Source organism: Synechococcus sp. RC10A2, from assembly GCF_047502605.1.
The window spans coordinates 1-41,203 of the sequence record NZ_JANSHP010000074.1 but is presented as its reverse complement, the minus strand read 5'-3'; the positions used below and the strand labels follow the sequence as shown (position 1 = coordinate 41,203).

The window sequence follows — 41,203 nt, the reverse complement described above, 5'->3', positions numbered from 1 at the left end:
AGATCCGGGCCGAGCAGCAGCGGGCCGCCGAGCGTTTCTCCGCCGAGATCGCCGAACTCCGGGCTGAGCGGCAACAAGCTGCCGAGCGGTTTGAGGCTCAGATGACGGAGATGCGGCAGGCCTTTGCCGCCCAAATTGCCGAGATCCGGGCCGAGCAGCAGCGGGCCGCCGAGCGTTTCTCCGCCGAGATCGCCGAGATCCGAACTGAGCAGCAGCGGGCTGCCGAGCGCTTTGAGGTCCAGATGGCCGCAATGCGAGCCGAGCGGCAGGCCATCGAAGCCCAGCTCCAGACCGAAATCCAGGAGATCCGGACGCTGATTCAGCACAACCAGGAGCGGATTCGCCAGAACGAAGAGCGGGGAGATGAGCTGGAGAGGGCCATCCAGGAATCCCGCCGCGATATGCAGGCCGGCTTTGCCGAGCTGAGAGAGGCGCAAGCCCTGATGATGGAGCAATTCCGGGAGCGGGATGGCCGCCTGATCGAGGCTCATCTGGGCTTTATTCGGGAAATGCGGGAGATGCAGCGGGAAGTGGCGGAGTTGCGCCTGGATTTTCTCAACCACATGCGCCAGTACCACCCGCCTGTCGAACGCTAGATGGCTACGACAACATCTGGCCGATCACCTCAGCTTGCGGTTATAGGGGTAGCAGCAGATGGCTCGGTGGCCTCTTGGGCGATTCCCCCCCTCTCCCAAGCGCAAACCTTGGCCGGGCCCTCCAGCTTGCTGCAGCACTTTGCTGACCATCCGGCCCGCCAGATCCGGCTTACTGGACCAGTGGAAAGTTGGATCCCGCTTTTGCAAAAGGAGCTGGCGCAGGGATCCCTGGTTTTGTTGGCCAGCGGGGATCCGCTGTTTTTTGGGATTGGGCGCCTGTTAACGCAGTACTTCCCGGCGGAGCAACTGGCCTTTTATCCCCAAGTCAGCTCAGTGCAGTTGGCCCTCAACCGCCTGCAGATCCCCTGGCAGGAGGCCACCATCCTCAGCCTGCACGGGCGGGGGGTGGAGCGGTTGCAAGACGCCCTTAGGCAGGGATCCCCTCTTATTGTGGCCCTGACCGATCCGGAGCACACCCCGGCGGCGGTGGCCCAGTTTATCGCCGACCTGCGGCTGCCGGTGCGCTACCAGGGCTGGGTGTGCAGCCAACTGGGATCCCCCCACGAGCAGATCCTGCCCCTGCAAGAAGGGGAGAAATCTGCCTTCCCCAGCCCCAACTTGGTGGTGTTGCGGCGCGTTGAGCCGGAACCGGATCCCCGCCGCTGGCCTTTGGTGGGGATCCCGGACGACCAGTTCCACACCTTTCCCGACCAGCCCGGCCTGATCACCAAGCAGCCCATCCGACTGCTCACGCTGGGGGCGCTGCAACTGCCGCGGCAGGGAGTGGTGTGGGATATCGGGGCCGGCACCGGTTCCGTAGCCGTGGAGATCGCCCGCCTCTCCCCCCAGCTCCAGGTCTATGCCATCGAGCGCAACGCCACAGGCATTTGTCTTATCCGGCGCAACCGCCAACGCTTCGATCTGGAAAACCTGCACGTGATCCCGGGGACAGCGCCCCGGGTGCTGGCCGACCTGCCGGATCCGGAACGGGTGTTGCTGGGGGGAGGCGGCAAAGGGATCCGCGATCTGCTGCCGGCGGTGGCGGCCCGCCTGCGGCCTGAGGGGATCTTGGTGGCTAACTTCGCCACCCTGGAAACCTGCAGCGAAGCTCTGCAATGGCTGCGCTCGCGGGGCTGGCAGGTGCGGGTGGAACACATCCAGATCTCCCGTTCCACGGCCTTGGCCGAGGGCACCCGCTTTTCCCCGCTCAACCCCGTTTACCTGCTGCAAGGGATCCCTTCAAATTTGAGGTTGCAGTAACGGCCTCGTCGCCCTGCCCCCAGCTGGGGGCAATTTACCCCTCGTCCTCCTCATCGGTGGTGAAGCTCGGTCGGTACAGGTAGGAGGGGCGGTTGGTCTTCTTAATTTGATCCTTGATGGACTCCAGGTCGATGTAGCGATCCGCCAAGTTGATGAGCTGATCGCTGGTCATAGAGCGCAGGCTAACCACCTCTACCCGTGCTCCCTGGTAGCTGACGGCATTGACAGCATAGGCCAAGTCCCCGTCGCCGCTTACCAGCACCGCCGTCTCGTACCAGCGCACCAGCGACAACATGTCCACAGCGATTTCCACATCTAGATTGGCCCGCTTGGAGCCATCGGGCAGTTGGGTCAGCTCTTTGGTAACCACACGGTAGCCGTTGCGGCGCATCCAGAGCAAAAACCCCTGCTGCTTTTCGTTGTTGCGATCGACGCCGGTGTAGAAAAAGGAGCGCAGGAGGGGAGAACGGCCGGTCAGCGTCTTCAGCAGGCGGGTGTAGTCGATCTCAATGCCCATCTGTAGGGCGGCATAGAAGAGGTTGGATCCGTCGATAAAGATGGCCACGCGCCCACGGTCGTCCTGGAAGGGATCCGGGGGCTGAAAGCCGGGCTCAGGATCAAGACGCAACATTCGGGCTTTCTTCTCCAAGTTTTGGCAAAGGGATAGAAAAAAAGTATTAAAAGCTATAGGAACAAGGCGTCGGCAAAAAAGGCCCTGGCTGGAGAGATACGTCATTTACCCTAGCGCAGGAAGCTCCCTCCACCCGGAAGACTTCCAAAATCCTAAAGAAAAATACTCACCGGAGGACGCTTGCAGATGCCCGCCCAAGAGGGGCCGCCCCCTTACTGTTTTTCCACCCCCTTGCGCAGGGGGGTGTTGCGCAGCCGCTACCGGCGCTTCTTTGCCGAGGTGGAGCTGGAAAATGGGCAACCGGTAACCGCTCACTGCCCCAACACCGGGCCGATGACGGGGGTTTGCCAGGTGGGAGCGCCTGTGTACCTCTCCTATCACCCCGATCCCAAGCGCAAATTGGCCTACACCTGGGAGATGATCCAGGTGGAAGGGGTGTGGGTGGGGATCAACACCGGCCTGCCCAATCGCCTGGTGGAATGGGGGCTGGCACGAGGGTGGTTTCCCCAATTGGCGGAGTTCTCCCGCTGGCAACGGGAAGTGACTTGCGGCAGGAGCAAAATCGACTTCCTGCTGATGGGAGACTCTGGCTTGGCCTACCTAGAGGTTAAAAATACCACTTGGGCCGTGGGATCCCGCGCCCTGTTTCCCGATACGGTGACGACTCGCGGCCAAAAGCACCTGGAAGATCTCATCGAGATCCGCCGGCAAGGGCAGCGGGCTCTGCTGCTGTATTGGATCAACCGCGCCGATTGCACCGAGTTTGCCCCCGGCGAAGAACGGGATCCCCGCTATGCCCATCTGTTTCGCCAGGCGCTGCAGGCTGGGGTTGAGGTGCTGCCCTACCGGATCGCGGTCTCGCCACAGGGGATCCGTCCGCTGGGTTTGGCCAAAATAGTGGCCTGAGCGTCGTCTTGGAAACCTGCTGCCATGCAAGTGGCCACCTGGAACGTCAACTCCATTCGCACCCGGCTGCCCCAGGTTTTGGCTTGGCTGGACAAGCAGGGATCCCTGGATGTGCTCTGCTTGCAGGAGACCAAGGTGGTGGATGCGGACTTTCCCCGCGCGCCCTTTGAGGAGCGAGGCTTTTACGTAGAAGTGTACGGGCAGAAAGCCTACAACGGCGTTGCCCTGATCAGCCGGGAGGTGCCGGAAAAAGTAGAGCGTGGCTTTGGGGCCCTGCTGCCGGCAGCGGCGGAGCTGGACGAGCAAAAGCGGCTGATCGGCGGCCTCTACCGCGGCATCCGCATTCTCAACCTCTACGTGCCCAATGGCGAGGCGGTGGGATCCGACAAGTACGCTTACAAATTGCACTGGTTGGCCCGCCTGAAGGATTACCTCAACATCGCCCTGGGCCAGGGGCAGCCCATCCTCCTCTGCGGCGACTTCAACATCGCCCCCGAAGACCGGGATATTTACGATCCCCGCAAAGCCGGGGAAATCATGGCCTCGGAGCCGGAGCGGCAGGCCCTGCGGGAGATCCTGGCTTTGGGGTTTGAGGATGCCTTTCGCAAATTCACCCCGGATCCCGGACATTTTAGCTGGTGGGACTACCGCGGGGGTGGGTTCCAGAAGAACCGCGGCTGGCGCATCGATCACTTCTACCTTTCCCCTCTGCTCCAGGACAAAGCTACTGCCTGCTGGATCGACGTCGAACCGCGGCGGGCACAAAAGCCCAGCGACCATGCCCCTGTGGTTGTGGAGCTGGCAATCTGAAATCCCCAGGCTGCTCGCTTGCCAATCCTTAATTTCAAGACAACAGCGGCCACCTGCGTTAGGCTGATAAGTGTTAACGAATGTATCGGGCTATCGCGATGGCGCTCTTTGGTTTTGGCAAATTGGGCAAGAAACTGACCCTGCCCACCCCGGAGGAGGCTTTGCCGGGCCGCTCCGAGCCAATGGCGATCGTCAACCGGCACTACGTCAAGGGCACGCCGCTAAAGCCCCCCTTTCCGGAGGGCATGGAGCTGGCCCTGTTCGGCATGGGCTGCTTCTGGGGAGCCGAGCGCAAGTTTTGGCAGTTGCCGGGAGTGTTCACTACTGCGGTGGGCTACGCCGGCGGGTATACTCCCAACCCAACCTATGAGGAGGTTTGCACCGGCTTGACCGGTCACAACGAGGTGGTGCGGGTGGTTTACGATCCGGCTCAAATCAGCTACCTGCAGCTTTTGAAGGTGTTTTGGGAAAACCACGATCCCACCCAAGGGATGCGGCAGGGCAATGATGTGGGCACCCAGTATCGCTCCGGCATCTACGTCTATTCCCAGGCCCAGCAGGAGCTGGCAGAAAAAACCCGCGATCTCTACCAGCAAGCCCTGAGCGCCCACGGCTACGGCCAGATCACCACTGAGATCCTGGACGCCCCAGAGTTCTACTACGCCGAAGACTACCACCAGCAATACCTGGCCAAGAATCCGCGCGGCTACTGCGGCTTGGGCGGCACCAAAGTTCCCTTGCCAGAGCTGGCTGCCGAGTCTGTTTGAGCCACACCCTGGCCGTCCCACCCTCACCCCCGGCCCCTCTCCCTGAGGGAGAGGGAAGTTAGAGCGGCGCGTTCGTGATGAGGTTGCCTAGCGATAAGGATCCCAAAGAAGGCCTAGAAGATGCGGCGGGAAGGGGATCCCCGCTCTAGCAGCTCCTTGGCCACCAGGGTCACCACTGCCAGCAAGGAGAGCACCACCGCTGCCGCATAGGCCGAGCCCGTGGCATAGCTGCGGTAGGCATCTTCCACAAACAAGGGAAGGGTCTGGGTACGGCCGATGATGTTGCCGGAGACCACGGCCACCGCCCCGAACTCCCCCATGGCGCGGGCATTGGTCAGGATGACGCCGTAGAGAAGGCCCCAGCGGATGTTGGGCAGGGTGATGCGCAAGAAGATCTGCCAGGAATTGGCCCCCAGCGTTTTGGCGGCCTCTTCCTCTTCGGTGCCGGCCTCTTCCAACACCGGCAGCACCTCCCGCACCACAAAGGGCAAAGTGATGAAAGCGGTGGCCAGCACAATGCCCGGAAAGGCAAAAATGACCCGCAGATTCCAGGATCCCAGCCAACCCTGACGGCCAAAGATCAGCACCAGCATCAGGCCGGCCACCACTGGCGAAATGGAAAAGGGCAGATCGATGAGGCTGAGCAGCAAGGCCCGCCCTGGAAAGCGGCGGCGTGCTAGCGCTATGGCAGCGCAGAGGCCAAAAAGAGTATTGAGAGGCACGACAACCAGGGCAGTTAGCAAAGTCAAGCGGGCTGCGCTGAGAAACTCTCGCTCCCCCAGGTGCTGAAAAAAACTGGGGATCCCTTCCCGCAACGCCTGGTAGAAGACATTCACCAGGGGGATCCCGATGAGCAGCCCCACATAGAGCAAGACGATCCCAATCAGCAGGCCAGCCAGCCAAGGGTTGGCGGGTGGCTTCCCTTGAACCTCGGCAACTCCCTTAGGTCTCATGGCGACTTGCCCAGCCTTGCAGAAGGTTAATCACCGCCAGCAAAAGGAAGGAGATCACCAGCATCACCGTCCCAATCACCGTGGCGCCGGCGTAGTCGTACTGTTCCAGTCTTTGGATGACCAGCACCGCCGCAATCAAATCCTGGAAGGGAATGCTGGCGGCAATAATGACGATGGAGCCATACTCACCGACAGCGCGAGAAAACCCCAGCGCCACCCCTGTTAGGATAGACGGCAGAATTTGCGGTAGTACCACTCGGCAAAAGGTCTGCCAGCGGGAGGCGCCCAAGCTCCAGGCAGCTTCCTCCACATCCGGTTCCAGTTCCTGCAGCACCGGCTGCACGGTTCGCACCACAAAGGGAAAAGAGATAAACAGCATTGCTACCCCCACCCCCCAGCGGGTAAAGGCAATGCGGATTCCCAAGGGAGCCAGCAGGGATCCTATCCAGCCGTTGCTGCTGTAGACGGTCGCCAGGGTGAGGCCGGCCACAGCCGTGGGCAGGGCAAAGGGCAGATCAATCAACCCCTCGAGGAGCTTTTTCCCAGGGAAGGCGTAGCGCACCAACACCCAGGCGGTTAGAGTGCCCATCACACCGTTTACCAAGGCCGCCAGCAAGGCGGTTACAAAAGTAACCTCATAGGCAGAGAGGGCCAGGGGATCGGTGGCAATCCGCCAAAACTCTGCCCAGCCCAAGGTGCTGGCCTTGGCAACCAAGGCAGCTAGTGGCAAGACCAGCATCAGGAAGAGATAGCCTAGGGTCAGCCACCAGGGCCAAGACACTGGAAACACCGCCTGCAGCAAGGTTCCCTAAGCTCCCACCGCCATGGCTGTCATTTCCGTTTTCTTGATGGGGAAGGCTTTGATTACCCTGGGGCGCACGTAAACCTGCTGCCCAATGTGCAGGGGCTGGTTGGTGTATTGCTCGCGGCTGAGGTGGGCCCAGAGGGATCCGCCATCGCTCAAGACCAGCTCCGCCTGGATCTCCCGCCCCAGGTGGATGATCGCTTTTACCCACGCGGGGACGCCGCTGCTATTGGGGTTGACCTCGATCTGCACATCGTGGGGGCGCAAGAAAAGCTGGTGCGGGCCGGCCTGCGCCTCGGGAAGCTGGCAAGATAACAGGGAGCGGGGAGAGAGCTCGTTAACCGGGCCGATAAAGCTCATGACAAAGGGGGTGGCCGGGTGATCGTAGATCTCGGCAGGGGATCCCACCTGCTCGATCCGCCCCTGGTTCATGACCACGATCTGGTCGGCCACCTCCATGGCCTCCTCTTGGTCGTGGGTAACCAAGACGGTGGTGACGTGCACCTTGTCGTGCAGGCGCCGCAGCCACTGGCGCAGCTCCTTGCGCACCCTGGCATCCAGCGCCCCAAAAGGCTCGTCCAAAAGCAATACCTGCGGCTCCACCGCCAAGGCGCGGGCCAGGGCCACCCGCTGCCGCTGCCCCCCCGAAAGCTGCGAGGGATAGCGATCCCCAAACCCCGACAGTTGCACCAGCTCCAACAGCTCGTCCACCCGCGCCCGGATCTCGGCCCGCGAAGCTTTGCGGATCTCCAGGCCAAAGGCAATGTTCTGCCGCACCGTCATGTGCTTGAACAGGGCGTAGTGCTGGAAGACAAAGCCAACATTGCGCTCCTGGACGCTGGCGTGGGTGGCATCCCGACCGGTGAGGAAAATCCGCCCCGTGTCCGGCTTTTCTAGACCAGCAATGAGGCGCAAGAGGGTGGATTTGCCCGAACCCGACGGCCCCAACAGGGCGACCAGGGATCCCGTGGGAATGGTGAGATCCGTAGGGTGGAGGGCCTGAAACTGCCCAAAACGCTTCGATACCCCTGCGATGGTGATGCCCATAGGTTCTGCCTAGCTAAGGGTTGGCCGGACGGCGTTTCTGACGAAGGAGGGAGCCTCTAATCTACGGTAAACCTGTCAACAAACCGTTGATACAGCCCCCAGGATACCCCGAACGGGGAGAGGAAGACAAGGGATCGGTCTACAACTGGGCTTGGATGCGGTCAAACAAAGCCCCGTCGGCAAAGAAGCGGTTCTGGACAGCTTCCCAGCCGCCCAGGTCGGCGACAGTCACCAGATTTTTGATGGGAGGGTAGCGCCAGGCAAACTCTTGGGCCACCGTGGGCTCCACCGGCCGGAAGCCCACCTCGGCAAAGGCCCGCTGCGCTTCTGGGGTAAACAGGTAGTCGACAAAGGCTTCGGCCACGGCGCGGGTGCCCTTGCGGTCCACGTTGGCGTCCACCACCGCCACCGCCTGATCGATGGAAATGTTGGGATCCGGCACCACGTAGGGCAAGAGCTGGCCGCGCAAGCCCGCCAGGATCACCTCATGTTCGTAGGTGAGCAGGGCATCCCCCTGCCCTTTTTGGAAGAAGACATCGGTGGCCTCCCGCGAGTCCCGCGGCAGGACGCGGACATTTTTGTAGACCTGGGTGGCGAACTCCAGGGCCTGAGGTTCAGGGACAGCGCTCCAGAGGGCCAAAAAGTTCCAGCGGGCGCCCCCTGAAGTTTTGGGGTTGGCGGTAATCACCTGCAGGCCGGGCCGAGCCAGATCCAGCCAAGAGCGGATACCACGGGGGTTGCCCTGTCGCGTGACGATGGCCGCCACCGAGCGGGTGACGATCCCCTGGTTGGGGGTGCGGCTTTCCCAGCCTGGCCGAATCAGGCCGGCAGCCACAATGCGCTCCACATCCAGGCCTAGGGCCAGGGCCACCACATCGGCATCCAGCCCCTCGATGACCGCCCGCGCCTGCGTTGCCGAGCCGGCGTAGCTGCTTTCCACCCGCACCCGTTGTCCGGTCTGGGCCAGCCAATGGGCCTCAAAGGCAGGGATGATCTGGCGGTAGGCATCGCGGGTCACCGCAAAAGAAGCCAGAAGAATCCTCACTTCCCCGTGGGATCCCACCCCACAGCCACCTAGCCCCAGCAGAAGGAATCCCACCGCCAGCCACCGCCCCGCTCTCCCCCACCAGGCCACCGCGACGGGTGAAGGGATCCCCAATGGCTTCCCCGCTGCCCCTTCCATCTTCACCGCCATCCCCAAAAACTTCTCCACTTCTCCGTCCCTCACCCCCAACCCCTCTCCCAAAAGGCGAGGGGAGGTTGGAGGCTAAGGAACTATTCTACGGTAATCCAGTCGGCAAACCGTTTTTAGACCAGGGATCCCTAGGCGGGGCAGGGGGTGGGGGGCGCCGCGTCGGCAGCGAGATCCAGCGTGGCATTGAGGAGGCCGGGATCCTCCGGGGAGGGGAGCAACTGGAACCCTAGCCGCTTGCACAGGCGGCGCATGCCCTCGTTTTCGCTGAGCACCTCGCCGGCCAGACGCCGGATTCCTTCGCAGCGGGCCACCTGAATCAGGCGGGTCAGCAGCTCCGTGCCGATCCCCTGCCGTTGATAGGGATCCGCCACCAGCAGGGCAAACTCCGCCTCTTCGGGGAGGCCGTGTCTTTTGGAGAGGCGGCTGATGCCGAGGATTGTGGCTTCTGGCTCCTGTTTTTCCGCCACCAGGGCGATCTCGCGGTCGTAGTCATTAAAGCAGATGCGAACCAAGCGCTCGTGGGCGATGCGGGCGCTGTATTTGATGGGGTGGAAGTAGCGCAGATAGACGCTGTAATCAGAGACGTGGCGGTGAAAATCGATCACCAGAGGCTCATCTTCGGGGCGGATGGGGCGGATGGTGATGCCGTCCCGGAAGCTCCAGATGTACTGGGTGGGGTAGGGGCGGATGGCCAACGGCACCGGTGGTTCTTGCTCTGAGCGCAGAATGACGCGGGCATCCAAAGCCACCAGCCCCTCGCCCGAGGCCAGCAGGGGGTTGATGTCGATCTCCTTGATCTCCCGCTGTTCGGCCACCAGTTGGCTGAAGCGCACCAAAAGCTGTTCCAGCGCTTCCAGCTTGACGGCTCGGCGCCCCCGCACCCCCTTGAGGGCCTTGTAGATGAGGGTATTCTCCATCAGGCGCCGCGCCAAGGTGGTGTTGAGGGGGGGAAGGCCGATGGCGCGATCCTGGAACACTTCCACCAATTGGCCGCCGCTGCCAAACAGCAACACCGGCCCAAACTGGGGATCCTCGCTGCTGCCCAGGATCAGCTCGTAGCCGTCGGTGCGGATCATCGGCTGCACCGTCACCCCTTGGAAGTGCTGGGATCCGGCTTTTTCGGCAACATTGGTCTGGATCTGCCGGTAGGCCCGCCGCACCGACTCGGCATCGGGCAGGTTGAGCTGCACGCCGCCCACATCGGTCTTGTGGGTGAGGGTGTGGGAGTAGAGCTTGAGCACCACCGGGTAGCCGATTTGTTCGGCGGCCTCTACAGCCGCTTCCGGGCTCTCGGCCACCCGCGTGGGCACCACCGGGATCCCGTAGGCGGCCAGGAGCTCCTTGGACTCGACCTCGGTCAGGAGCGTGCGGCCTTGCCGCCGGGCTTGGCTGAGGATTGGCTGCACCCTCTCGCGCTCGACCGCTGTTGCAGGGGGCAGCGCGGGGGTTTCGTAGAGGGCCTTGAGGTTGTCGCTGAAGCGCCACAGATAGCTGAACACCCGCGCCGCCTGATCCGGATAGCGGTAGGTGGGGATCCCGGCCTGGTTGAGGATCTGCTCGCCGGCATCCACCAGGGCTCCCCCCATCCAACTGGCCAGGATGGGTTGGCGAGATCCGCTGCGCCGCCAGGTCTCCACCACCTTGGCGGCCGTGGCGGTGGGATCTGTCATCGCCTGTGGGGTGAGGATCACCAGACAGCCCTGGCTGCCGGGATCCCGCAGCACGATCTCCAGCGCCTGGGCAAAGCGCTCCGGCCCGGCATCGCCCAAAACGTCGATGGGGTTGCCGTGGCTCCAGTGGGGCGGCAGGATCTGGCTGAGCTGCTCCAGCGTCTCCGGGGCAAGAGAGGCCAGGGATCCGCCGGCGCGAATGAGGGCGTCGGTGGCCAGCACCCCTGGCCCGCCGGCATTGGTGAGGATGCTGAGGTGGGGCCCTTGGGGACGAGGCTGTTTGGCCAGCACCTCCGCCATGTCGAAGAGATCTTCAATGTGATCCACCCGCAGCACGCCGCAGCGGCGGAAGGCCGCATCCAAAACCGCGTCGCTGCCGGTGAGGGATCCCGTGTGGGAGGCCGCCGCCTGGGCCGCCGCCTGGGTGCGCCCCGCCTTGATGACGATGATGGGCTTGCTCAGCGCCACCTCGCGGGCCGCCGACAAAAACGACCGCGCATCCCCGACGGATTCCATGTAGAGGACGATGCTGTGGGTATGGGGATCCTGGCCCAGGTAGTCGATGAGATCCCCCCAGCCCACATCCAGCATCGATCCCAGGGAGATAAAGGCGCTAAAGCCGACATTTTCCTGCAGGCTCCAGTCTAGGATCGAGGTGCAGAGGGCCCCGCTTTGGCTGATAAAGCCCACGTTGCCGGGCCGGGCCATCTGGGCCGCAAAGGTGGCATTTAGGCCCGTGTGGGGGTTTTGGATCCCCAGGCAGTTGGGGCCAATCAGGCGCAGCTTGCCGCGGGCAGCCTCTTGGATGGCCTTTTCCAGCTCCAGCCCCTCGGGGCCGATTTCCTTAAAGCCCGCCGAGAGGACAATAGCTCCCTTGACGCCGGCCTCGACGCATTCTTGAATAACCGCCGGCACCCCGGCTGCCGGGATGGCGATGATGGCCAGATCCACCGGCTCGGGCAAGGCGGAAAGCCGCTCGTAGGCCCGGATGCCCAACACCTGGTGCCGCTTGGGGTTGACCGGGTAGACCGTGCCCCCAAACGGGTGGCTGATCAGGTTCCACAAGACCGTGCGCCCAACACTGCCCTCCCGCTCTGTTGCCCCCACCACCGCCACCGAGCGGGGCAGAAAAATGGGATCTAAGGGGTGGGATCTGGCCTTCCAGATGTCGAGGCTGGGGTCAGGGCGGCGCCGCATGGGCTTACTCCTCAATGTCTGGTGACTAGGCCAACACCGGCTCCGGCTGGTGGTAGAGGGCAGCCTCCACCCGGCAGCCCCGGTAGGCCAAGACGTACAGCTCCTTCATGTCCTGAATCAGCGGGTAGCGGGGGTTGGCGCCGGTGCATTGATCATCGAAAGCCTGCTCCGCCATCGCCTCCAGACGGTCGTAGAACGCCTGCTCGCTCTCGCTGAGGGCCTCGCGGATGGTAGCCGGGATCCCTAGCTTCCGCTTTAGCTCCTCGATGGCCTCAATGAGGCGCATGACCTTTTCATCATCATTGGCTCCGCCCAACTGCAGGTAATCGGCAATCTCGGCATAGCGGTGCTTGGCGTTGGGGTAGCGGTATTGGGGGAAGATGGCCTGCTTAAAGGGGGCGTCGGTGGCGTTGTAGCGGATGACGTGGGTAATCATCAGGGCATTGGCCAGGCCGTGGGGCAGGTGGAAGGTGGATCCCAGCTTGTGGGCCAAGGAGTGGCACACCCCCAAAAAGGCGTTGGCAAAGGCCATGCCGGCAATGGTGGCGGCGTAGTGGACTTTTTCTCTGGCTTCTGGATCTTCGGCCCCCTTCTCGTAGGCCCGCGGCAGGTAGGTCATCAGCAGCTTAATCGCCTGCAGCGCCAGCCCATCGGTAAACTCGCTGGCCATCACCGAGACATAGGCTTCCAGGGCATGGGTAAGGGCATCGAGGCCGCCGTAGGCGGTTAGCTTCTTGGGCATCTTCAAAGTGAGATCCGGATCCACGATGGCCATGCTGGGGGTGAGGGCGTAGTCGGCCAGGGGGTACTTGATCCCCACCCGGTCGTCGGTGACTACGGCAAAGGGCGTCACCTCGGATCCCGTCCCGGAAGTGGTGGGGATGCAGACCAGTTGGGCTTTTTGCCCCAGCGGCGGCAGCTCGTAGACCCGCTTGCGGATGTCCATAAAGCGCGTGGCCAGGCCTTCAAACTCCACCTGCGGCTGCTCGTACATCAGCCACATCACCTTGGCCGCGTCCATCGGGGATCCGCCCCCCACGGCGATGATCACATCCGGCTGGAATTGGCGCAACTGCTCCAGGCCGCGGTTGACGTTGCTGAGGGTGGGATCCGGCTCCACGTCGTGGTAGACATCCCACTTGATCTGCAGTTCGTCCAAAACCCGGGTAACCGCCTGCAGCACGCCCAGCTCGAAGAGGGGCCTATCGGTAACCAAAAAAGCCCGTTTTTTGCCGGCCAACTCCCGCAGCGCCACCGGTAGACATCCCGGCTTGAAGTAGATCTTGGGCGGCACCCGAAACCAGAGCATATTTTCCCGCCGGTAGGCCACCGTTTTAATGTTGAGCAGGTGGCGCGGCCCCACATTGTCCGAGACCGAATTGCCCCCCCAAGTGCCACAGCCTAGGGTGAGCGAGGGATCCAGCCTGAAGTTATAGAGATCCCCAATTGCTCCCTGGGAAGAGGGGGTGTTGATCAGCACCCGCGCTGTTTGTAGGGCATTTTCAAAGTAGGCAATATCGTCCCGATTGGCGGGATCGGTATACAAAACAGAGGTGTGACCCCGCCCACCGAAATTGACCACTTGGACGGCCATATCGACAGCGCTGTGGAAATCCTTGGCGCGGTAGAGGGCCAAAACAGGGGCCAATTTTTCGTAGGAGAACGGCTCCTCAGGCCCCACCTTCTCCACTTCCCCAATCAGCAGCTTGCTGCCTTCGGGTACCTGGATCCCGGCCAGAGCGGCAATGGTCTGCACCGATTGGCCGACAATAGCCGGATTGAGGCGGCCGTCTTTGAGGAGGAGGCAGCGCACCGCTTGCGTTTGTTCCGGATCCAAAAAGTAGGCCCCCCGCTGGCGGAATTCGGCCTTGACCTGCTCGTAAACAGCATCCACCACGATCACCGCCTGTTCTGAGGCGCAGATCATGCCGTTGTCGAAGGTCTTGCTCAAGATAATCGAGCTGACGGCTGTGGGGATGTCGGCGCTGGCATCGATCACTGCCGGGGTATTGCCTGCCCCCACCCCCAAAGATGGGTGGCCGGAGGAATAGGCCGCCTTGACTAGGGCGGGGCCGCCGGTGGCCAGGATCAACTTCACCTCCGGATGTTGCATCAAAGCCTGAGACAGCTCGATGGTGGGCTCGTCGATCCAGCCGATCAACCCCACAGGCGCACCGGCTGCCTCAGCCGCCTCCTTGACCACCTTGGCCGCGGCAATGGTGCATCGTTTGGCGCGGGGGTGAGGGGAAAAGATGATGGCGTTGCGGGTTTTCAGGGTGATGAGAGCTTTGAAAATGGTTGTCGAAGTGGGGTTGGTGACTGGCACAATGCCCGCCAAAAGCCCCACCGGCTCGGCAATGCGCTCGTAGCCAAAACTCTCGTCCCGCTCGATGACGCCACAGGTTTTCTCGTGTTTGTATTTGTTGTAAATGTATTCAGAGGCAAAGTGATTTTTGATCACCTTGTCTTCCACAATCCCCATGCCGGTCTCTTCCACGGCCAGCTTGGCCAGCGGGATCCGTTCGTTGTTGGCGGCCAGGGCAGCTTTGTGAAAGATCCGATCCACCTGTTCCTGGGTGAAGGTGGCATACTCAGCCTGGGCAGCTTTTACCTGTTGGATCAGAGCTTCCAGTTCCTCGAGGTTGGTGACAGGCATAGGTGGATCCTCCAAAATTACATCCATACAGGTTAAAAGTTGAGGCAACCGTTAGAAATTGCTGCAAGACTCCATGGGCCTGCTGACCGGCTAAGCGCCAACAGGCGCGGGAACCTGGATCTCAGTGGTCATTTTTGGGGGATGGGTAAGGGTGTTGTGGATGATGCACGCATCGACTGCCTTTTCCAACCCTTTTTGGTGTTTTTCGTCGAGCGGGATCCCACTTTTCACCCGAATGCAAATGTTGTCTAGGCGGGCAGGGTGCTCGACTTTATCTGCGGTAACAACCACTTCCAGCCCTTTGGGATCCAACTGCCGCGCTTCCAAATACTTGACGGCATAGAACCCCACACAAGCACCCAAAGAGGCCAAAAACCACTCCGGCGGCGTCATTCCCTGATCTTGGCCGTGGTTGTCCAAAGGCTGATCGCTGAGGATGCGATGGCCGCGGCTTTGGGCTTGAAATTGAACGCCATTTTGGTAGGTTACGCGCACTTCCACCGGGGATCCCTCCTCATTTTTGGAGCTACCAGAGTTGGCAAGCTGCTAGACTATTGGGTTCAACTAAGTTCAACTTAGCATTACCTTGGAGACAGCCTAAGGACTTTAGAGATGACTTTGGGATCAGGCTGGCTCAAGTCAGAATTGGCTCTAGTTTTGTTGCTGTCGCTCCAGCGATAAACTAAACTGCCACCAATCCCCGCTCGCGAAAGATCTGCAAAGCGTGGTTGATCTGTTCCGGGGTGGGCGGCTGAACATCGCTGAGGGTATAGGGCAATCCCAACTGCTGCCATTTGTATTCCCCCATCTTGTGAAAGGGCAAAACTTCCACCCGCTCCACGTTGGAGAGCGTGGCCACAAACTCGGCCAAGCCCTTGATGTTTTCCTCGGGATCTGTTAGCCCGGGAACCAGCACAAAACGAATCCAGGTGGGCTTGTGAATCTGATCCAAATAGCGAGCCAGATCGAGAGTGGGCTGCAGCGAAACGCCGGTAACTTTGCGATAGAGCTCCGGCAGATAGGACTTGATATCCAGTAGCACCAAGTCTGTATGGGCCAACACCGGCTTGGCCACGCCCAAGGGCGCATAGCCGGAAGTATCTAGAGCCGTGTGCAAGTCCAGCTCATGGCAGCGGCGGAAAATCTCCGCCACAAAGTTGGGCTGCATTAACGGTTCTCCCCCGCTGGCCGTGACTCCCCCGCCCTTGAGGTAGTAGTTGCGGCAGCGCTGGATCTCCGCCATGAGGGAATCCACCGTCACCACCTGGCCGGCATTGGGATCCCGACAGTCCGGATTGTGGCAGTACAGACAGCGCAGAGGACAGCCCTGCAGGAAGATGACAAAGCGGATCCCTGGCCCATCTACCGTGCCACAGGTTTCAACCGAGTGAATGCGGCCGGTTATCGGCGTCAAGGGGTTGAGCGGGGTATCCATACTTCTATCCTCAACAGCTTTTGCAAAATATCAATTAATCTTGAGGTTTTCTTCCCAATTGCTGTCTATGCTGCGCACACCATGGTTTTGTCTCTTTTGAGATTTGGGCTTTACCCGAACTGGGTTTTGCTTAACAGTTGACAACCCCTGGAAAGACCCCCCTACTGGGAAACACCTGCCGAGATGTTGTGCAGGCGATGGGCTTTGGGATCAAAGCCCGCCGGGAAATGGGTATAGGCATCGTAATCGGCGTGATCCAGCAAAGCCCCCTCCAAGAGGGCACCGCGCAAATCGCTGCCGAAAAGCAGGCATCCCCGCAGATCCGCTCCCGATAGGTTGGCGCCGGTGAAATCGGCAAAGCTGAGGTCACACCCCCGCAGGTTGGCGCCTGCCAGGTTGGCCCCTCTGAAATCAGCAGAGCGCAGGTCGGCACCGGCTAGGTGGATGCCCCGCAAGTCGGCCTGGGGCAGCTCGATCTCCTGGAAATCGCGCCGTCCCGCCGCGTAGTCTCTAACCAAGTCCAAAACGCTATAGCTCATCGAACCTCCTTGCTTGGGGAGGGGGGATCCCTTCCCTCGACCCTGCTACGGGCAGCCTTCCGGGATCCCCCACTCCGCCGTTTTCCGTTAGAAGTGTTGGTGGAAGGTGCGGTTAATCACATCCAGTTGTTGCTCGCGGGTGAGCTTGATGAAGTTCACCGCGTAGCCAGACACTCGGATGGTGAGCTGGGGATAGAGCTCGGGGTGCTCCATGGCCTGCAGCAGGGTCTCGCGGTTGAGGACGTTGACGTTGAGGTGAAAGCCGCCATCCCGCATGTAGCCGTCCAGCAGCCCCACCAGGTTGGCAACCCGCTCCTCGGCGGTGCGACCTAGGGCCGCCGGCACAATCGAGAAGGTGTTGGAGATGCCATCCAGGGCGTCGTCGTAGGGCAGCTTGGCCACAGAAGCCAGCGAGGCCACCGCCCCCTTGGTGTCCCGGCCGTGCATGGGGTTGGCCCCCGGCGCAAAGGGCTCGCCGGCCCGCCGCCCATCGGGGGTGTTGCCGGTTTTTTTGCCGTAGACCACGTTGGAGGTGATGGTGAGGATGGACTGGGTGGGGATGGCGTTGCGGTAGGTCTTGTGCTTGCGCAGCTCCGCCATGAAGGTCTGCACCAATTGCACCGCCATCTGGTCAACCCGGTCGTCGTTGTTGCCGTATTTGGGGAAGTCCCCCTCCACCGCGTAATCCACCACCAGGCCGCGCTCGTCCCGGATAGCCCGCACCCGCGCGTACTTGATGGCCGAGAGGGAATCCGCCACCACCGACAGGCCGGCCAACCCAAAGGCCATGGTGCGCAGCACGTCCCGGTCGTGCAGGGCCATCTCCAGGCGCTCGTAGCAGTACTTGTCGTGCATGTAGTGGATGATGTTCATGGTGTTGACGTAGGTCTTGGCCAGCCAGGCCATCATCTGCACCAGGCGCGGCCAAACCTCGTCGTACTCCAACACCTCAGAGGTGATGGGAGCATAGGCCGGGGCCACCTGCTCGCCGGAGATCTCGTCCCGGCCGCCATTGATGGCATAGAGTAGGCACTTGGCCAGGTTGACCCGCGCCCCAAAAAACTGCATCTGCTTGCCGATGCGCATGGCCGACACGCAGCAGGCGATGCCGTAGTCATCCCCCCAGTAGGGGCGCATCAGGTCGTCGTTTTCGTACTGGATGGAGCTGGTTTCGATGGAGACCTTGGCGCAGTAGCGCTTGAAGGCTTCCGGCAGCCGCTCCGACCAGAGCACCGTCAGGTTGGGCTCCGGTGCCGGCCCCAGGTTGTAGAGGGTATGCAGCATGCGGAAGCTGGTCTTGGTAACCAGAGGCCGCCCATCCAGCCCCATGCCGCCGATGCACTCGGTTACCCAGGTGGGATCCCCGCTAAAGAGCTCGTTGTACTCCGGCGTGCGCAAAAACCTGACCATGCGCAGCTTCATGACAAAGTGGTCGATGAGCTCTTGGGCCTCTTCCTCGGTGAGGATCCCGGCCTGCAGATCCCGCTCGATGTAGATGTCTAGGAACGTGGAGACCCGCCCCAGGGACATGGCAGCGCCATTTTGCTCTTTGACGGCTGCCAGGTAGGCCAGGTACAGCCACTGGATGGCCTCGCGGGCGTTGCTGGCCGGACGGCCCAGGTCAAAGCCGTAGCTGGCCCCCATTTCCTTGAGCTCGTGTAGGGCTTTGATCTGCTCCGAGAGCTCCTCCCGCAGGCGGATGGTTTCTTCATCCATCGTGTCCAGGTCGAGGCTGGCTTTTTGCGCCTCCTTGTCCTCAATCAGCCGATCCACCCCATAGAGGGCCACCCGCCGGTAGTCGCCGATGATGCGGCCCCGCCCATAGGCGTCCGGCAAGCCCGTGATGATGCCAGAGCGGCGGCAGCGGCGCATCTCCTCCGTGTAGGCGTCGAAAACCCCGTCGTTGTGGGTCTTGCGGTACTTGGTAAAGATTTCCTTAACCTTTGGATCCAGCTCGTAGCCGTAGGCCTTGAGGGCCGTCTCCACCATGCGGATGCCGCCGAACGGCATAATGGCCCGCTTCAGGGGCTTGTCGGTCTGTAGGCCTACAATTTGCTCCAGCTCCCGGTCGATATAGCCCGGCGGGTGGCTGGTGATGCTGGAAGGAAGGTCCGTGTCGGCATCCAAAACCCCCCGCTCCCGCTCCAGCGCCATCAAATCCTTAACCTTGGCCCACAGCCGCTGCGTGCGTTCGCTGGCCGGCGCCAAGAAGCTTTCGTCGCCGGTGTAGGGAGTGTAATTGCGCTGAATAAAATCTCGGACATCAATGCAGCGTTGCCACCGTCCCGGCAGAAAATCTCTCCCAATCGTTTGATCGGATACTTTGCGTTCTGTGGTTTTTTGGGCCTTCGATTCTGTAGATAAAGCTACAGAACGCTGCGCGCTTGCTATCATAACAATCCTCCCGGCTATTACGCCTAACAACTCCGCCAATAGGCTGGCGACAGGGCGAGGCGACGCCTCAGCAGCTGCCAAAAGCTACAACAATCTTTGCAAAAGGGAAGGTCTAGCCACTCACTTGAGGGAGAGCTTTTAGCAACTCTGCTGTTTCTTTTTTTAGATGTTGGCCCTACACCTCGCCCACTTCAATTTTAGTCTCTTGCCCTGGGAAGATGTTTTTGTGGGCGCATTTTTAACCGTGTTTTTTAATGTTGTCTTAAGAGTTTGCTGGAAAGAGTTTTGACCTTTTCCCTCGCCGAAGGGCCGACCTATGCTGAGGTAGGGCAGCCCCGGTTGCCCCACCAGAAGACCTGGTGTTCGCGTTAGCAGTGCGTTTTCTATGAAGTTTTCTATGAACCCGTCCATTCGAATTGTCCAAGGGATCCACCACCTGCACTTCTACCTTTGGGATCTGCCCCGTTGGCGGGAACACTTTTGTCGGGTTTGGGGCTTCCGGGTGGCAAGCGACGCCGGCAACACCCTGGAGCTGGAGCAGGGATCCCTGCGCTTGCGCCTGTCTCAGCCGGCACGGGCGGGGGACGAGGTGGACCGCCATTTGCAGCGGCATGGGCCGGGGGTGGTGGATGTGGCCTTGGCGGTGGGAGAGCAGGAGCTACCGGCCTTGGCGGAGCTGTTGCGGGGCCGAGGCGCCCAACTGGCGTGGATCCCGGCAGCAGCGGCGCTCTGCCTCCACACCCCCTACGGGATCCGGCATTCTCTGATCCCTGGCCCCTTGGATGCCGCCCCTGCCGAAGCGGGCCTGTTTTCCCACTGGGATCACGTGGTGTTGAACGTGGAGCAGGGATCCCTGCAGGCGGCAGCCGACTGGTATGGGCGGGTGCTGGGCTGGCGGCGGCTGTACCGCTACAGCATCGGCACCGCCACCTCCGGCCTGGAAAGCGTGGTGGTGGGGGATCCGGAAGCGGGGATCCAATGGGCCATCAACGAGCCCACCTGTGCCGCTTCCCAGATTCAGGAGTTTTTGCATGCCCATGGCGGCCCGGGCATTCAGCACGCGGCGCTGCACAGCTCAGACATTGTTGCCAGCCTGCGCCGGTTGCGGCAGGGGGGAGTGGACTTTTTGCAAGTGGCGCCGCAGTACTACACCAGCCTGGAAAGGGAGCTGGGGTTGGCGCTCCGTTCTGCCCTTGGGCAGGCCATCTCCTGGCAAGACCTGGTGGAGCAGCAGATCCTTCTGGATGCTACCCTGCCCGCTTCTGATGGCCAGGATCGCCCCCTTCTGCTGCAGACCTTTACCCAGCCCCTCTTTGGTCGGCCCACCTTTTTCTTTGAAGTCATTCAACGGCTAGGCGGGGCCACGGGCTTTGGCGAGGCCAATTTTCAGGCTTTGTTCGAGGCCCTGGAACGGCAACAGCGACAGCGACACCAGGCGCTGACCCCTTAGCTACAGCCGGCAGGGATCCGGAAAACTTTTCTCGGTTCCCTGGAAGTTTTATCCCAATAGTAAATGGCTATAGCTAAGAGTTCAGAGCAGTTGGGCGGCGATTGCTCTCAACAGGTGATTTTGGTCGATGGGCTTGGTTAAGTAGGCATTAGAGCCAAGCCGCAGCCCTTCTTCCATGTCTTCTCGGCTGGTTTTCGAGGAGAGAAAGACAAAGGGGATGTGGGCAGTGGACCGATCCCATCTCACGGCATCTAACACTCCATAGCCGTTCAGCTTGGGCATGACCACATCGCACAACACCAAATCCGGCAGGAGAGCGTGCACCATCTGTAATCCTTCCTCCCCATCGCTGGCCGCGACAGTGTCGTACCCAGCTCGTTGCAACACTTTCTGCAAATAGGTGCGGATGGCGGGTTCGTCTTCAATCACCAAGATGCGTTTGGACATGTGGCTTCGTAAAAAAGCAAACAAGAAACCCCCAATCCCTTGGGCTGGCCGTCGGCTTCCTGGAACAACCGAGAGCCGAGTTGATGCGGGAACGAACAGGGAAGCTACAGAGACAGCATAGAAAAACTCTGGGGAAAAAAGCTCCGCCAAATGGCTCATTCTGGTACCCTAACCCTCTGCAAAAATCCTGATACGGTGCAGAACCCCTTTCCTCATCCGCGGATTTGCGGCTATGGTCATTTCAAATAGCAATGCAACGTTTATCCCTAACTCCCCTCTCCCAGAGGGAGAGGGGCAGGGGGGTGAGGGTCTTATTCCGAGGTGAGTTGTCGCTCCATCAGCCTGGCCAGGGCAGCAGTGGGGGTGGTCTGTCCTTGCAACAACCGATGCACCTCCTGGGTGATAGGCACCCGGATGTTGTGTTGGGCGGCGATCTTGACCACGACAGGAGCGGTGTAAACTCCTTCGGCAGTGCCCTCGATTTCAGCCAGAACCTGGGACAAAGGCCTACCTTGGCCCAACCCGTAGCCCACCTGGTAGTTGCGGCTCAGAGGACTGTGACAGGTGGCCAGCAGATCCCCCAGGCCTGAGAGGCCGTTGAAGGTCTCAGGCCGCGCCCCTAAGCGGGATCCCACCCGGATCATCTCTGCCAAGCCGCGGGTAACCAGGGCAGCCCGAGCATTGGTGCCCAGGTGCAGCGCATCACACACCCCCACGGCGATGGCGATAACATTTTTCAGGATGCCTCCCAGCTCCACCCCCAGCGGATCGCTGCTGGTGTAGAGGCGAAAGCGCTCTGAAGCCAGGGCATGCTGCACCTGCACGGCTGCCCAGAGATCCCGGCTGGCTACCACTGCTGCTGCCGGCAAACCCTGGCGGATCTCGGCGGAAAGGTTAGGCCCGGAGAGCACCACCAACGGCTGGTTGGGGAAGGCAGCCCCCCAGATTTGGGCAGGAGTCAAAAGTTGGAGCGGATCCAGTCCCTTAGTGGCTGAGACCAAAATAACCTGCGGTGGGATCCCCACCTGGCGCACAACCTCGGCCACGGGGCGCACCCCTGCCATCGAGACTGCCGAGATGAGGATTTGGGATCCCTGGAGCACCTCTTTGAGATCCAGATCTTTGCGCCGGTCCCAAACCTGCACTCGGTGCCCCTGGGCCTGGGCCAGCAGAGCCAGCGTACTTCCCCAGGCTCCCGCCCCTAGAATGGCGATCTTCTGGGGGGATGTTGTGTTAGTTTTCATCTGACCTTTGCAGCCGCAGCTTCTCTCCCAGGATGCCTTAAACTCCCCGTTAGCAAGAGAGCGACAAAGGTTAGTATGGTTGGATACCAAATCATGGGTTCGGCCAAAGAGCAGACGAGATGACAGAAGCAGGGATCCGACGCCTTCCTGCTGAGGTAGCCGCCAAGATGGGGAGCTGGCGGCACGGCTATGCCCTCACCAATGGTATTCAACTGCACTACGTCAGCCAGGGGGAAGGGGAGCTGGCCATCTTGCTGCATGGTTTCCCGGAGTTTTGGTACTCCTGGCGGCACCAGATCCCGGTGTTGGCGCAGCGGTTTTGCGTGGTGGCCCCCGATCTACGCGGCTACAACGATTCCGACAAGCCGGATCACGGCTACGACCTAGATACCCTCACGGCGGATGTCCGCGGCCTCCTGGATCACTTTGGGGCCAAGAGGGCGGTAGTGGTGGCCCACGACTGGGGAGGAGCCATTGCCTGGCACTGGGCGCAATTTTTCCCCGACGAGATCCGCAAGCTGGCCGTGCTCAACTCTCCTCACCCAGCTTGCTTTCGCCGGGAGTTCCTGACCAATTTGGACCAGATGCGCCGCAGTTGGTACTTGTTTTTCTTCCAGTTGCCCTGGCTGCCGGAGTGGGTGCTCCAGTGGAACTTGGGCGATTGGGTGCAGCGCATCTTCCGAGAGACCTCGGTGCGCAAGAGTGCCTTCACCCGACACGACCTGAAGATCTACCAAGAGGCTCTCGCCAAACCCAAGGTGCTCACCTCTGCCCTTAACTACTACCGCCACCTGTTTAGCCTGCCCACTCTGCAGAACCTGTTTTTACAGCCCCTGCGGCAGATCCTCGCCCCCACCCTGCTCATTTGGGGAGAGGAAGACTTTGCCCTCAGCCGCGAGCTGACCGAGGGAATGGATCCCTTTTTCCCCAACGGCATTCGCAAAGAATACATCCCCGAGTGCGGCCACTGGGCGCAGCAGGAGGCGCCGCAAACCGTGAATCGGCTGCTGATGGAGTTCCTCTAGGTGTCAAGTTGGGAGAGCTTTACCAGCCCCAGGGGTTCACCCTAGAATAATCCACTGAATTCTAGCAGGGGAAACGGCATGGCCCTGGAGTATCCGCCCCATCTGCGCTATGTGGACACCCACGAGTACATCCGCGTTGAGGATGACATTGCGGTGATTGGGATCACGGCTTATGCCGTCGATCAGCTCGGGGATATTGTCTTTGTCGGCCTGCCCGAGGAAGGAACAGAGATTGAAAAGGGCGAAAGCTTTGGCTCGGTGGAATCCGTTAAGGCGGTCGAGGATCTCTATGCCCCTGTTTCGGGGGAAGTGGTGGCAGTGAACAAAGCAGTGGTGGACAGCCCAGAGAGCATTGCCGACGATCCCTATGGCGATGGCTGGCTGATCAAGGTGCGCATGACCAACCCGGAAGATCTCGACGACACGATGAGCGCCGAGGCCTACGCCAGCTTGGTAGAAGGATCCTAAGCCCTACAGCAACACTTCCCGGTTGCCCCCTTGCATCTTGGCCCGGTAGAGGGCTTGGTCGGCTGCCTCTAGAAAGCTTTGGACGGAAGTTTCTGCTGAAAGGCTGAGCAAAGAGGCGACGCCAATGCTACAGGTGAGGTGGATAACTTCTGCTCCCACCTGCAGAGGGAGGGATTGGACGGCCTGCCGCAGGCGCTTGGCCAACTGCAGGATTTGAGCTTCCGGAACCCCGCGCACCATGAGGACAAATTCGTCGCCCCCTAGCCGGGCCAGCAGATCCTCGCGGCGAACCTGATCCTGCAGTTGTTGGGCTACTTGGATCAGGGCTTGATCCCCGGCCAAATGCCCCCAGCGGTCGTTGATGAGCTTGAAGTTGTCCAAGTCCAGGTAAAGCAAGTGGAGGGGAAAGCTATGGCGGCGGGCAAAAGCCATCTCCCTCTGCAGGTGCTCTAGGAAAAACCGACGGTTGTGCAGCCCCGTGAGCGGGTCGTAGAGAGCGGCGGCAGCGACCTGGAAAAAGAAAGCCTCCTCCAGCCGGTCATAATAGGCAAACTGCAGGAGGCTATTCCCCAGCTGGATGCGATCCCTATCCGCCAAAACCCGGCAATTTACCCGTTCCCCATTGACATAGGTGCCGTTGAGGCTGCCGAGATCGATGAGGACATAGTTTTCCCCTTCCTTCCTCAGCCGGCAGTGCAGCCGAGAGATGGTGTGGTCGGAAAGCTGAACGTCGGCCTGGGGGCTGCGCCCCACTACTGCAGTCTCCCCCAGGCGGAAAGTCCTGCCCCTATTGGATCCCTGAAGCACCGTCAAAAAGGCGCCCACTGCTTTCCTCTCCACCTCCAGCCCGTAGGTTTCCAGGGGCACGGGGGTGGTTGGTTCTTCCGGAGAAGTATCCACAGGCGTAGGGATCCCCTAGCTGAGTTAACATGTCTTTTCCGTATTATGACGGGTATCATGCCAGCCTGGCTGCTTTCTTCCGCAAAGTTGGCCAGCTCTGGGGAAAATCTCCCAGAGGTCTTCCTTTACTCCAGCCCTAACCGGTGGCGGAAGTAGGGGATGGTCAGCTCCAGGCCCACTGGCAAAGGGATCTGGGGCTCCCACCCCAGCAGGGCGCGGGCCTTGCTGATGTCGGGCCGGCGCTGCCTGGGATCGTCGGTTGGGAGAGGCCGGTGGACGATGGGAGAAGAGCTGCCGGTGAGGGCCAAAATCTGCCGAGCCAACTCTAGAATGGTGACCTCCTGCGGGTTGCCCAGGTTAAAGGGGCCGGGATAAGGGCTGTTCATCAGGCGCACCAGGCCCTCGATGAGGTCGGAGATGTAGCAGAAGCTACGGGTCTGGGAGCCATCTCCATAGACGGTGAGGGGATCCCCGCGCAGCGCCTGGACGATGAAGTTGCTGACCACACGACCATCGTCTTCCCGCATGGCGGGCCCATAGGTGTTGAAGATGCGGGCCACGCGGATCTCGGTTTGGTGTTGCCGCTGCCAGTCAAAGGTTAGGGTTTCGGCCAGGCGCTTGGACTCGTCGTAGCAGGCCCGCGGGCCGATGGGGTTGACATGGCCCCAGTAGTCCTCCGGCTGGGGATGCACCTGGGGATCCCCGTACACTTCTGAAGTGGAGGCCAGCAGGAACCTGGCCCCCGTTTTCTGGGCCAGCTCCAGCAGGTGGTAGGTGCCCCAGACGCCGGTGCGGATGGTGCGGATGGGATCCGCCTGGTAGTGGGGCGGCGAGGCGGGACAGGCCAGGTGGTAGATTTGCTCAATTCCCGCTTTCTCCAGCTCCGGCGGCAGCGGCTCGGCCACGTCGTGCCACAGCAAGGTCAAGGCAGGGTTGTTGCGGTGGGCCTGCAGGTTCTCCTCCCGCCCCGTGTAGCCGTTGTCGAGGCAGATCACCGTGTGGCCCTCCTGCAGCAGACGGCTGACCAGATGGGAGCCGATAAACCCCAAACCACCCGTAACCAGGATCTTCACCAGCCCACTCCAATCAGGGTAATGCCCGCCTGCTGAACGGCCTGCCGGTCAAGGCAGTTGCGGCCGTCGAGGATGAGGGGCCGCCGCATCAGCTCGGCAAGGCGCCGGTAATCCAGCGACAAGAACTCCGGCCACTCGGTCACCAGCACCAGGGCGTCGCAATCCTGGGCCAGGCGGAACACGTCCGTTTCCACCACCACGTGGGCCAGGCCCTCCCGCATCCCTGAAGCCGACACAATGGGATCATAGGCTTTTACCTTGGCCCCCAGCCGGTGGAGCTGCTCGATGAGGGTCAGGGACGGCGCATCCCGCAGGTCGTCGGTGTGGGGCTTGAAGGTGAGGCCCAAAAGGCCAATGGTCTTGCCCTTAAGCACCTTAAGAGCCTGCTGCAGCTTTTCCACCAAGCGCTGCCGCTGCTCGCGGTTGACCTCGACGGTGGCCCGCAACAGCTTGGCCTCATAGCCGTAGTCGGCTGCCGTCTGGATCAAAGCGGCCAGATCCTTGGGAAAGCAGCTCCCTCCCCAGCCTAGACCAGCGTTGAGGAAGGCGCGGCCAATGCGCTTATCGAGGCCGATCCCTTCGGCCACCTGGGTGATGTCGGCGCCAGTGCGCTCGCAGATGTTGGCGATCTCGTTGATGAAGCTGATCTTGGTGGCCAGGAAGGCGTTGGCCGCATATTTGATCATCTCGGCCGAGGCCAGGTCGGTGACCAGCAAGGGCACGGGATCCCCGCCCAAGCCCTGCTGGCGGCTGAGGATGGGCTCGTAAAGTTGCCGCAGGATCTCGATGGCCCGGGGGCTGTTGGAGCCAATCACGATGCGGTCGGGGTAAAAGGTATCGTGGATGGCGCTGCCCTCCCGCAGAAACTCGGGGTTGCTCACCACGTCGAAGGGCGGCACCCAGGAAGACCTGTCCAAGGTAGCCAGGGAGGAGGGGGTAGGATCCCCCCCAGCCAGGGCCATCTGTTGGCTGCTTAGGCGCTGCTGGACAGCCTCGGCGGCGCCGTCGAGGATGAGCATGCGCACCCAGTCGCCGGAGCCGATGGGCACGGTGGACTTGTTGACGATGACGCGGTAGCGGTTGTCCAGGTGCTGGCCGATCCCTCGCGCCACGGCCTCTACGTAGCGCAGGTCTGGCTCGCCGCTGGGCAAAGCCGGGGTGCCCACGGCAATGAAGATCACTTCGCTGGCCTTCACCCCCAGGCCCAGGTCGGTGGTAAAGTGCAGCCGGCCAGCCTCGGCGCCTTCCCGCACCAGCTCTTCCAGGCCGGGCTCGTAGATGGGCAGACGACCTCGCTGCAGGTTTTCGATTTTGACAGGGTTGTTGTCTATACAAATAACGCTGTGGCCCAGGTGGGCCAGACAGGCGCCGGTTACCAACCCCACATAGCCAGCTCCCACGACCGCCATGTCCATGGCCGCCTCCCCCTCGCGTCGGTGCTTGGTTCTAAAATACCCCGCCGGCCCGCATTCCCTATCCCCTCGAAGAAGGTCGGCCCCTAGGGGGAGTCGGTGGCAAAATAAAGCTGAACCGGCTTGGTCTGAGGCTCCCCAGCGGTGAGCTTCCCCGATTCTGCTGCCATAGCCAGCCGCCGTCAGCGCCAGGTGCAGAGGGTGCTCTATGTCACCCTGGGGCTCAATCTTTTGGTGTTTTCGGTCAAGTTGATCCTGGGATTGGCGACGGGATCCCTCAGCTTGGTGGCCGATGCCCTGCACAGTGTTACCGACAGCGCCAGCAACATTCTTGCCCTGCTGGCAGCCCGCTTTTCCTCGCCAGAGCCGGACGAAGACCATCCCTATGGCCGCAGCAAGTTTGAGGCCATTGGAGCGCTGGGGATCGCCGCCTTTTTGGGAGTGGCCAGCTTCGAGATCCTCAGCGCAGCGGTGGGGCGGTTTTTTGCACCCCAGCCGCCGCAGCTCCGGATCGAGGGGTTGACCTTGACGCTGATGCTGGGCGTGCTGGGGATCAACCTCTTCGTGGCCGTCTATGAACGTTTCTGGGGCAGGGCGCTGGCCAGCTCGCTGCTCTTGGCCGATGCCCGCCATACCCTCAGCGATGTCTGGGTAACCCTGACGGTATTGCTGGGTCTGGCCGGGATCCACTTCTGGGGGATCCCTTGGCTGGACCAGGTGCTGGCGGTGCCGGTGGGGCTGCTGGTGTTCTGGAGCGGCTGGGAAGTGCTGCGGGAAAACGTTCCCTTCTTAACCGACCGGGTGGCTATCCCCCCCAAAACCTTGCGGGAGCTGGTTCTCAGCCTGCCCGGGATCCTCGACTGCCACGACATCACCTCCCGCGGCATCCCGGGGCAGATGATCTTTATCGAAATGCACATGGTGGTGGAGCCGCTGGATGTGGAGTCGGCCCATCGCCTTACCGAAGCGGTGGAGCAACTGCTGCAGCAGCGCTACGGGCCGGTGCGGGTCACCATCCACCTGGAGCCCTACTCCCACATCGAGGGATCCCGTTCCTAGCCACAATGGGCCTTGCATTCCTTGCTCTGCGTGGGTTTAATGGGGGTAGATTTCCCCCTTCGGGGGGATTCCTAGAAAGTGGAAAGAAAGTGGAAAGAAAGTGGAAAGCCCGTCCTCATAGCCAAAAGCTCGGTAGTAGCGGGGAAACTCTGCCAATGCCTCGGGCTGGGGCACGTCGTGGTTGCCGGGCACCACAAAAGCCGGAAAAGGTAAACGGGCCAGCCGCTCTGCCAACCAAGCGTGGTTTTCTGGCTCCCCGTGCTGGGTCAGATCCCTCGGCAGCAGCAAAAAATCCAAGAGCAACTGCATCCGGTGTTGCAAAACCTGCTCCAGAGCCGGGATGCTTAGCTTCACCAAATGAAACCGGTTGAGATGATCCCAAAGGACAGATCCGGCGCAAGGCCCGATTGCCCCTGGGGGGATTCCGGTCTTTTGGCAGAGGATCTCCGGGATAACCTCGGCAAGGCCACCTTACAGGTGACGGCTGGGGAGGCCGACGGGGAGCAAATCGAGCTGAAAAAGCCCAATCTCTAACTCTGATTACCAACTTCGGCCGCGAGCCGGAGCAGCCTCAGCAGCCGAAGCCCACCCTGCCTGGGATTAGGGCCGGCTCTAACAGCAAGGGCTAGAAAGTGCCTCGGGATCTCGATCCACCACGTCGGGATCCTGTTGTGCTGAGCCGGCAGAGGGAAGGGAACCCGAGGTTTTACCGGAGTGAAGTGGGCTACCTCGCCTCTAAAGCTGTGTTAAGATTTTGCGTAACTTCAAGAGAGCTGGCGCCTTTCAGATCCGGTAGGGGATTTCGTCAGCGGTGCGTAGCACTATGGGCAAGGTTTTGGTTTTAAATGCCTCCTACGAGCCGCTCAACATCACCAGTTGGCGCAGAGCTGTTGTCCTTTTGCTCAAGGGCAAGGCCGAGCAAATCGAGCACAATGGCAAAGTAGTCTACGGCAACATCCCTCTGCCCACCGTCATCCGCCTGCGCCACTACGTTCACGTTCCCCACAAGGAGATCCCCCTGACGCGGCGCAATGTCCTCTACCGCGATGGGCACTGCTGCCAGTACTGCGGCTGTTACGGCGAAGACCTAACCCTGGATCACGTGATCCCGCGCTCCCGCGGCGGTGAAGATACCTGGGAGAATGTAGTCAGCGCCTGTGTGCGCTGCAACGTGAAAAAAGGGAATCGCACCCCTTGGGAGGCCGGCATGCCCTTGCTCCGCCAGCCCCGCCGCCCCCACGGCACCCTTTACTTTGAAATCTCCAAAGCCGTCGGCAGCGGATCCCATCGGGAATGGCTGAAGTACGCCATCGGCCTGGAAGGGGATCCGCCGCCGGAGCTGGCAGTCAAGCCCGCCTAGCTCCCAAGGCTAAGGATGCAGGTCTGAGACCGGCGCTGCTTTGGAAAGGGGAGGAGAGGTGGTGGCCGGGATCCCCAGCTCGATCCAGCGATGGATCAGGGCGTTGACCTCTTCGGGGCGCTCATCGTGAGGGCAGTGGCCGGCCTCCAGGAAGTATTCCACCGCCTGAGGGTAGTGAGCCCGGTAGAGCTTAGAGCGCTCGCGGACCCGCATCCAGGGATCCCGTTCGCCCCAAATCAACAACAGGGGGCGCACCAAGCTGCGCAGCAGCTCGTCCACATAGCGCCCCTTCTGCCCGCCCCGCATCAGGGCCACGAACACATCGGCAGCCCCCGGATCCCGCGTGGGGCGATGAATGTCTTCCACCAGTTGATCCGTCACTGCCGCCGGGTCGTAATAGACCTGCTTCAGCTTGGAGCGAATCACCCGCGGCTGCCGCAAATACTGAAACAATAGGTAAGACACCAGGCGCTGGCGCAGGCCCCAGCCTACCAGGCCACCCAGCCATTGCCGCCAGCCAGATGGGGATCCCTTAACCGTGGAAAAGCCGCCTGCCCCGTTAAGCAGCACCACCCCCCGCACCCACTCCGGCCACTCTGCCGCCAGGCTGAGCACCACATAGCCGCCCAGGGAGTTGCCAATGGCCACCACAGGCCGCCGGATCACCTGTTGACAGAAATCCCGCAGTTGATCCCGCCAGATCTCGGCGCGATAGTCCCAGTTGGGCTTGGCCGAACGGCCAAAGCCGAGCAAATCGATGGCATAGACCTGGTAGTGTTGAGCCAATTCGGGAATGTTTTTACGCCAGTGGTCGGTGGAAGCCCCAAAGCCGTGCACCAAAAGCAAAGGCTGCCCCTGCTCGCCCTGTTTGACGTAATGGACGGATTGCCCCCGCCAAATCCAGCGTGCCGAGATAGGAGTGGCCGATGCCGATGTTGAAGCCATAGAGGTCGCTTGTAAGCTTTTGTTATTTAAGCTTTTCTTATTCTAGATTCTTTTAGATTCTGCTCGGCCGACTCTGGAGCTGTAGCCGAGCAGCGTATCCTAAACACGGATTGGACTCGCAGCATGATCGCGTTTTTGAGCGGCCACCTCGTCGCCATCGAATGGGGAGAGCGCAGTAGCCTCACCGTTGAGGTGCAGGGGATCGGCTATCGGGTCAAGGCCCCGGCGCGTTTTCTCAAGCAACTGCCCCCCATCGGAGAGCCCGTGCGGGTGTTTACCCACTTGGTGGTGCGAGAGACCGAGCTGGTGTTGTACGGGTTTGGCTCGCCAGCCGAGCGCGATGTGTTTGTGGAGCTCATCAAAGTTTCGGGGGTGGGGCCGGCTTTGGGCTTGGCTCTGCTGAATACCTTCGGCCTGCCGGAGCTGGTTCAGGCAGTGGTGACCGAAAACGTGCGCCTACTTTCCCTCACGCCAGGGGTAGGGCACAAAACGGCCCAACGGCTAGCCTTGGAGCTGAAAACCAAGCTGGCCCACTGGCGACAAGGCCTGGAGAACGCCGATCGCCCCCTGGCCGGCGGGCCGCCTCCGGCCATCCGGGAAGAGGTGGAAATGGCCTTGCTGGCCCTCGGCTACAGCCTCCAAGAAATTCAAGCGGCCCTGCAAGCTTTGCCCTCCCAACCCCGCCCAACGGAAGAGTGGCTGCGGGATGCCATCACCTACCTCAGCCGGCAGCCATGAGCCCTCCGGATCCCCAGCAGCGCCGCATTGGCATTCTGGGCGGCACCTTCAACCCCGTCCACCACGGCCATCTGATCATGGCGGAGCAGGCCCTCTGGCAGTTCAACCTGGATCAGGTGCTGTGGATGCCGGCAGGGGATCCTCCCCACAAGCCCTTGGCCGCCGGCGCCAGCAAAGCCGATCGCCTGGCCATGGTGAAGCTGGCCATTGCCGACCACGAGCGCTTTGCCTGCTCCGACCTGGAGATCCGCCGTCCCGGCCCCTCCTACACCATCGAGACGCTGCGCAGCCTGATGCAAGAGCAGCCGGATACCCAGTGGTATTGGATTATCGGCGTGGATGCCCTGCGGGATCTGCCCCAGTGGTACCAGGCGGAAGAATTGGCCCGCCTCTGCCATTGGATTGTTGCCCCCCGTATCGATGCCGGCGACGCCGCCCAAGTGCTGCGGTCGGTGGCCGCAAAGCTGCCCATCCGGGCAGCAATCCTGGACGCCCCCACCCTAACGCTCTCTTCCACCTACCTGCGCCAGCAAATCCAAAAGGGGGGATCCATCCGCTACCTGGTGCCCCCTGCTGTGGAGCACTACATTCGCCAACACCGGCTCTACCTCGACCCTTGAAGAAAAAAAGAGGAGGGATCCCTCCTCTCCGATAAACCCGTTCACTAGAGCAACAGCCCGCCCAACTTTTTCCCAGCCAGGAGGGGCTGAAGAGAGGCTGTTTCGCTGAAAGTAGGAAGGCTTGTCTCAAATGAAAATTGCAACCCAACCTGCCGATGGCTTAGTAAGCCAAGCCCATGCTGCGGGTGGTTTCGGGGCCAAGGTAGACGCGGATGCTCAAGAAGTCCGTGGGGCAGGCAGTCTCACAGCGTTTGCAGCCAACACAGTCTTCGGTGCGGGGGGCTGCGGCAATCATGCCGGCCTTGTTGTTCCCCTTCCAGGGCACCATTTCCAACACATCAGTAGGGCAGGCCCGCACACACTGAGTACAGCCGATGCAGGTGTCGTAGATCTTGACCGTGTGAGCCATTAGCGTTCTCCAGTCGAGCTGTTTGAAAGATTAAAAAAAGGTTTACCGAAGGGCGTGGCAGCAACACCACTGCACGGGTGGCTTCAGTGTACTGTAGTCCTGCCAAACCACCCCGATCTGCGATCCAAATGTTCAAACAAATTTACATCCCCAGGGATCCCTTGCCGCGCCGACGGGAAGGTCGCCCTCGCGGTTGGGCTAGGATTGCCTGAGGAAGGACAGGGCAAGGATCCTACGAATGGGACGCTCGCTGCGGAATTGGAGAAGGCAAACTCGAAGCCAAATGCACCGCCTGGGGCCCGTTTTGGCCGGCATTCTCCAGGAAATCTATGCGGAGAACATACCTCGCCTGCGCCGCTGGGATCGGCAGCTCACCGACTGGGTGTACAGGCGTGGCTGGAGGGTGGATCCTTCCTTGCCCAAGGTGGCCATCTACGTGTTGGGCGCAGTGGTGATCCTGGCGATTCCAATTCTCACCTTGGCAGTTTTAGTGGCTCTCGCGGCCTTTCTTGCCATCCAAATAGCCCAAAAGTGGCCCCAGGAAGCCCGCCGTTATCTTCCCAGCGCCGACGAGGAAGACGACTCCGATCCCCGCCAAGGGGACTGGGACTATTGACAGGCTAGCCGTCCCTGCCCTAAAGCGGGGCATCGCCCTCGGGCGGACGGGGCGAGTCTTTTTGGCTGCTAAGGCGCTGCTTCATCCGTCTGACCAGCTTTTGCTGGGAGTGGCTTTCCAGCCTGTTGAGGCCGAGGGCGCCGGCCAGGATCCCTAACTGTAAGGCCAAGCTGGGCAGGGTGGTCTCCAGATCCCGCCCTGCCAAGGCTCGAAAGAAAAATACAAATGCCCCGATGGTGGCCGAAAAACCCACCGCCAGGTAGACAAAGCGCCGCAGACTGCGGTAGGGGGCGGCCAGTTCCGTGAGCAGCCTCACCCGATCTGCCGCTGGATCCCGACCTGGGGGCAGGGGCGAGCCAGGTTTTGGGGAAGGTTTGGGCTCCGATGTTGCCACGGCTACACCTCCTCGGGCAATAGTAGGGGATCCCGGCCAGAAATCGCCGCCAAGCTTTCCTCGGCAGCCCGACAGGCAGCCAGAATATCTTGCTCTTCCCCGCCCAAGTAGACGCGGCCAAAGCTGCCAAAGGGCATCACTTCGAGGATGTTGATGCGGGCCGATTTTTCTGCCTCGTTGGCGGCCAGGGGGGCATAGCCTGCCGGCTGCACCTCCAGGATGTAGAGGGTTTGGCCGGCTAGGAGCATCTGGCCGCGGCGGAAACGGTTGATCAACTGGGTTTGGTGGGGATCGATGTTGCGAATGATCTGGCTGGAGATGATGCGCGGCCTGAGGCGCTCCTTTTCGCTCACCCCCAAAGCCGCCAGGATGGCCCGACCGGCAGTGCGGGTATCCCCCTGGTTGCTGGAGTGTACCTCCAAAAGGCCGTAGAGGCGCTCCACCACCTGCAGCCCCGGCCTTACCGAGGTGGCTTTGAGGGCGATGTCCATAACGCGGTTGATCTCGATGCCGGGGGAAATCTCGACCCAGAGGGAAGTATCCCCTGGCAGAGGCAAAAAGCCCTGGGCCACCGTGCCCAGATAAGCAGCGTACTGGGGCTGGAGCCGATCCAAAAACACGTAACTGCGCAGGTCAATCCCCAAAGGAGTTCTCCCCCCTGTCTGTTGGGCTGGGTTGGACGTCGGACGACGGGGCCGGCATTCCTCCCTTTCTAGTCTCACGCCATCTCTTGGCTTTTGGGGAGAACAGCAGTTCGGTATCCCAACTTTCCCCTGCTACAGGTCACCCTGAGCCACTACCTTCACCGTTGTCAAGGCTTCCAGGTCGATGGGCCCGCGCACGTGCAGCCGCTGGGTGGAAATGCCCAAAGACAGGTCGCGAAACGCTCCCAAGGTGGGGATCCCGGCTCCCCGGCCTGCCGAGAGGGGAGAGGTGTTAATGTGGATCAGGGCGGCATCCACCTCCTGGAGAAAGCGCTGGGCTGCCGATTGGCTGTCGGTGAGGATCGTCTCCGATTGACGACAGCCATTTTTGTTGATCCAGGCGATCGCCTCCGTCAGGTCGGCAACGGGCTGGAGGCGCAGATGAGGCCGTTCTGTGGAGTCAAAGCCTTCCCCCAGCGGCTGAAGCTGGGGGAATCGCTCCAGAATGGGGGCTGCTGCCTGTATATCGATCCCTTGACCCAGCAAGTCTTCAATCAGGGCGGTCAGATGATGGGCGGCCCAATCGGTGTGGATCAGCAGCCAAAGGGTGAGGGGCTGATAGATCGGGATCCCTTCTGGGCCATAGCGAGCCAAGGGATCCAACAAAACCGACTTCACCAAAGGCCAAGGAGCGGTGCGATCCACATAGATGTGGCCGTACCCCAGATGCGTGACCAGAGTCGGCACTTTGCTGGCCTGCAACAGGAACTCCACCCAGCCGGGGCGACCGCAGGGGATCACCAGATCCACATAGCGGGTTTGCTGCAACAACAGCAACAGTGGGGAATCGGCCTGGGGATCGGTCGCTTGGTCTTGGGCGGGGAGGGTTTGAATGGCCCCTTCCGGGATCCCGTGCTCGTAGGCGGTCTCTGCCAACAGGTTGACCAGGGCCTGATGGGTTTTCTGGATGGGGCCGCTGCCGGCCAAGATCACGCCATTGCTCGTCTTGAGACACATGCCAATGCCATTCAAGGCAAACTCGGGGTAGATCTCGTAGACCAAGGCGATCAGCCCCAAAGGGACGCGGTAGCGGCCAATAAACAGCCCGTTGTCCTGACGGCACCCCCTCTCCAGGCTCCCGATGGGATCCGGCTGTTGGGCCAGGAGAGCAAGCAACTGGGCGGATCGCTGCAGGCGCTCGGGGGTAAGCTTGAGGCCGTTGAGGATCCACTCCGGCAGGGTTTGCTCGCGGCAGCTTTCCAGGTCGAGGGTATTGGCCTCCAACAGCAGCTCGGAGCGCTCCAGCAAACGGCGCGAGAGAGCCAGCAGGGCCTGGCGTTTGGTTTCGCCGCTCAAGCGCTGGAGCTGAGGCAGCAAGCGGCGCACCTGGCGCAGGGTGGTGCTGAGGTCAAAGGCTGAACCAAAATCGGTCACTCGCTTCCCTCCTGCCCGGCTGACCGACGACAGACCTGCTCCTGACCACTGCTAACAAGAAATGGCTAGATCCACAAGGGCTGAAACTAGGGATCCCTGGCAACGATCCCAAGCATCTCAAGGCCGCCGCAGCAGCAGGATCGCCGTCACCATCAACAGCGTCAGCAACAGGCAAAGAATCAGGAACCAACTGAGCAACTGGGCTTGGCTGGGGAAGAGCAACACGCCCAGAAACCCCACCGCCAAAGCAACCCCCAGGCTGAGGGTGAGGCCCAAGAGCGCAGATCCCTGGAAAGTGCTTTGCCGGTGCAACACCCACTGATGGCCGTTCCAGAACCAGATTTTACGGTAGGGGTAGGAGACGGCCAGTTGCTCAATGTGCAAACGGTCGGGGGTGATGGCGAAAATATGCTGGCAACGGCTGCAGCCAAAAGCCTCAGTCAGGGTAATCAGGCGCAACTGACCTTGGTGGCAACAGGGGCAGGGGTAAATTTTGGTGGGCTCGATGGGCTGAGCCACTCGCAGGGACGATTTCTGCCGAGGCCACTTGTGGGGAGAGGAAAACGCCACAGCTCTCAGTCGGTGAGAAGTCGGGATCCCTCACATCCTATCCTCAAGAAAGCAGGGTCAAGCCACCCAGAGATGGTGGACGTAGCGCCAGGTCAAGATCTGGTTGAGGACGAGGAAGATCAGGCCCAGAAGCCCATAGCCCAGCTTGAGAACTCTGCTTAGGTGGGGGCGCGCCCACAGGGGAAGGAAGCCGAAATCTGTGTGCTTGGCCCAGTGCAGGAGGGCCAGCACTTGCACGAGGTGAACCGGTAGGCAGTAGCGAATCATGCTTCGCTGGCCTAGGGGACTCATGCCGGCTACAGCGATGTAGAACATAGCCCAGGCAGCTAGGTGAAACCCCAGCCGCTCCTGCCAGCGCCGGCTCTTACCGGCCACGACACTCAAACCATCCAGCAAGCCTGTAACAACTAGGGATCCCAGCGTAACAGACACAAACAGTTGGCTGAGAGCATCAGACCACAGGCCAGGATCCTGCAGCGGTGCAGAAGGAGAGAGCAAGACCTGCCATCGCTCAGGGGAAAGAACATAGGTATGAGCCTGGAAAAGGGCTTGGTAATTGGCCTGGACGCCGGTAAAGTAGCGCTGCATCTCCATGTAGAGATCCCAGCGACCGAAGCGGAGCTGACAGTAGAGGAAAAAACTCAGCCCCCCCAACAAGGCCAAAACAACGGCGCCTGCCGTCCAAAACCAACGGCGGGATAGCCGCAGCAGGGGAACCAGCGCCACCGGCAAACCCACAATGCGGGTGGCACTCATCGCAAAACCGTGGATCCCGGCCAGGAGCCCTGCCTTCATCGAATTCAAGCAGGCCAACCAGTAGAAAAAACCCAACAAGCTGGCCATGAAGAGGGATTCGCTGTAGCCCACGACAAGGTAAAAACTGCTGGGATAGACCAAGATAATCAGACTTGCCAAAACTTGCCAAAGAGTGGGGATCTGCCAGCGGCGGTAAAACAGGAAAAGGTAAATCCACATCAGCCAGCAAAAGAGCTGGGCAGTGAGATAAAGCCCCAGTTCAGGGTCAACTCCCAACAGGCGGCTCATGGCGGCCACCGCCAGGGGATAGCCTGGAAAGAAGGCCACATTGCTCTGCTCGTAGGCAATCTTGTCAAAGCCCACAAACTGATACCCCCGCTCCACAATGCTCAGGTACCAGTAGCTATCGCGCTGGCTCAGGGCTGTAAAAGCAGAAGCACAGCTGCCGCGTTTTGTCCAAAGGTATATCGCCAACACCTGTAGGATAGTCAGCGCTAAGCCCAGCAAAAAAATCCGAGTAGGAAAGCAAACTAAACATTTGCGAATCTGCTGCAACGGAGGGCCAGGGCGCAAACTCATCAGCTTCACCACCAAGGTTCGATCAAGCCACCCAAAGATGCTGGACGTAGCGCCAGGTGAGGATTTGGTTGAGGGCAAAGAAGACTAAAGCCAAGATCCAGTAGCCCAGCCTCAGGACACTGTCAAGATAGAAACGCACCTGTTGGGGGATGAAGCTGAAATCGGTGTATCTGATCCCATGCAACCAGGCCAGCACCTGCAGGATGTGAACTGGCAGGCAGTAGCGGATCATACTTCTCTGGGCCACGGCACTCATGCCAGCCACGGAAATAGAGAACATGGCCCAGGCAGCCAAATGAAACCCCAGCCGCTCTTGCCAGCGCCGGCTCTTGCCGGCCAGGACACTCCACCCATCCAGCAGGCCTGTAATAACTAGGGATCCCAGCGTGAGGAGAACAAACAGTTGACTGAGGGAAATGGCCCATATCCCAGCCCCCAAAGCCTCGGAAAAGGAGAGCAAGGACTGCCAATAGCCACTAGAAAAGAGGGGGGCATAAGTACGAGGTCGAATAATAGCCAAATAATCGAAAGAACTGGGGCCAAAGTAGCGCTGCATTTCCAGGTAGAGATCCCAACGGCCAAAGCGGAGCTGGCAGTAGAGGAAAAAGCCCAGCCCACCCAACAAGGCCAGAACAACAGCGCTGGCTGTCCAAAACCAAGGGTGGGATAGTCGCAGCAGAGGAACCAGCGCCACCGGCAAACCCACAATGCGGGTGGCGCTCATCACCAAACCGTGGATCCCGGCTAGAAACGCCGGCCAGGGAGCGTTCAAGTCCATGGACCAGTAGAAAAAACCCAGCAGGCTAGCCAGAAACAGAGACTCGCTGTAGCCCACTACCAAGTAGAAGCTACTGGGATAGACCAGGATGATTAAGCTGGCCAAAACTTGCCCAAGAGGGGGGATCTGCCAGCGGCGGCAAAACAGGAAAAAGTAAATCCACATCAGCCAGCAAAAGAGCTGGGCAGTCAGATACAGCCCCAGTTCAGGGTCAACTCCCAACAGGCGGCTTATGGCGGCCACCGCCAGAGGATAGCCCGGAAAGAAAGCCACGTTGCTCTGCTCGTAGGCAATCTTGTCAAAGCCCACAAACTGGTACCCTCGCCGCACAATGCCCAGGTACCAATGGCTATCCCACTGGGTTAAACCCTTGAAGATGGAAGCATAGTCATCCTCCTGGCTCCAAAAGGAGATCAAGAAAATCTGCAGCAGCGTCAAAGCCACAGCGGGAAGCAAAACTTGGACGGCAAAAGAGACCAGATGCTGCCGGCTGTGCTGCAAGAGGTGGCTAGGAGGGAAGCTCATTGTCGCACCTTTGCGGGTGGGGATGGCACTTTAATCTCCTCTTGGTAATCGTCATCGGAGTTCACCTGCCAGAGATCGTGGCTGCCGGGTTGGAGAATGTTCTCAGCAGCCAGCAGGCCCATCAGCAAACTGTGATCTTGGTTGTTATACTTAAACGAGCCGTAGCGGCCTACCAGTTGCAGATTTTCAAACTCGCCAAGATACCTCTGCAAAATGGCCAAGTCTTCTTTGTAGCTGCCGGCGTAGATGGGATAGGTGCGGGGCAGGCGCACCACAAAGCCACCGCAGATCTTCTGATCCTGGAGCAGGCCAATTTGGCGCAGCTCCCTCTCAGCCAAAGCCAGCAATTCCTCCTCAGGGGCTTGCCACAAGGGATCCCCAAAGTTGCACCAATACTCACAGCACAAGGGGGTTTGTTCTCGGTTGGGGAGCATAGCCGGCGACCAATTGGCGAAGTTGGTTACCCGACCGACCTGCACTGTTGGGTCGTTGATATACAGCCAGTTATCGGGGAAAAGCTGGGATCCCTCCACAATCAGATAAACCAAAACGGTGTTGCGAAACTTGAGGTTGCGGGCTGCCTGCAGTACCTCTGGAGGAGGCAACTCCTGTAGGCTCTGCACCAAAACTGTCAGAGGGATCGAGGAGATGACGTGGGAGGGGGAGACCCATGTTTCACTTCCATCCTGAAGATTGCGCAATTGCAGCTCGACAATCCGGGATCCCTCATGCCTAAGGGCAATGACCTCTGTATTTAGCCAAACTTTTTGACCTTCGGCCAGCAAAAACTCCTGCATTTTTTCGTAGAGCTGGCCGGATCCCAGCCGAGGAAACTGAAACTGATCGATTAGAGATTTCACCAAACCTCGATTCCACCCCAATGCTTTTCGTATGGCCTCTCCAAGACTGAGACCTTTGATGCGCTGGGCAGCCCAATCAGCACTGATCTCGGTGCAAGGGATCCCCCAGAGCTTTTCCGTGTAGCTCTTGAAGAACATCTGAAAAAGCCGGCTACCAAATTTTCCCTTGACCCAGTCGGCAAAGTTCTGGGGAGCTGGGTGCGGGATAAGTTGGGCCCAGAGGTAGGAAAGAACAATGAGCAGGCTTTCCCACCAGCCAACTTTGCGCAGGACTTCCCAGGCTTGAATGGGGTACTGAAAATAGTGCTTGCGGTAGTAGATGCGGGTAAGCCGCCGGACAGTCACTTGTTCGGATCCCAAAACCTGGTTCCACAGCTCCAGCACCGCTGGGATCTTGGTAAAAAAGCGGTGCGGGCCATAGTCGAGAATGAACCCCCGGTAGCAAATGCTTTTGGCCAAGCCCCCAACCCTGTCTTCCCGTTCCACTACCACCACAGGGAAGCCCAGTTGGGTCAAGCGGTAGGCAGCCGCCATGCCCGCCGGCCCTGCTCCCAGAATGTAGATGGGATCCCGCATCTGGCCTTGCGCTCGCCTTCAAGCCTTGCCGACATTGTAGTACCTGCGAAACCCTGGGAAAATAGGCAGAGGAGGCTGCGGCTGGAGGCTGGCCTGTGCTGTTGACCAAGGGCTTTGAGGTAGAGATGTACACCGGCACCGCCGCCGGAGAAGTGGTGGGGTTGTCGGATCGCATCTGCCAGGCTTTGCCGGGGTTTGTGCGAGAACCAGATCGGCGCAACGTCGAGTACATCACTCCGCCCCTTCGCCGCTACGAGGATCTGCTCTGTGCCCTGCTGCGGCCTCGGCTGCAACTGCGGCAATTTTTGCGCCGCCTTGGCCCCTACACCCTGTTGCCGGGGAGCACGCTGGCTTTGGGCGGCAGCGACCACTTTGAGCGCTCGGATCCGGACAACCCCTACCACGACTACATCGAGCGCACCTACGGCACGCGGGTGGTGACCGCCAGCATTCACATCAATGTTGGCCTGCCGGATAGCGAGGCCATTTTTCTTGCCTGCCGTTTGCTGCGGGCGGAAGCTCCCCTGTACTTGGCCCTGAGCGCTTCTTCTCCGTTTCTGGACGGCCAGGTGACAGGCTACCATTCCAGCCGTTGGCAGGTGTTTCCCAAAACGCCGGCCCAGGTGCCCTTCTTCCGGGATCACGCCCATTACATCGCCTGGATGCGGGAGCAACTGGCCCTGGGCACGATGCAGAATGTGCGCCACCTCTGGGCCTCTGTGCGGCCCAACGGCCCAGAGCGGCCCTACCATCTCAACCGGGTGGAGCTGCGCATCTGCGACCTGGTGGCAGATCCGGTGATGACCCTGGCCATCACTGCCTTGGTAGAGGCCCGTCTCTGGCAGTTGCTGGCCCAGCCAGAAGCGCTGGATCCCTTGCGGGGGCCTTTGACACCGACGGAGCTGGAGAGCCTTTGCGAGGCCAACGAGCAGGCCGCTGCTCGCGAGTCCTTGCGAGCCCGTCTGGTCGATTGGCGCACGGGCCGAGAACGGGTGGCCCAGGAGTGGATTGAAGAGCTGCTGACCGAAGCGTGGCGCCTCGGCCAACCCCAGGGCCTGGGCTGCTTTTTGGCTCCCCTGCAAACTCTGCTCCAACAGGGCAACGAGGCCCAGCGCTGGCTGAAGCAGGTCGACCAGGGATCCACACCCGCCCAGGTGTACCAACGGGCCATTCAGGAGCTGGCCGAACAAGACCGAGAAAGACAAGAGACCCTCTGCCAGCTTGTTGGCTAAGCCTTTGCCCAACGGTGGGCGCTTCTCAGTCCGGTGCCTGCCCCCCACCAGATCCCCAGTTCAAACCTGACTTAGATTCGCCTAGACAGGCTCCACCACTTCCCCTAGGGCTTGCCGAGCCACACAAAAGGATAGCTTGGTAGCCCCGCACTTGAGTGCGGGGCGGAAAAGCTCGCTAGCGACTTTGGTCGCTTACCCATGATGGGGGTCGTTGATATAGTTTCATAG

39 protein-coding genes and 1 pseudogene are annotated in these 41,203 nt (G+C 60.7%); 14 read left to right on the top strand and 26 right to left on the bottom strand.

The annotated features are described in order from the left end of the window. Both NW848_RS10685 and cbiE read left to right on the top strand, forming a co-directional pair. A pseudogene (locus tag NW848_RS10685) lies at nt 1-596 on the top strand (hypothetical protein); the annotation flags it as partial. Further along, nucleotides 597-1,856, top strand: coding sequence for a precorrin-6y C5,15-methyltransferase (decarboxylating) subunit CbiE (cbiE, locus tag NW848_RS10680; protein ID WP_099812468.1), 1,260 nt, complete (start codon nt 597-599; stop codon nt 1,854-1,856). It begins immediately after the preceding pseudogene. Nucleotides 1,857-1,890: 34 nt separating this feature from the next. On the opposite strand, the gene NW848_RS10675 is transcribed toward cbiE, so the two are convergent. Beyond that, nucleotides 1,891-2,487 carry an NYN domain-containing protein gene (locus NW848_RS10675; RefSeq protein WP_011429371.1) on the bottom strand — a complete coding sequence of 199 codons (597 nt, stop codon included), beginning with the start codon at nt 2,485-2,487 and terminating at the stop codon, nt 1,891-1,893. A 186-nt stretch (nt 2,488-2,673) separates the two neighbouring features. Here NW848_RS10675 and sfsA point away from each other — a divergent pair, with 186 nt between their 5' ends. From sfsA to msrA, 3 genes are all read left to right on the top strand, one after another. Then, nucleotides 2,674-3,393, top strand: coding sequence for a DNA/RNA nuclease SfsA (sfsA, locus tag NW848_RS10670; RefSeq protein WP_011429372.1), 720 nt, complete (start codon nt 2,674-2,676; stop codon nt 3,391-3,393). 24 nt (nt 3,394-3,417) lie between these two features. After that, complete coding sequence (xth, locus tag NW848_RS10665) at nt 3,418-4,203, top strand: exodeoxyribonuclease III (RefSeq protein ID WP_099812467.1); 786 nt, start codon at nt 3,418-3,420, stop codon at nt 4,201-4,203. Nucleotides 4,204-4,301: 98 nt separating this feature from the next. Further along, on the top strand, nt 4,302-4,970 hold the full coding sequence (gene msrA, locus NW848_RS10660) for a peptide-methionine (S)-S-oxide reductase MsrA (protein ID WP_099812466.1): 669 nt from the start codon (nt 4,302-4,304) through the stop codon (nt 4,968-4,970). 113 nt (nt 4,971-5,083) lie between these two features. Here msrA and cysW read toward each other — a convergent pair whose 3' ends face one another. The 10 genes from cysW to pflB form a co-directional block, all read right to left on the bottom strand. Beyond that, entirely contained in the window at nt 5,084-5,923 is an 840-nt protein-coding gene (cysW, locus tag NW848_RS10655) for a sulfate ABC transporter permease subunit CysW (RefSeq protein ID WP_414508713.1), read from the bottom strand. After that, nucleotides 5,913-6,725 carry a sulfate ABC transporter permease subunit CysT gene (gene cysT, locus NW848_RS10650; RefSeq protein ID WP_414508714.1) on the bottom strand — a complete coding sequence of 271 codons (813 nt, stop codon included), beginning with the start codon at nt 6,723-6,725 and terminating at the stop codon, nt 5,913-5,915. Before cysT ends, cysW begins: the two co-directional genes overlap by 11 nt. 6 nt (nt 6,726-6,731) lie before the next feature. Further along, a complete protein-coding gene (locus NW848_RS10645) occupies nt 6,732-7,775 on the bottom strand; it encodes a sulfate/molybdate ABC transporter ATP-binding protein (protein WP_414508715.1) in 1,044 nt (347 codons plus the stop codon). A gap of 139 nt (nt 7,776-7,914) precedes the next feature. Continuing rightward, nucleotides 7,915-9,003 (bottom strand): sulfate ABC transporter substrate-binding protein, encoded by a 1,089-nt coding sequence (locus tag NW848_RS10640; RefSeq protein ID WP_414402646.1) that lies wholly within the window; start codon nt 9,001-9,003, stop codon nt 7,915-7,917. A 95-nt stretch (nt 9,004-9,098) separates the two neighbouring features. Then, a complete protein-coding gene (locus NW848_RS10635) occupies nt 9,099-11,837 on the bottom strand; it encodes a GNAT family N-acetyltransferase (protein WP_414402647.1) in 2,739 nt (912 codons plus the stop codon). 25 nt (nt 11,838-11,862) lie between these two features. Beyond that, complete coding sequence (gene adhE, locus NW848_RS10630) at nt 11,863-14,493, bottom strand: bifunctional acetaldehyde-CoA/alcohol dehydrogenase (RefSeq protein WP_414402648.1); 2,631 nt, start codon at nt 14,491-14,493, stop codon at nt 11,863-11,865. 90 nt (nt 14,494-14,583) lie between these two features. Further along, nucleotides 14,584-14,994: an OsmC family protein gene (locus NW848_RS10625; RefSeq protein ID WP_011429381.1), complete on the bottom strand. Its 411-nt coding sequence runs from the start codon at nt 14,992-14,994 to the stop codon at nt 14,584-14,586. Between the two features lie 181 nt (nt 14,995-15,175). Further along, nucleotides 15,176-15,928, bottom strand: a complete 753-nt coding sequence (pflA, locus tag NW848_RS10620) for a pyruvate formate-lyase-activating protein (protein WP_011429382.1) — start codon at nt 15,926-15,928, stop codon at nt 15,176-15,178. 161 nt (nt 15,929-16,089) lie between these two features. After that, entirely contained in the window at nt 16,090-16,467 is a 378-nt protein-coding gene (locus tag NW848_RS10615) for a pentapeptide repeat-containing protein (protein WP_414402649.1), read from the bottom strand. Between the two features lie 87 nt (nt 16,468-16,554). Continuing rightward, nucleotides 16,555-18,861 carry a formate C-acetyltransferase gene (gene pflB / locus NW848_RS10610; RefSeq protein ID WP_414508716.1) on the bottom strand — a complete coding sequence of 769 codons (2,307 nt, stop codon included), beginning with the start codon at nt 18,859-18,861 and terminating at the stop codon, nt 16,555-16,557. A 385-nt stretch (nt 18,862-19,246) separates the two neighbouring features. Between pflB and NW848_RS10605 the strand changes: the two genes are divergently transcribed. Then, on the top strand, nt 19,247-20,311 hold the full coding sequence (locus NW848_RS10605) for a VOC family protein (protein ID WP_240527741.1): 1,065 nt from the start codon (nt 19,247-19,249) through the stop codon (nt 20,309-20,311). Nucleotides 20,312-20,392: 81 nt separating this feature from the next. On the opposite strand, the gene NW848_RS10600 is transcribed toward NW848_RS10605, so the two are convergent. Together NW848_RS10600 and NW848_RS10595 are read right to left on the bottom strand one after the other, a co-directional pair. Beyond that, the gene (locus NW848_RS10600; RefSeq protein WP_099812459.1) at nt 20,393-20,758 is read right to left on the bottom strand and encodes a response regulator; all 366 of its coding nucleotides are present in this window, start codon (nt 20,756-20,758) and stop codon (nt 20,393-20,395) included. 311 nt (nt 20,759-21,069) lie between these two features. Further along, nucleotides 21,070-22,002 (bottom strand): NAD(P)H-dependent glycerol-3-phosphate dehydrogenase, encoded by a 933-nt coding sequence (locus tag NW848_RS10595; RefSeq protein WP_011429387.1) that lies wholly within the window; start codon nt 22,000-22,002, stop codon nt 21,070-21,072. 119 nt (nt 22,003-22,121) lie between these two features. On the opposite strand from NW848_RS10595, the gene NW848_RS10590 reads away from it, so the two are divergent. Then, nucleotides 22,122-23,027, top strand: a complete 906-nt coding sequence (locus NW848_RS10590) for an alpha/beta fold hydrolase (protein WP_414402578.1) — start codon at nt 22,122-22,124, stop codon at nt 23,025-23,027. Nucleotides 23,028-23,105: 78 nt separating this feature from the next. After that, complete coding sequence (gcvH, locus tag NW848_RS10585; protein ID WP_099812456.1) at nt 23,106-23,495, top strand: glycine cleavage system protein GcvH; 390 nt, start codon at nt 23,106-23,108, stop codon at nt 23,493-23,495. 3 nt (nt 23,496-23,498) lie between these two features. On the opposite strand, the gene NW848_RS10580 is transcribed toward gcvH, so the two are convergent. The 3 genes from NW848_RS10580 to NW848_RS10570 all read right to left on the bottom strand — a co-directional run bounded on the left by NW848_RS10580 (nt 23,499) and on the right by NW848_RS10570 (nt 26,883). Next, on the bottom strand, nt 23,499-24,395 hold the full coding sequence (locus NW848_RS10580) for a diguanylate cyclase (protein WP_414402577.1): 897 nt from the start codon (nt 24,393-24,395) through the stop codon (nt 23,499-23,501). Nucleotides 24,396-24,520: 125 nt separating this feature from the next. After that, nucleotides 24,521-25,468, bottom strand: coding sequence for a UDP-glucuronic acid decarboxylase family protein (locus NW848_RS10575; protein WP_414508717.1), 948 nt, complete (start codon nt 25,466-25,468; stop codon nt 24,521-24,523). After that, nucleotides 25,465-26,883, bottom strand: a complete 1,419-nt coding sequence (locus tag NW848_RS10570; RefSeq protein ID WP_414508718.1) for a UDP-glucose dehydrogenase family protein — start codon at nt 26,881-26,883, stop codon at nt 25,465-25,467. Before NW848_RS10570 ends, NW848_RS10575 begins: the two co-directional genes overlap by 4 nt. A gap of 141 nt (nt 26,884-27,024) precedes the next feature. Between NW848_RS10570 and NW848_RS10565 the strand changes: the two genes are divergently transcribed. Continuing rightward, nucleotides 27,025-27,939 carry a cation diffusion facilitator family transporter gene (locus NW848_RS10565; protein ID WP_011429393.1) on the top strand — a complete coding sequence of 305 codons (915 nt, stop codon included), beginning with the start codon at nt 27,025-27,027 and terminating at the stop codon, nt 27,937-27,939. Between the two features lie 36 nt (nt 27,940-27,975). Here NW848_RS10565 and NW848_RS10560 read toward each other — a convergent pair whose 3' ends face one another. After that, the gene (locus NW848_RS10560) at nt 27,976-28,293 is read right to left on the bottom strand and encodes a metallophosphoesterase family protein (protein ID WP_414388783.1); all 318 of its coding nucleotides are present in this window, start codon (nt 28,291-28,293) and stop codon (nt 27,976-27,978) included. Nucleotides 28,294-28,762: 469 nt separating this feature from the next. Between NW848_RS10560 and NW848_RS10555 the strand changes: the two genes are divergently transcribed. Further along, nucleotides 28,763-29,299: an HNH endonuclease gene (locus NW848_RS10555; RefSeq protein ID WP_414508719.1), complete on the top strand. Its 537-nt coding sequence runs from the start codon at nt 28,763-28,765 to the stop codon at nt 29,297-29,299. 9 nt (nt 29,300-29,308) lie between these two features. Here NW848_RS10555 and NW848_RS10550 read toward each other — a convergent pair whose 3' ends face one another. Then, nucleotides 29,309-30,244 carry an alpha/beta fold hydrolase gene (locus tag NW848_RS10550; RefSeq protein WP_011429396.1) on the bottom strand — a complete coding sequence of 312 codons (936 nt, stop codon included), beginning with the start codon at nt 30,242-30,244 and terminating at the stop codon, nt 29,309-29,311. Between the two features lie 123 nt (nt 30,245-30,367). On the opposite strand from NW848_RS10550, the gene ruvA reads away from it, so the two are divergent. After that, on the top strand, nt 30,368-30,982 hold the full coding sequence (gene ruvA, locus NW848_RS10545) for a Holliday junction branch migration protein RuvA (protein WP_011429397.1): 615 nt from the start codon (nt 30,368-30,370) through the stop codon (nt 30,980-30,982). Beyond that, the gene (gene nadD / locus NW848_RS10540) at nt 30,979-31,602 is read left to right on the top strand and encodes a nicotinate-nucleotide adenylyltransferase (protein WP_011429398.1); all 624 of its coding nucleotides are present in this window, start codon (nt 30,979-30,981) and stop codon (nt 31,600-31,602) included. Before ruvA ends, nadD begins: the two co-directional genes overlap by 4 nt. A 160-nt stretch (nt 31,603-31,762) precedes the next feature. On the opposite strand, the gene psaC is transcribed toward nadD, so the two are convergent. Beyond that, nucleotides 31,763-32,011 (bottom strand): photosystem I iron-sulfur center protein PsaC, encoded by a 249-nt coding sequence (gene psaC, locus NW848_RS10535; protein ID WP_011429399.1) that lies wholly within the window; start codon nt 32,009-32,011, stop codon nt 31,763-31,765. A 283-nt stretch (nt 32,012-32,294) separates the two neighbouring features. On the opposite strand from psaC, the gene NW848_RS10530 reads away from it, so the two are divergent. Beyond that, nucleotides 32,295-32,627 (top strand): hypothetical protein, encoded by a 333-nt coding sequence (locus NW848_RS10530; RefSeq protein ID WP_099812451.1) that lies wholly within the window; start codon nt 32,295-32,297, stop codon nt 32,625-32,627. A 19-nt stretch (nt 32,628-32,646) separates the two neighbouring features. Here NW848_RS10530 and NW848_RS10525 read toward each other — a convergent pair whose 3' ends face one another. The 7 genes from NW848_RS10525 to NW848_RS10495 form a co-directional block, all read right to left on the bottom strand. Continuing rightward, entirely contained in the window at nt 32,647-33,021 is a 375-nt protein-coding gene (locus NW848_RS10525) for a DUF3493 domain-containing protein (protein ID WP_011429401.1), read from the bottom strand. Between the two features lie 2 nt (nt 33,022-33,023). Then, a complete protein-coding gene (locus tag NW848_RS10520) occupies nt 33,024-33,665 on the bottom strand; it encodes a hypothetical protein (RefSeq protein WP_011429402.1) in 642 nt (213 codons plus the stop codon). Nucleotides 33,666-33,797: 132 nt separating this feature from the next. Next, nucleotides 33,798-35,099 carry a gamma-glutamyl phosphate reductase gene (locus NW848_RS10515; protein ID WP_414402573.1) on the bottom strand — a complete coding sequence of 434 codons (1,302 nt, stop codon included), beginning with the start codon at nt 35,097-35,099 and terminating at the stop codon, nt 33,798-33,800. A gap of 117 nt (nt 35,100-35,216) precedes the next feature. Then, nucleotides 35,217-35,618, bottom strand: a complete 402-nt coding sequence (locus NW848_RS10510; protein ID WP_240530346.1) for a hypothetical protein — start codon at nt 35,616-35,618, stop codon at nt 35,217-35,219. Between the two features lie 108 nt (nt 35,619-35,726). Continuing rightward, nucleotides 35,727-36,902 (bottom strand): hypothetical protein, encoded by a 1,176-nt coding sequence (locus NW848_RS10505; RefSeq protein WP_414401900.1) that lies wholly within the window; start codon nt 36,900-36,902, stop codon nt 35,727-35,729. Nucleotides 36,903-37,026: 124 nt separating this feature from the next. Continuing rightward, nucleotides 37,027-38,307 (bottom strand): hypothetical protein, encoded by a 1,281-nt coding sequence (locus NW848_RS10500; protein WP_414402572.1) that lies wholly within the window; start codon nt 38,305-38,307, stop codon nt 37,027-37,029. Next, complete coding sequence (locus tag NW848_RS10495) at nt 38,304-39,743, bottom strand: NAD(P)/FAD-dependent oxidoreductase (RefSeq protein ID WP_414402571.1); 1,440 nt, start codon at nt 39,741-39,743, stop codon at nt 38,304-38,306. Before NW848_RS10495 ends, NW848_RS10500 begins: the two co-directional genes overlap by 4 nt. A gap of 95 nt (nt 39,744-39,838) precedes the next feature. On the opposite strand from NW848_RS10495, the gene gshA reads away from it, so the two are divergent. Further along, nucleotides 39,839-40,975 carry a glutamate--cysteine ligase gene (gene gshA / locus NW848_RS10490; protein ID WP_041438083.1) on the top strand — a complete coding sequence of 379 codons (1,137 nt, stop codon included), beginning with the start codon at nt 39,839-39,841 and terminating at the stop codon, nt 40,973-40,975. Nucleotides 40,976-41,203: the final 228 nt, after the last annotated feature.

Bases quoted from the DNA above. Each gene is read 5' to 3' on its own strand.
- NW848_RS10615 (WP_414402649.1), bottom strand. From the start codon at position 16,467: ATGAGCTATAGCGTTTTGGACTTGGTTAGAGACTACGCGGCGGGACGG.
- pflA (WP_011429382.1), bottom strand. From the start codon at position 15,928: ATGGATACCCCGCTCAACCCCTTGACGCCGATAACCGGCCGCATTCAC.
- gcvH (WP_099812456.1), top strand. From the start codon at position 23,106: ATGGCCCTGGAGTATCCGCCCCATCTGCGCTATGTGGACACCCACGAG.
- nadD (WP_011429398.1), top strand. From the start codon at position 30,979: ATGAGCCCTCCGGATCCCCAGCAGCGCCGCATTGGCATTCTGGGCGGC.
- NW848_RS10550 (WP_011429396.1), bottom strand. From the start codon at position 30,244: ATGGCTTCAACATCGGCATCGGCCACTCCTATCTCGGCACGCTGGATT.
- NW848_RS10570 (WP_414508718.1), bottom strand. From the start codon at position 26,883: ATGGACATGGCGGTCGTGGGAGCTGGCTATGTGGGGTTGGTAACCGGC.
- adhE (WP_414402648.1), bottom strand. From the start codon at position 14,493: ATGCCTGTCACCAACCTCGAGGAACTGGAAGCTCTGATCCAACAGGTA.
- NW848_RS10590 (WP_414402578.1), top strand. From the start codon at position 22,122: ATGACAGAAGCAGGGATCCGACGCCTTCCTGCTGAGGTAGCCGCCAAG.
- NW848_RS10605 (WP_240527741.1), top strand. From the start codon at position 19,247: ATGAAGTTTTCTATGAACCCGTCCATTCGAATTGTCCAAGGGATCCAC.
- NW848_RS10555 (WP_414508719.1), top strand. From the start codon at position 28,763: ATGGGCAAGGTTTTGGTTTTAAATGCCTCCTACGAGCCGCTCAACATC.
- pflB (WP_414508716.1), bottom strand. From the start codon at position 18,861: ATGATAGCAAGCGCGCAGCGTTCTGTAGCTTTATCTACAGAATCGAAG.
- msrA (WP_099812466.1), top strand. From the start codon at position 4,302: ATGGCGCTCTTTGGTTTTGGCAAATTGGGCAAGAAACTGACCCTGCCC.
- NW848_RS10495 (WP_414402571.1), bottom strand. From the start codon at position 39,743: ATGCGGGATCCCATCTACATTCTGGGAGCAGGGCCGGCGGGCATGGCG.
- NW848_RS10530 (WP_099812451.1), top strand. From the start codon at position 32,295: ATGCACCGCCTGGGGCCCGTTTTGGCCGGCATTCTCCAGGAAATCTAT.
- ruvA (WP_011429397.1), top strand. From the start codon at position 30,368: ATGATCGCGTTTTTGAGCGGCCACCTCGTCGCCATCGAATGGGGAGAG.
- cysW (WP_414508713.1), bottom strand. From the start codon at position 5,923: ATGAGACCTAAGGGAGTTGCCGAGGTTCAAGGGAAGCCACCCGCCAAC.
- NW848_RS10675 (WP_011429371.1), bottom strand. From the start codon at position 2,487: ATGTTGCGTCTTGATCCTGAGCCCGGCTTTCAGCCCCCGGATCCCTTC.
- xth (WP_099812467.1), top strand. From the start codon at position 3,418: ATGCAAGTGGCCACCTGGAACGTCAACTCCATTCGCACCCGGCTGCCC.
- NW848_RS10635 (WP_414402647.1), bottom strand. From the start codon at position 11,837: ATGCGGCGCCGCCCTGACCCCAGCCTCGACATCTGGAAGGCCAGATCC.
- NW848_RS10500 (WP_414402572.1), bottom strand. From the start codon at position 38,307: ATGAGCTTCCCTCCTAGCCACCTCTTGCAGCACAGCCGGCAGCATCTG.
- cbiE (WP_099812468.1), top strand. From the start codon at position 597: ATGGCTACGACAACATCTGGCCGATCACCTCAGCTTGCGGTTATAGGG.
- sfsA (WP_011429372.1), top strand. From the start codon at position 2,674: ATGCCCGCCCAAGAGGGGCCGCCCCCTTACTGTTTTTCCACCCCCTTG.
- NW848_RS10600 (WP_099812459.1), bottom strand. From the start codon at position 20,758: ATGTCCAAACGCATCTTGGTGATTGAAGACGAACCCGCCATCCGCACC.
- psaC (WP_011429399.1), bottom strand. From the start codon at position 32,011: ATGGCTCACACGGTCAAGATCTACGACACCTGCATCGGCTGTACTCAG.
- NW848_RS10645 (WP_414508715.1), bottom strand. From the start codon at position 7,775: ATGGGCATCACCATCGCAGGGGTATCGAAGCGTTTTGGGCAGTTTCAG.
- NW848_RS10595 (WP_011429387.1), bottom strand. From the start codon at position 22,002: ATGAAAACTAACACAACATCCCCCCAGAAGATCGCCATTCTAGGGGCG.